The 57,671-nt window shown below is 41.9% G+C and carries 47 protein-coding genes, 1 pseudogene and 1 riboswitch (1 of these 49 running past the window's edge); of the genes and pseudogenes, 16 read left to right on the forward strand and 32 right to left on the reverse strand.

What is annotated here, in order from left to right; genetic code table 11:
* The 3 genes from IGK61_RS16605 to IGK61_RS16615 form a co-directional block, all read right to left on the reverse strand.
* Positions 1-512, reverse strand: partial view of a tRNA dihydrouridine synthase gene (locus IGK61_RS16605; RefSeq protein WP_005230648.1) — the 5' portion only. It extends 475 nt beyond the left edge of the window; only the first 512 of its 987 coding nucleotides appear in the window; its start codon is at positions 510-512; its stop codon lies off the left edge, out of view.
* Between the two features lie 135 nt (positions 513-647).
* Positions 648-1,172, reverse strand: coding sequence for an SWIM zinc finger family protein (locus IGK61_RS16610; protein ID WP_074536474.1), 525 nt, complete (start codon positions 1,170-1,172; stop codon positions 648-650).
* A gap of 61 nt (positions 1,173-1,233) precedes the next feature.
* A complete protein-coding gene (locus tag IGK61_RS16615; RefSeq protein WP_074536473.1) occupies positions 1,234-1,794 on the reverse strand; it encodes a TIGR00730 family Rossman fold protein in 561 nt (186 codons plus the stop codon).
* 86 nt (positions 1,795-1,880) lie between these two features.
* Here IGK61_RS16615 and IGK61_RS16620 point away from each other — a divergent pair, with 86 nt between their 5' ends.
* Positions 1,881-2,222, forward strand: a complete 342-nt coding sequence (locus tag IGK61_RS16620) for a MazG nucleotide pyrophosphohydrolase domain-containing protein (protein WP_015510530.1) — start codon at positions 1,881-1,883, stop codon at positions 2,220-2,222.
* Positions 2,223-2,371: 149 nt separating this feature from the next.
* On the opposite strand, the gene IGK61_RS16625 is transcribed toward IGK61_RS16620, so the two are convergent.
* The 9 genes from IGK61_RS16625 to IGK61_RS16665 all read right to left on the reverse strand — a co-directional run bounded on the left by IGK61_RS16625 (position 2,372) and on the right by IGK61_RS16665 (position 13,115).
* The gene (locus IGK61_RS16625) at positions 2,372-3,385 is read right to left on the reverse strand and encodes an ABC transporter substrate-binding protein (protein WP_074536472.1); all 1,014 of its coding nucleotides are present in this window, start codon (positions 3,383-3,385) and stop codon (positions 2,372-2,374) included.
* Complete coding sequence (locus tag IGK61_RS16630) at positions 3,378-4,160, reverse strand: ABC transporter ATP-binding protein (RefSeq protein WP_010748955.1); 783 nt, start codon at positions 4,158-4,160, stop codon at positions 3,378-3,380. The genes IGK61_RS16625 and IGK61_RS16630 overlap by 8 nt, the downstream gene beginning before the upstream one ends.
* A 4-nt stretch (positions 4,161-4,164) precedes the next feature.
* A complete protein-coding gene (locus IGK61_RS16635) occupies positions 4,165-5,238 on the reverse strand; it encodes a FecCD family ABC transporter permease (protein ID WP_074536471.1) in 1,074 nt (357 codons plus the stop codon).
* 473 nt (positions 5,239-5,711) lie between these two features.
* A complete protein-coding gene (ribH, locus tag IGK61_RS16640; RefSeq protein ID WP_005230622.1) occupies positions 5,712-6,185 on the reverse strand; it encodes a 6,7-dimethyl-8-ribityllumazine synthase in 474 nt (157 codons plus the stop codon).
* Between the two features lie 21 nt (positions 6,186-6,206).
* A complete protein-coding gene (locus IGK61_RS16645; protein WP_074536470.1) occupies positions 6,207-7,382 on the reverse strand; it encodes a bifunctional 3,4-dihydroxy-2-butanone-4-phosphate synthase/GTP cyclohydrolase II in 1,176 nt (391 codons plus the stop codon).
* A 13-nt stretch (positions 7,383-7,395) separates the two neighbouring features.
* Complete coding sequence (locus IGK61_RS16650; RefSeq protein ID WP_005230617.1) at positions 7,396-7,983, reverse strand: riboflavin synthase; 588 nt, start codon at positions 7,981-7,983, stop codon at positions 7,396-7,398.
* Positions 7,968-9,044 carry a bifunctional diaminohydroxyphosphoribosylaminopyrimidine deaminase/5-amino-6-(5-phosphoribosylamino)uracil reductase RibD gene (ribD, locus tag IGK61_RS16655; RefSeq protein ID WP_005230615.1) on the reverse strand — a complete coding sequence of 359 codons (1,077 nt, stop codon included), beginning with the start codon at positions 9,042-9,044 and terminating at the stop codon, positions 7,968-7,970. The genes IGK61_RS16650 and ribD overlap by 16 nt, the downstream gene beginning before the upstream one ends.
* Positions 9,045-9,156: 112 nt before the next feature.
* Positions 9,157-9,295: riboswitch (FMN riboswitch) on the reverse strand.
* Between the two features lie 193 nt (positions 9,296-9,488).
* The gene (locus tag IGK61_RS16660) at positions 9,489-12,137 is read right to left on the reverse strand and encodes an HAD-IC family P-type ATPase (protein ID WP_074536469.1); all 2,649 of its coding nucleotides are present in this window, start codon (positions 12,135-12,137) and stop codon (positions 9,489-9,491) included.
* Positions 12,138-12,479: 342 nt separating this feature from the next.
* Positions 12,480-13,115 (reverse strand): NAD(P)H-binding protein, encoded by a 636-nt coding sequence (locus tag IGK61_RS16665; protein ID WP_074536468.1) that lies wholly within the window; start codon positions 13,113-13,115, stop codon positions 12,480-12,482.
* Positions 13,116-13,714: 599 nt separating this feature from the next.
* Between IGK61_RS16665 and IGK61_RS16670 the strand changes: the two are divergent.
* The 4 genes and pseudogenes from IGK61_RS16670 to IGK61_RS16685 all read left to right on the forward strand — a co-directional run bounded on the left by IGK61_RS16670 (position 13,715) and on the right by IGK61_RS16685 (position 18,905).
* Positions 13,715-14,712, forward strand: a pseudogene (locus IGK61_RS16670) (bile acid:sodium symporter family protein).
* A complete protein-coding gene (locus IGK61_RS16675) occupies positions 14,648-15,748 on the forward strand; it encodes an iron-containing alcohol dehydrogenase family protein (RefSeq protein WP_074536466.1) in 1,101 nt (366 codons plus the stop codon). The pseudogene IGK61_RS16670 and the gene IGK61_RS16675 overlap by 65 nt, the downstream one beginning before the upstream one ends.
* A 171-nt stretch (positions 15,749-15,919) precedes the next feature.
* Positions 15,920-17,803, forward strand: a complete 1,884-nt coding sequence (locus tag IGK61_RS16680; RefSeq protein ID WP_074536495.1) for a glycosyltransferase family 2 protein — start codon at positions 15,920-15,922, stop codon at positions 17,801-17,803.
* Between the two features lie 352 nt (positions 17,804-18,155).
* The gene (locus IGK61_RS16685; protein WP_074536465.1) at positions 18,156-18,905 is read left to right on the forward strand and encodes a SagB/ThcOx family dehydrogenase; all 750 of its coding nucleotides are present in this window, start codon (positions 18,156-18,158) and stop codon (positions 18,903-18,905) included.
* Between the two features lie 135 nt (positions 18,906-19,040).
* On the opposite strand, the gene IGK61_RS16690 is transcribed toward IGK61_RS16685, so the two are convergent.
* Positions 19,041-19,478 (reverse strand): MerR family transcriptional regulator, encoded by a 438-nt coding sequence (locus tag IGK61_RS16690; protein ID WP_005230594.1) that lies wholly within the window; start codon positions 19,476-19,478, stop codon positions 19,041-19,043.
* A 165-nt stretch (positions 19,479-19,643) separates the two neighbouring features.
* Here IGK61_RS16690 and IGK61_RS16695 point away from each other — a divergent pair, with 165 nt between their 5' ends.
* Together IGK61_RS16695 and IGK61_RS16700 are read left to right on the forward strand one after the other, a co-directional pair.
* On the forward strand, positions 19,644-20,384 hold the full coding sequence (locus IGK61_RS16695) for an SDR family oxidoreductase (RefSeq protein ID WP_074536464.1): 741 nt from the start codon (positions 19,644-19,646) through the stop codon (positions 20,382-20,384).
* Positions 20,385-20,753: 369 nt separating this feature from the next.
* Positions 20,754-20,960 (forward strand): hypothetical protein, encoded by a 207-nt coding sequence (locus IGK61_RS16700; RefSeq protein ID WP_008380254.1) that lies wholly within the window; start codon positions 20,754-20,756, stop codon positions 20,958-20,960.
* Positions 20,961-21,025: 65 nt separating this feature from the next.
* Here IGK61_RS16700 and IGK61_RS16705 read toward each other — a convergent pair whose 3' ends face one another.
* The 8 genes from IGK61_RS16705 to IGK61_RS16740 all read right to left on the reverse strand — a co-directional run bounded on the left by IGK61_RS16705 (position 21,026) and on the right by IGK61_RS16740 (position 29,867).
* Positions 21,026-22,342 carry an MATE family efflux transporter gene (locus IGK61_RS16705; protein ID WP_074536462.1) on the reverse strand — a complete coding sequence of 439 codons (1,317 nt, stop codon included), beginning with the start codon at positions 22,340-22,342 and terminating at the stop codon, positions 21,026-21,028.
* 495 nt (positions 22,343-22,837) lie between these two features.
* Positions 22,838-24,301, reverse strand: a complete 1,464-nt coding sequence (locus tag IGK61_RS16710) for a glycoside hydrolase family 1 protein (RefSeq protein ID WP_074536461.1) — start codon at positions 24,299-24,301, stop codon at positions 22,838-22,840.
* Between the two features lie 18 nt (positions 24,302-24,319).
* Positions 24,320-26,188 (reverse strand): beta-glucoside-specific PTS transporter subunit IIABC, encoded by a 1,869-nt coding sequence (locus tag IGK61_RS16715; RefSeq protein ID WP_005230589.1) that lies wholly within the window; start codon positions 26,186-26,188, stop codon positions 24,320-24,322.
* 5 nt (positions 26,189-26,193) lie between these two features.
* Entirely contained in the window at positions 26,194-27,036 is an 843-nt protein-coding gene (locus IGK61_RS16720; RefSeq protein ID WP_005230588.1) for a PRD domain-containing protein, read from the reverse strand.
* Positions 27,037-27,342: 306 nt separating this feature from the next.
* Complete coding sequence (locus IGK61_RS16725; RefSeq protein WP_005230585.1) at positions 27,343-27,603, reverse strand: metal-sensitive transcriptional regulator; 261 nt, start codon at positions 27,601-27,603, stop codon at positions 27,343-27,345.
* Positions 27,600-27,899 carry a rhodanese-like domain-containing protein gene (locus IGK61_RS16730; protein WP_074536460.1) on the reverse strand — a complete coding sequence of 100 codons (300 nt, stop codon included), beginning with the start codon at positions 27,897-27,899 and terminating at the stop codon, positions 27,600-27,602. Before IGK61_RS16730 ends, IGK61_RS16725 begins: the two co-directional genes overlap by 4 nt.
* The gene (locus IGK61_RS16735; protein ID WP_074536459.1) at positions 27,892-29,550 is read right to left on the reverse strand and encodes an FAD-dependent oxidoreductase; all 1,659 of its coding nucleotides are present in this window, start codon (positions 29,548-29,550) and stop codon (positions 27,892-27,894) included. The genes IGK61_RS16730 and IGK61_RS16735 overlap by 8 nt, the downstream gene beginning before the upstream one ends.
* A 2-nt stretch (positions 29,551-29,552) precedes the next feature.
* Positions 29,553-29,867: a rhodanese-like domain-containing protein gene (locus IGK61_RS16740; protein ID WP_010748940.1), complete on the reverse strand. Its 315-nt coding sequence runs from the start codon at positions 29,865-29,867 to the stop codon at positions 29,553-29,555.
* Between the two features lie 425 nt (positions 29,868-30,292).
* On the opposite strand from IGK61_RS16740, the gene IGK61_RS16745 reads away from it, so the two are divergent.
* From IGK61_RS16745 to IGK61_RS16760, 4 genes are all read left to right on the forward strand, one after another.
* Positions 30,293-30,766 carry a DUF3955 domain-containing protein gene (locus tag IGK61_RS16745; protein ID WP_074536458.1) on the forward strand — a complete coding sequence of 158 codons (474 nt, stop codon included), beginning with the start codon at positions 30,293-30,295 and terminating at the stop codon, positions 30,764-30,766.
* 362 nt (positions 30,767-31,128) lie between these two features.
* The gene (locus IGK61_RS16750; RefSeq protein ID WP_010748938.1) at positions 31,129-31,494 is read left to right on the forward strand and encodes a DUF2512 family protein; all 366 of its coding nucleotides are present in this window, start codon (positions 31,129-31,131) and stop codon (positions 31,492-31,494) included.
* 243 nt (positions 31,495-31,737) lie between these two features.
* Positions 31,738-33,159, forward strand: coding sequence for a cryptochrome/photolyase family protein (locus tag IGK61_RS16755; protein WP_074536457.1), 1,422 nt, complete (start codon positions 31,738-31,740; stop codon positions 33,157-33,159).
* Positions 33,160-33,577: 418 nt separating this feature from the next.
* Complete coding sequence (locus IGK61_RS16760; RefSeq protein ID WP_254777465.1) at positions 33,578-33,883, forward strand: DUF1093 domain-containing protein; 306 nt, start codon at positions 33,578-33,580, stop codon at positions 33,881-33,883.
* A 382-nt stretch (positions 33,884-34,265) separates the two neighbouring features.
* On the opposite strand, the gene IGK61_RS16765 is transcribed toward IGK61_RS16760, so the two are convergent.
* The 5 genes from IGK61_RS16765 to IGK61_RS16785 form a co-directional block, all read right to left on the reverse strand.
* Complete coding sequence (locus IGK61_RS16765; RefSeq protein WP_010748935.1) at positions 34,266-35,714, reverse strand: helix-turn-helix domain-containing protein; 1,449 nt, start codon at positions 35,712-35,714, stop codon at positions 34,266-34,268.
* Between the two features lie 537 nt (positions 35,715-36,251).
* Positions 36,252-37,646: a glutamate decarboxylase gene (locus tag IGK61_RS16770; RefSeq protein ID WP_074536455.1), complete on the reverse strand. Its 1,395-nt coding sequence runs from the start codon at positions 37,644-37,646 to the stop codon at positions 36,252-36,254.
* A gap of 29 nt (positions 37,647-37,675) precedes the next feature.
* The gene (locus IGK61_RS16775; RefSeq protein ID WP_010748933.1) at positions 37,676-39,085 is read right to left on the reverse strand and encodes an amino acid permease; all 1,410 of its coding nucleotides are present in this window, start codon (positions 39,083-39,085) and stop codon (positions 37,676-37,678) included.
* A 26-nt stretch (positions 39,086-39,111) separates the two neighbouring features.
* Entirely contained in the window at positions 39,112-39,753 is a 642-nt protein-coding gene (locus tag IGK61_RS16780) for a hypothetical protein (RefSeq protein ID WP_010748932.1), read from the reverse strand.
* A 1,193-nt stretch (positions 39,754-40,946) separates the two neighbouring features.
* Positions 40,947-41,399, reverse strand: coding sequence for a GNAT family N-acetyltransferase (locus tag IGK61_RS16785; RefSeq protein ID WP_438844967.1), 453 nt, complete (start codon positions 41,397-41,399; stop codon positions 40,947-40,949).
* Positions 41,400-41,808: 409 nt separating this feature from the next.
* Between IGK61_RS16785 and IGK61_RS16790 the strand changes: the two genes are divergently transcribed.
* Positions 41,809-42,228 carry a MerR family transcriptional regulator gene (locus IGK61_RS16790; protein ID WP_015510553.1) on the forward strand — a complete coding sequence of 140 codons (420 nt, stop codon included), beginning with the start codon at positions 41,809-41,811 and terminating at the stop codon, positions 42,226-42,228.
* 75 nt (positions 42,229-42,303) lie between these two features.
* On the forward strand, positions 42,304-43,170 hold the full coding sequence (locus tag IGK61_RS16795) for an aldo/keto reductase (protein WP_240934911.1): 867 nt from the start codon (positions 42,304-42,306) through the stop codon (positions 43,168-43,170).
* Positions 43,171-43,532: 362 nt separating this feature from the next.
* Here the strand turns inward: IGK61_RS16795 and IGK61_RS16800 are convergent, their stop codons facing one another.
* The 3 genes from IGK61_RS16800 to IGK61_RS16810 are packed head-to-tail and all read right to left on the reverse strand — an operon-like array spanning position 43,533 to position 44,450.
* Positions 43,533-43,787: a CPBP family glutamic-type intramembrane protease gene (locus IGK61_RS16800; RefSeq protein ID WP_240934913.1), complete on the reverse strand. Its 255-nt coding sequence runs from the start codon at positions 43,785-43,787 to the stop codon at positions 43,533-43,535.
* 3 nt (positions 43,788-43,790) lie between these two features.
* The gene (locus IGK61_RS16805; protein ID WP_240934915.1) at positions 43,791-44,147 is read right to left on the reverse strand and encodes a hypothetical protein; all 357 of its coding nucleotides are present in this window, start codon (positions 44,145-44,147) and stop codon (positions 43,791-43,793) included.
* A gap of 54 nt (positions 44,148-44,201) precedes the next feature.
* A complete protein-coding gene (locus tag IGK61_RS16810; RefSeq protein WP_438844968.1) occupies positions 44,202-44,450 on the reverse strand; it encodes a hypothetical protein in 249 nt (82 codons plus the stop codon).
* A gap of 175 nt (positions 44,451-44,625) precedes the next feature.
* Between IGK61_RS16810 and IGK61_RS16815 the strand changes: the two genes are divergently transcribed.
* Complete coding sequence (locus IGK61_RS16815) at positions 44,626-45,210, forward strand: TetR/AcrR family transcriptional regulator (RefSeq protein WP_074536451.1); 585 nt, start codon at positions 44,626-44,628, stop codon at positions 45,208-45,210.
* A 56-nt stretch (positions 45,211-45,266) separates the two neighbouring features.
* The gene (locus tag IGK61_RS16820; RefSeq protein ID WP_074536450.1) at positions 45,267-47,081 is read left to right on the forward strand and encodes an alpha/beta fold hydrolase; all 1,815 of its coding nucleotides are present in this window, start codon (positions 45,267-45,269) and stop codon (positions 47,079-47,081) included.
* A gap of 790 nt (positions 47,082-47,871) precedes the next feature.
* On the opposite strand, the gene IGK61_RS16825 is transcribed toward IGK61_RS16820, so the two are convergent.
* A complete protein-coding gene (locus IGK61_RS16825; protein WP_438844969.1) occupies positions 47,872-50,916 on the reverse strand; it encodes a bacterial Ig-like domain-containing protein in 3,045 nt (1,014 codons plus the stop codon).
* 233 nt (positions 50,917-51,149) lie between these two features.
* Here IGK61_RS16825 and IGK61_RS16830 point away from each other — a divergent pair, with 233 nt between their 5' ends.
* On the forward strand, positions 51,150-51,899 hold the full coding sequence (locus IGK61_RS16830; RefSeq protein ID WP_217634956.1) for a helix-turn-helix domain-containing protein: 750 nt from the start codon (positions 51,150-51,152) through the stop codon (positions 51,897-51,899).
* Positions 51,900-52,982: 1,083 nt separating this feature from the next.
* On the opposite strand, the gene IGK61_RS16835 is transcribed toward IGK61_RS16830, so the two are convergent.
* Positions 52,983-56,207 (reverse strand): bacterial Ig-like domain-containing protein, encoded by a 3,225-nt coding sequence (locus tag IGK61_RS16835; RefSeq protein ID WP_438844970.1) that lies wholly within the window; start codon positions 56,205-56,207, stop codon positions 52,983-52,985.
* Positions 56,208-57,215: 1,008 nt separating this feature from the next.
* Positions 57,216-57,509, reverse strand: coding sequence for a hypothetical protein (locus IGK61_RS16840; RefSeq protein ID WP_074536226.1), 294 nt, complete (start codon positions 57,507-57,509; stop codon positions 57,216-57,218).
* Between the last annotated feature and the right edge of the window lie 162 nt (positions 57,510-57,671).

The following is a 57,671-nucleotide window of genomic DNA, read 5'->3' on the forward strand; positions in this document are numbered from 1 at the left end:
ATCGAAAGGTTGGCGATATCCTGTTGCAGGACATGGGTCAACCAAGCTTCCATTTCTCCTAGTTCGGTATAGCCCAGGCGGGTCTTGACACTGACCGGCAGACCGCCAGCTTTGGCTGCTTGGATCAGCTCTGCAGCAACTTCTGGTCGCAAGATCAAGCCGCTGCCTTTGCCTCGTCCAGCAACGTTTGGCACTGGGCAGCCCATATTTAAGTCGATCCCTTTAAAGCCCATCTCCGCTAAGCCGATACTCATCTCACGGAAATACTCTGGCTTGTCGCCCCAAATGTGGGCTACCATCGGTTGCTCATCTTCGGTGAAGACTAAACGTCCCCGCACACTGTCGCGTCCTTCTGGATGGCAATAACTATCGGAGTTGGTAAATTCCGTAAAGAAAACATCTGGTGCGCCGGCAGCTTGAACGACATGCCGAAAAACGACATCGGTGACATCTTCCATTGGTGCTAGGATAAAAAAAGGCTTCGGCAATTCAGCCCAAAAATTTGTTGTCATGATTTACGCTCCATTTCTTTGTCCAAGGATCTTATTTTATGACCCCACTTGCAAAACAAACCCCATTATACTAAGAATGCGTCAAAGAAGCAAAAGAGCAAGATACGCGTATCAGACCTAGTACGAAATTTCCTTTTAAGCTTCCCAGTCATCCTCCCATTCTTCTTCCCAATCTTCCTCTTCTTCATCCCAGTCATCCCAAGCTTCTACTTCTTCCTCCTCAGCGAAATCATCTTCGCTATCCGATACAACGTTCTTCACAAAAAGGGCTACAGAAGTATCCTCAACCATCAAACTGAGTAAAATCTGCCGCATATCTGCTTCATCTAGCTGATCCACCAGCTTCTGATAGACCTCACGGCGTCCTTTACGTTTTGGGGGAGTCAGCGGCTTATTCTTTTCTTTCGCTCTCGTATAGGCGAATAAAACAGCCGCAAGATGTTTGCAATTAAAACCAGCCGCAAAGTGAGGACAATTACAAAATTCCTCCACGACCTTGCCCTGTTTTAGCGCAATTTCTACTTCATAAAGCTCTGTGCCGAATACTTCGGCCAGAATAAGCTGATCATCCGCTCTCAGTCGCGCCACACAACCGCTTAAATAATATTCTTTTCCTCTTTCCAAAATATGGGATTCAAAATAATCTTGCCATTCAAGCATTGCTTCTCTCCTCCTCATTCATTAAACTAGAGAACTATGATAGGATTTAACCGATTGCTCATTAATACTGCCGCATAACTGGTGGTTCGTAGGCTTGAATAAAAGCTTCAAGCTCCTTCGTTGTTTGTGCAAAGCCGATTTTTTCGCGATCGGCTTGTGTCAAGAACTCGTTTTCCACCATATTGTCATACAAAGCTCTCGTTGCGCGGTAAAAATTGTTCACATCATAAAAAGCACACGGATTCGGGTTCTGACCGATTCTTGACCACGAGATCATCTCCGTGATTTCTTCCAGCGTCCCGGGACCACCTGGCAGTGCGACAAACGCCTGCGACAATTCGAACATTTTTCGTTTTCTTTCTGACATCGTCTCGACGACATGGAGTTCGGTCAATCCAGGATGTGCTAGTTCCCGATCTTTTAAAAAGGTTGGGATCACCCCGATCACCTGACCGCCATTTTCTAAGACAGCATCTGCCAGCACGCCCATCAAGCCCGCTTTTCCGCCGCCATAGACCAGCGTATTTTGCCGTGAAGCGATCCACTGCCCCAATTCTTGGGCGGCTGTTGCAAAACTAGGTTCATTACCGACACTGGCACCACAATAGACTGCAATTTTCATAAAACTCTCCATCATCCTTCTCAATCATTTTGAAATAGTATATCATGATTCTGATAAAGGTTCTGGGAAAGGATGGAAAAAAATTTATGAACATTGAGGAGTATCAACGATTTATCAGTGACTTCTACAAAGCCCGCAACTGGTATCAGTACGATCCGTTTATTCGGGCGAATTTTTTAGCAGAGGAAGTCGGGGAAGTGAGCCGTGCCATTCGGACATTGGAGATCGGTCGTGACCGTCCCGATGAACAAGAAGGCTTGCCAGAAGAAAAACTGGCAAACCTGACGGAAGAATTGGGCGATGTACTGGATAACTTATTTATTCTCGCCGATAAATACGATATTTCTTTAGAGACGATCATGCAAAAACACAAAGAGAAGCTATTGTCTCGCTATCAAATGGACCACGTGACAGAAAAAAACAGCTAACGGGCTACTTGTTGTGGAACGGGCAGCGGCAAAGGTTGCTTTTCCCCAATACAAAAAACCAACGTTTCTGTGGTCAATTGGCCAGTGAAACGTTGGTTTTCTTCTATTATATAAAAAGTTGGTTCTCCTTTTTATGCAATAGGAGGTGCTTATTGTGCCATTTGCTCTACCAGTTCTTCCAATCCAGTCAAGGCTTGGTAGCCGTAGCCAAAGAGATAATTGTAGTCCATGCTGTAGACTTGTTTGTTTTTGATGGCTTTCATGCTGGAGAGTTTGTCATTTTTGTACAAGCCTTCAATGATTTCTTGACCAGAAACACTGCCTTCGATCGTTGACCAGTCGCCGACGATCAAGACATCGGGATCCGTTTCGATCAAGGTTTCGACACTGACTTCTCCTGAATAGTCTTGAAACACATTGTTCAGTTTGATCATATCAAAGTTGCTGTTGAAAAAAGACTCGTCTTGAGCGGCATAGACACTGACCACACTTGGATCAGACATAAAGAGATGGGCAAAGGTTTGCTCTTCTTTGTCTGCCACTTTTTCTTCCAAGGCACTCTGGCGATCCTTTAATTCTTTTTCAAAAGCAGCGGCTGCCTCAGGGACATTGAAGAGCTTACCAAGGTTTTCAATGTCTTGATAAACGGAATCAAATGTCGCCCCAGTGACAGAGGTTTCTTGGACGTAAGTCGGAATGCCCATCTCGTTCAAGGAATCAACGGTGCCGACGCCCCAATCTTGATTATCGAAAAGTCCCCCGCGGCCAAAAATCAAATCCGGATCCACACTGAGCGCCGTTTCTTTACTGATATAGTCGCTGCCCAGGTCGTTTAGTTCTGCATAATCAGCAGCAACTTCCTCATCGGCGGCACCAAAGGTTGCACCGACACCCGCAATCTGATCCTTGAGGCCGAGATGCAGCAGCAATTCCGCTGCTGGTCGTGTGTTGGCTACGACTTTTTTTGGTGCCTCATTAAAGGTTTGGTCCTTGACGGTCCATTGCGTGCCGCCTTCTGCTTTGGTGTAGTTGCTGATGGTTAAGGGATACGTACTTTCTGCCTGCGAGGAAGAAGCCGAAGTTCCTTCATCCTTCGTATTGCCGCAAGCGCTTAATGTAAAGACTGCCAATCCTACCCCAATCATTTTTCCCCATTTATTCATCTGTTTGCTCCTTTTCAAAATAATAATGAAACCCTAATCCGCCTGTGATCGGATGATGGTAAATACTGCATTTCACGCCATAGATCTCTTCGATCAGTTCTTCTGTCAGCAGCGTTTCTGGTTCGCCATACCCTACGACCCGACCATCTTTTAAGGCATAGATGATGTCGCAATAGTTGGCTGCTTGTTCCAAATTGTGCAGCGCCGCCAACAAGCCAATCTTCAGATGCTTGACGGTCTCTAAGATTTCCAGTTGATATCGGATATCCAAATGATTGGTCGGCTCATCGAGAATCATAAATTTCGGTTCTTGGGTGATGGCACGAGCAAGGACGACCCGCTGTTTTTCGCCTCCTGATAATGAGAGGTAGCTGCGTTTTCTGTAGGCACTTAACCCTGTTTTGGCTAAGGCTTCGGTGACCAGCTCATGATCGGCTTTGGTGTCTTGTTCCAACAAACCCTTGTGGGGCGTGCGGCCTAAAAGCACCATCTGTTCTACTGTTAAATCAAAGCTCAACTCATTGAACTGACTGACGACGCTGACTTGCTGGGCGACTTTTTTTTCGGAACTTTTCAAAATATTCATCTCACCCAAATAAATGTCGCCGCTGTCAGGTTTCAACGTTTTGTAGATAGCTTTTAACAATGTAGATTTGCCGCTGCCGTTGGAACCAATCAAGCCGACAAATTGCCCCTGTGCGGTTTGGACGGAGATGTCTTTTAGTATCTGCTGATCCCCGATCGTCAGATTGAGCTTTTCAACTGCTAATTTCATTCCGTCACCCCCCAAAGTTGTATTGCCGTTTGACAATGATATAGATAAAGATCGGTGCACCGATCAGCGCTGTAATGATCCCGATCGGCAGTTCGACTCCTTGCAGGGTCGAGCGGGCGATCACATCCGCCCAAATCAAAAACAACGCGCCTGTCAAAGCGGTCAAAGGCATCAACAGGCGATGATCCGCCCCGCTGACTCCACGTACGATATGAGGAATGATCAAGCCGACAAAGCCGATCATACCAGAATTCGCAACGATGATACTGGTTAATAGCGCTGCTAGCAGCATGTAAAAACGACGATAGAAGGTCAGCTTGACCCCTAAGGTGGAGGCAACTTCATCTCCCAGCAAAAGCGTATTCAAAACACGGTATTGCGTCAGGAAGAACAGCGTGATCAAAGAAACCAGAACCACGATAAAGCCCAATTTGTTCCAAGAAGCCGAGGCTAAGCTGCCCATCGACCAAAACGCCACAGTCTTCATCCCTTCTGCATTGCTAGCCAGATAGATGATCAAGTTTGAAACAGAGCTGCATAAGGCACTGACGATCGTCCCCGACAGCACAAGTTTTGTGGAAGTCATTTTCCCACCGATACTGGCAAGCAGCAGCACCAAAATAGTGGCAATCCCCGCTCCTGCAAAGGCACCAAACGATAAGCCCAGTTGTAAGACTAGCGCCGAGCCGCCAAAACCGACTAAGATGGCGAAGGTCGCCCCTAAGGATGCGCCAGAAGAGATTCCTAAGATATAGGGATCTGCCAGCGGATTTTGGACCACCGCTTGCATCACTGCCCCGCTGATCGCTAACCCCATGCCTACAAAAATAGAGAGCAAGACCCGCGGTGCCCGAACAAACCAGACGATATTGATGTTTGCGTCTGAAATGCCTGAAAGATCACCAACCAATCCATGGCTGATTTTATAGAAGAGAATTTGGTAAACTTCGCCAAGGGTGATATTGGCTTGACCGTTTGCCAAAGCAACTCCTGCAGATAAGAGAATGGCGACAACTAAAACACAGCAAATGATTGTCGAAACCATCCAACGATTTGATTTAATCAACCCTACCGACATGTGATTCTCCTTTATTCAGCACGACTCCCTCCTGATTTCACAGCAAAAACAACCTTGACTGTTGCCTCGCCGTCATCATAAAAGAAGCATCTGTGCGTTTTTTCGCTTATAACAGTTCTTCTCATGAAAAGCGCCAAAGCCATGTGCTGCTTTGACATCTATTTGCAAATGAGAATCACTCTCAATGAATAGAGTCATTATAAGGAACCTTTTGTGAAATGTAAATAATTTTCTGAAAATTTCCTTAAATAAGAGTTATTCTAATGTTCGTGATTGATTGGGCGTTTTCCTCTCCATTAACCTATCGAAAATACGGTACCCGTGAAGAAGCGAATCCTTTGGCATAATAATCAAGTGTTTTTTTTATGATGAAAAAAAGACAGACTTCATTTTGTACGAAGTCTGTCTCCAGTCTGATGCCTATGCTCAGGCAGGCTTGTTCTTGCTAGCTTCCCTTTGTTCGAACGTGAAACCTATGCGTTGCCAAGGATTTGCTGATTCAACGAAATCATCTCCAAAAGACCTTGAGCGGCTTCGCTGCCTTTGTTGCCAGCTTTGGTTCCCGCCCGTTCAATGGCTTGTTCAATCGTTTCAGTCGTCAACACACCAAACATGATCGGAATGTCGGCATTCAGACCAATTTGGGCTACGCCTTTCGCCACTTCATTTGAGATCAATTCATAGTGGGTCGTTGCTCCGCGAATCAAGGCACCTAATGTCACGATCCCATCGTATTGCTTGTGGTCAACGATTTTTTTGGTAATATACGGAATCTCATAAGCCCCTGGAACCCAATACACATCGATGTTTTCTGCTTTGACTCCATGACGCAACAAATTGTCTTTGGCGCCTTCCACTAACTTGGAAGTGATAAACTCGTTGAATCGTGAGACTACGATCCCTACTTTGACTGCCTCTCCCTGAAACGTTCCTTCAAATACTGTCATCGTTCATTCTCCTTTGGCTGATTAAATAGATAGGTAATGGTGAAACTTTTCTTTCTTCGTTTTCAAATAGCTGCTGTTTTCTTTATGCGCAGGCATCTCCAGCGGTACTCGTTCTGCTACCTTAATTCCTAAGCTTTCTAATTCCTTCACTTTGTCAGGGTTGTTGGTCATCAGTTGAATCTCCTGCACTTCTAAGGAACGTAAAACATCGGCGGCAAACGTGTAATGACGAGCATCTGCTGCAAACCCTAATGCAATATTTGCTTCATAAGTATCCATGCCTTGTTCCTGCAGCTGATAGGCACGGAGCTTGTTCCGCAAGCCAATACCGCGGCCTTCTTGGCGTAGATACAAAATCGCACCGCGGCCTTTTGCTTCGATCTGCCGCATCGCTTCTTGCAGCTGTTCGCCGCAATCACAGCGATGAGAGCCGAAGACGTCGCCTGTTAAACACTCTGAATGGATCCGTAGTAACAGCGGCTCGGTAGTATGTTGAATCTCGCCTTTGGCTAGTAAAAGGTGTTCATTGCCGAACTCATCTTCAAATAAGGACAATTGGAACGCCCCATAAGCCGTTGGCAGATCCACCGTGATAGGCGTGGTTCCTCGTAGATATTCCGCCAACTCATCAATGGTCAAAAACGGCAGCTGCCATTTTTCTGCTAATTTTTTCAATTCTGGGACCCGAGCCATCGTGCCATCTTCCTTTAAAATCTCACAAATGTAGGCTGCTTCCACGCTGCCAGCAAGCTTTGCTAAATCCACCGCCGCTTCTGTATGTCCTCTGCGTTCCAACACGCCGCCAGGTTGAGCGGTCAATGGGAAGATATGGCCAGGGCGATAAAAATCCGCAGCCTGTGACGCAGGATCAGCCAACTTTTCAATCGTCACTGCCCGGTCTTTCGCAGAAATTCCCGTACTCGTCGTCACGTGATCGACACTGATGGTAAACGCGGTGCCAAAGGCATCCGTATTATTGGCGGTCATCTCAGGCAATGCCAGCTTTTCAGCGATCGCTTGTGAGATGGGTGCACAGATCAAGCCGCGGCCATAAGTCGCCATAAAATTGACAGATTCTGGCGTTGCGTATTCAGCGATCCCAATCAAATCTCCTTCTGATTCTCGATTTTCATCATCGGCGACAATCACTAAGCCGCCTTTTTTTAACCATTCCACTGCTTGTTCTACTTTATGCATCGTCTGCCTTCTTTCATTTTCGTTGGTATTTGACATATTTCCCGATCATATCCGTCTCGATATTGACCCACTCCCCTTGTTTCAACTGCCCCAGCGTCGTCTGGTCTTTGGAATGGGGGATCAAGCTAACGGAAAATGCCTGTGCCGTCGTCTGGGTAACCGTCAAACTGACGCCATTAATCGCAATCGACCCTTGCGGAATGATTTCCCCTTGCACACTGACAGGATAAGCAAACGTCAAGATCAAGGCATTTTCCAACTGCTTTTTCTGGATCAAACGGGTCGTTACATCAATGTGGCCTGCGACAAAGTGGCCTTCAAAACGCTGCGTCGCTGCCATCGCTCGCTCCAAATTGACTTCGGCACCCACCGAGAGTTGTTTAAAGGTGGTTCGTTGAAAGGTTTCTGGCATGATATCCACCGTAAACGTCGTCGCTTGTTTGGCGATCGCCGTCAAACACGTCCCGTTGATCGCCATACTGTCTCCGATCTGGTAATCCGCCAGTAATCCTTCGGACGCACTGCAAGTTAGCTGGATCGTGCGGCTTTGCTTGCGGATCTCTTTGATGCGGCCTTTTTCCTGAATCAATCCTGTGAACATTCCTCTGGTCTCCTTCCTCGGATGCAAACATCTTCCCCAACTGCAGTCACCGTCACTTCTGTTAGCTGCTGCAGCTGTTTCGGGGTACGCTCACTGGTAAAACTTGCGAGACTATTGCCCCCAAGAAACTTTGGCGCCACATAGGTAATGCTTTCTTGCCACAGTCCGCTGGCTAAAAAGGCATCATGGATCGCAGCGCCTCCTTCTACGTAAAGCGATTGGACCTGTCGTGCGGCAAGCTCCTTCAGCAATGAAACAATTGTCAACTCTTCCAGCTGGATCACTGACACATGAGCTGGCAAATCACTGACAGTTGTCTGCTGCGTAAAAATCCACACAGGTGCCGAATCATCGACAAACAGTGCCAAATGGGGTTGCGACAGCGTTCGCCCCCGACGGTCTAACACGATGCGAATCGGCGGAAAGCTGGTTTCAACCGTGGTCAATAAGGTGGGATCATCCGTCAACACCGTCTGACTGCCCACTAAGATTCCTTGATAGTCCCCACGTTCTTGATGGACGTTTTGCCAAACCGCTGAACCAGTGATCGCACTGCGGGTCAACGCATCATGAGCGATCCGGCCATCTAAAGTGATCGCTTGCTTCAACGCCACGTAAGGTCGCTGATGCTGATGGTAAAAATTATAGTGTGGATTCAAACGGCGCACCGCTGTTTCTTCGATGCCCACCAACACGTCGATGCCCTGTTCTTCTAAAAAGCGCTTGCCTTGTCCAGCCACGATTGGGTTAGGGTCTAACTGGCCGACGACTACCTTTTTGATGCCACTGTCGATGATCAGCTGGGTGCAAGGCGGCTGTTTTCCTTGATGGTTGCAAGGTTCTAATGTCACGTATAAAGTCGAATTGATTAGGTCTTCGGAGGAATGGCATTGTTCGATGGCGTTTCGTTCCGCATGGGGCTGCCCATAGACTAAGTGAGCCCCTTTGGCAATGACCCGTTGCTCTTTGACGATCACAGCGCCCACTAGCGGATTGGTAAAGGTTTGGTAGCGCCCTTTTTTGGCTTCTGCGATCGCCAAACGCATGTATTCGTTATGCATCTTCCTTCCTCCTTTCAATAAAAAAATGCCTCGTGAGAATCTCACGAGGCATAGACAAACAAGACCGGCAAAAAATCAATTTTAGACGCACTGCGCCCCTTGAAATTTTGTGGTTTTTCTTCTCCCATCCAGACTTTCACTGTCGGTGCCAGATTCACACTGGCTCCACCGCATAGCTATGCGGGTCACGGACTTCAAGCATTGCGCTTGTCACCGTCGGTCGGGAATTACACCCTGCCCCGAAGAATACTATTCAATTCATGTGCATTTTAGCCCGACCATTTTTGTTTGTCAATAGGCCTGATTACAAGCCGATAGGAATTCCTCTTGGCTTTTTCTTTTGGCAACCCCAAAGCAGCGACAGCAGAAATCTCTTGTCGTTCCGCCATTTTCCTAAGCTGCAGCAAGGCGGTTTTGCCTGTGAAAAACACGAGAAAACCTAGGTTAAATATTTTTTCTCGAACGAAGCCATTTATCAAACTCCGTCACGAGTAAGACGACCATCCCAGAAGCTGCTGAGATGACCCAGCCGATCAAGGACATGTCCTCAGTATGAAAGGCGCTTTGCATAAATGGAACATAGGTCAATAACAGTTGCAGAACCAGCATCACACCAATGATCACGAATGCTTTTGGATTGGTGAAGGAAGCTTTAGAAAACGCTGGTGCACTTGTACGGATGTTGAACAAATAGAAAATCTTACTCAAGACCACGATATTGACCATCATGGTACTGGCAACGGCTTCGCTGACGCCTTGCAGCAAGAGCCAGTCATGAGCGATCAAACTGATGACTGCCATCAAGATCGATACATACGCCATCTGCCAAATATCGTGGCGATTCAACAATTTATTGCCTGTCTTTCGCGGTGTGCGGTTCATGATCCCAGACTCTGCTGGTTCAAAGATAAACGCAAACTGGATCGTAATAGCAGAAACCATGTTGATCCACAGCAGTTGCGTCGCCTGCAGCGGCAATTCTTTTTGCATCATGATCGTAAAGGCAATGATCAGCCCTTCGGCAAAAGATGTCGGCAACAGAAACAGAATGCTCTTTTTGATGTTGTCATAGATCCTGCGTCCTTCGCGAATCGCTAAGGACATGGTACCGAAATTGTCATCGGTCAAGATCATATCAGCAGAGTCTTTGGCTACATCCGTGCCGCTGATCCCCATCGCTACACCGATATCCGCCCGCTTCAACGCAGGGGCATCGTTGACTCCGTCCCCTGTCATCGCCGTGACTTTGCCTTTGGCTTGTAGCGCTCTGATAATGTCCAATTTATTTTTCGGCGTGGTTCGTGCAAAGACTTGATTCGTCAAGGCAGCATCTTGAAATTCAGCTTCACTCATCTGATCCAACTCGGCACCAGTCACGACGTGAATCTCATCCGCTAAGCCAAGCTTTTCCCCAATCGCTTTGGCGGTCAGAGGGTGATCGCCAGTGATCATTTTCACTTGAACACCGGCTTGGTTCATTTCCTTCAGGGAGGCAATCACTTCTTCTCGCGGCGGATCGATGATCCCAGCGATCCCTAGTAATTGCAGCCCTTGCTCAAAAATCGTTTCATCAATGTGATCAATCGAAACTTTCTGATAGCCCACCGCTACCACTCGTTTGCCTTCTGCCGACAAGCGGCGGACATGGTCTGTCCAATAGGCTTCATCAAAAGGCGCCGCTTGTTTTTGCACCATTTCAAACAATTTATCTGGGGAGCCTTTAACAAATAGCAAGCGTTCCCCCGCAGGGTTTGCCACTAGTTTCGCCATGTAGCGGTTGTCCGAATCAAAGGGCAGCATATCCAGCTCTTGGTAAGCAGGTGCTTGCGGATAGGCAAATTGCTTATGATACAGCGTCAAGAAGGAGCCATCTGTTGGTTCCCCATTGATCGTCCAGTGATTTCCTTCTGGGACCAGTACCGTATCGTTGGCTTCGTAACCAGCTTCCAAAAACAACTGCAAGGTGTCTTGCGCGTGGACGTCCTCCTGCTTTAAACGAATTTCTCCCACCGGCGCATAGCCGTCACCCGTCACTTCATATTCCTGCTCAGCCAATACGATGTCTTTGACCGTCATTTCATTTTTGGTCAGGGTACCTGTTTTATCCGTCGCGATCACATCCACTGAGCCTAGCGTTTCAACCGCTGGCAGCGTTTTGATGATGGTGTGCTTGTTTTTTGCCATGTCGCTGACACCCATCGCCAAAACCACCGAGGTCGTTGCTGGCAATCCTTCTGGGATCGAGCCGACGATCATGGTGACAACGGCTAAGGATAAGACAGAGATCGCATAGGTCTGCTGGAACAAGCTGACGACAAATAGCAAGACCGCCACGCCCATAATCACATAGGTGATGCCTTTCCCCAGTCCATCGATCTCTTTCATCAACGGCGTTTTTCGTTCTTCCGTTTGATTGACTTCAGCTGAGATTTTCCCGATCTCAGTCTTGACGCCAGTAGCGATCACGATCCCTTTCCCGCTTCCTGACGTCACGGAAGTCGAAGCAAACGCCAAATTCCGTTGTTCCGCTAATGGAGTTGCTTCATCCATTAAGGCATCTGTTATTTTTTCCACCGAATCGGCTTCACCAGTCAAGGCGGATTCTTGGATACGCAAGTTGTCGGCTTCGATGATCCGCAGATCTGCGGGCACATTGTCACCAGCTTCTAGGAATACGACATCCCCTGGAACGACTTCGGCAGCTGGAATATCTTGACGAATCCCATTCCGATAGACCGTGGCTTCTGCTGATAGCATCTCTTTGATCCGTTCTAATGCATCGGAAGCATTCGCTTCTTGGTAATAACCGATCAACGCATTGACCAGCACGACGATGCCAATGATCACGGCATCAGAGAAATGCCCCATCAGCAGCGTTAAGATGGCGGAGAAAATCAAAATGTAGATGATCGTGTTATGGAATTGTCGCAGCAGCAAACGCCACTTGGCGGTTTTTTTAACCGCTAATTGGTTCAATCCGTAGGTTTCTAACCGCTCGGTTACTTGCGCCTCATCTATTCCTTGATCGATAGAGGGGACCTGATACTGTTCGATTGTTTCTGACACTGATAACTGAAACTCTTTTTTATTCATTTTTTTTCTTCTTCCTTTTCTTTTTCATTGATGGATAACACAAATAAGCCCCTTATTTAGAAACTGCTCCTAAATAACGCGCTGTTGTTTGTCTCCTATTCAATTAAAAAGTAAGGCAAGTCAAAATAGTGTTTCTGCTCACCGTCACTCGAGTCGCTTGACATTCGTTTACCACCCCCTCTAAAGTTAGCAATAAGCGTAACAAACTATTTTTCCAAAGTCAAGAGTCACCGCTTTCAAAAATGAAAAGTGGCTGGCTTCTTCACAAAAAAAAGCCGCACGCCAACGATTCATCGCCGTGCAGCTCCTTCAGTACATTCTCTTCAAGCCCAAAGGCTCGCCTTAAAGCTGATCCAGTGCCTCGCTGATGGGGGTTTCCCCAGCTTGGACTTTGATGACTTTTTGATAAGTTGCTGGACGTTCCAGCATTTCACCTAACAAGATGGCGACATCCTCGATGGGGATCGCACCAGAGGTCGTTTCACTGATCTCGATCAAACTAGAACCTGGTGTTTCTTTCAACGCACCCGGCTGCAAAATCGTATAGTCTAGTGCGGTGTTGTCGATCAGCCAGCGATCAGAGAAAAATTTGGCGATCGTGTAATCCATCAATGACGCCATGCCTTCCCTTTGCCACTGTTCAGGTTCTAAGGCATAGGCTGAGCTAAGGTGGATGTAGCGCTTGATTCCTTTTGCTTCAGCGGCTTGCATCACTTTGACCGCACCATACAGATCGGATTGCAGCAAGTCTTTGCCTCGGGAACCCGCCACGAAGTATACCGCTTCCGCATCTGCGAATTTCGCTGCCATCTCTTCCGGTTCTGTGTGTAAATCAAAGAACACGGGCTTGATCGTCTCCGTTTCTGTGATTTTCTCACTGCTGCGCGCACCAGCATAAACGATGTGTCCTTGTTTTTCTAGAAAGGTGATCAATTTTTGACCTACTCGTCCAGTAGCACCAACGACAAAAATTTTCATTTTCTTTGCTCCTCTCGTTTCTTTTTCCAACTCTTGCTAGTATCATCGTAGGACAAAAACCAAGATCCAACAACTATTCTGTTTCTAAACGAAGGGGAAAAAAGCACAGCACAAACCAATTCTTGCTGTTTTTCCCCATAGAAACCCATGTTTTTTAAAAAACACCCAAAAAAATGAAAAAAATTTTCTCAAACGATTGACAAAGCGTTGACTCTTTTGTAGACTAGGTAGAAATAATTTAAATATTTAGAAAATTCAAAATAAAGAAAAGGACGGTGGCGTATATGACCCGCACCAATGTTAGCAAACGAATTATTTTATTATTATAGTCGGGACTGTTTGATTTTATACATTCAAAGAGTCCCTATTCACATTGCATCCAAAAAGAAGAACAGCTTCTTTAGATGGAGTGTTTTTTTATACCCATTTTCAAGAAAGCGGCCTTTTGCAAGCTGACACCTTGATGTCAGATAGATCCAAAACGCTCGTTGACCAACTGCTGCCGATTCCCCGCGGTTATGCACTGCACTTATTCTAAAGACCCCTTCTGTTTGGACACTTGATTGGTCAAGCAGAAAAAGGAAGGATGATTTTTTATTATGAAAACCGTCAACACGATCGCTGCTTTTGTAAACAAGTATTTGATCTACATCATGATTTTATTGATGATCGTCTCTTATTTTTTCCCGCAACCCTTCTTATGGATTCCACCTCGTACAACGATTCTTTTGAGCATCATCATGTTTTGTATGGGGATGACTCTAAACGTTGCTGCGTTTAAAATGGTCGTCTTACAGCCCAAAGCATTCTAGGGGTGCTTTTCCAGTTCACCATCAGCCCTTTGGTGGCTTACGGCTTAGCGCAGCTGTTTGGTCTTTCTTCCGGTTTGATTATCGGTTTTGTCTTACTAGGCTGCGTTTCTGGTGGAACCGCCAGCAATGTCATGACCTTCATCGGCAAAGGCGATGTCGCCCTCACCGTTTCCATGACCACGGTATCGACCTTGTTAGCGACCGTCGTTACACCCTTTTTGGTTTATGTCTTGGCTGGTCAGTACACCGAGATCTCCTTCTGGGAAATGCTCTTGTCTGTCTTGCAGATGGTGCTCTTGCCGATCATTTTAGGGGTGACCGTCCACAAACTCATTGCCAAGCACATCGAGCGATTTCTGCAATCATTTGTGTTGATTTCTTCCGTCAGTATCTTATTGATCGTTGCAGGAACTGTCGCTCGCAACGGCGCCGTCATCGTCCAATCTGGCTTGATCGTGATTTTCTTAGTCTTGCTCCATAACTTGATCGGCTACGGCGCAGGCTATGGTCTGAGCCGTGTGATGGGCGTCAGTGCCACCCAAGCCAAATCCATCATGTTTCAATTAGGAATGAAAAATACTGGCCTAGCAATCTCGCTAGCCAATGCCCACTTTGCCGCCATTGCGGCAGCCGTTACCCCTGCCGCAGTCGGCATGGTGATCCATCAAATTACCGGACCAATTTTAGCCAATCTCGTGGCCAAGAAAGAAGGAGAAAAGTATGAGTCAAAGTATCTTTTTGCCAAACTACACAATCGGGGCGGACGCCTACGAAAAAGTAAATGACATCGTAAAACCATACGGCACCAATGCCGTGATCATCGGCGGAAAAACCGCCCTTGAAAAAGCCGAAGACAAGATTAAAGCCGCTTTAACGTCAGCAGTCCAAGTGACGGATACCTTGTGGTACGGCGGCAACTCGACCTATGAAAACGTCGATCAGCTGTTCGCTACTCCAAGTGTCCAAGCCGCCGATGTTCTATTCGCCGTTGGTGGCGGCCGCGTCTGCGATACCGTCAAAGTGGTTGGGGAAAAAGCTGGCAAACCAGTCTTCACCTTCCCAACGATCGGCTCCAACTGCTCACCAGTCACCGCGGTTTGTGTCATCTATAAAGAAAACGGCGAGATGCAAGGGTTGTTTTTCCCTTCGCAACCGCCGACCCATGCCTTTATCGACAGTGAGATCATCGCCCAAGCCCCCGACAAGTACTTATGGGCAGGAATCGGCGATGCCCTCTCCAAAGAGATCGAATCAACATTTTCAGCGCGGGGCGATCAGCTAGATTACACCGATGGGTTAGGCATCCAAATCGGCAAAATGTGCACAGAACGCTTATTGCAATACGGCACACAAGCCTTGAAAGACAGTGCCGCCAATCAGCCGTCTTATGCCATTGAGCAAGTCGTCTTGGATATCATCGTAACCACCGGCTTAGTTTCCGTCTTAGTCATCAATGATTACAACTCCGCCCTTGCTCATTCCTTTTACTACGGAACGACCGTTTTGGAAAAAATGGAAGACTATTTACACGGCGCATCCGTTAGTTACGGCGTTTTGGCCTTGTTGCAGCTTGATCAGCAAGATGCCCTCTTCCAGCGCATCTACGCCTTTATGAAGGAAAACAAACTGCCGGTTTGCCTAGTGGATATGGGCCTTAACGACACCAGCGATCTTGAGGCAATCTTAGACAAAGCAATGACCACCAATGACATCGTCCACGTGCCTTATGAGATCACGCGAGAAATGTTCAAACAAGCCATCCTAGACGTGGAAGCCTATCATGCCAAACAAAACCAAGCAGCATTGGCAGCTGCCAATTAAATGAAACCCTCCAGCAACGAATTGCTGGAGGGTTTTTGTATGGCCTTTTTTTCGCTTCTTCGTACTTTTCCTCCTTCTTCTTTCTTACATGTTAAAAAACATGCAATCGTTTACTTTGATTTATTTTTAAAAACTTATTACTATTTTAGTATAACAAAGGAGGAGATTGGTTTGGAATTGGTTTATTTATCTGGGTTGTTTTTGGTCATTTTCTTGTTGTATTTTCTGGCAAAGAAAAATAATCGCATCAAACAGTTATTTTCGAAGATCACGATTGCTTTTCTGCTTATTTACTTGGTTTGGCGTTTGTTTTTCACGATCCCTATGGATAGTTCTGCTTCACTAGTATTTGGGATCATTCTCTATATTGCGGAAGTCATTGGTTTGTTTGTCTATGGCTTTTTTGTTTACCTTTTTTCCAACAAGCTCTCAAAAGAATACCGCTACGAGGGGGATGAAGCAGAAGAATTCTTGCCAAGTGTCGCCGCTTTTATTTGTACTTACAATGAAGACATCAAGCTGGTGATCGCCACGGCACTGGCTGTCAAAGCCTTGAAATACCCCAACAAAAAAATCTATATCTGCGATGATGGCCATCGAGAGGAACTAAAAGAAATGGCCGAGCGAATGAACCTCGGCTATTTGACCCGCGAAGGAAATGCCAATGCTAAAGCTGGGAATATCAACTATGCCTTGTCCCAAACCAGCAGTGACTTGATTTTGCTTCTGGATGCTGACTTTATCGTCAAAAAGAACATTATTTTTGAAGCTGTCGACTATTTCCGCAATCCTAAAGTTGCATTGGTGCAATATCCACAAACATTTTATAACAAAGATCCTTTTCAATTACTGCGCAAATCCATGTACAACGAACAGGAATTATTCATGCGCTTTCTAGAACCCGCACTTTCTCGTGAGAATGCTTTGATCCATATCGGTACCAATGCCATCATTCGTCGCAGTGCCCTTGAAGAGATCGGCGGCGTTCCTACCAGCAGTATCACCGAAGATATGGCGACCGGGATGCTTTTACAAGACGCCGGCTATGAAACGATTTTTATCAATAAAGCCTATGCCTTGGGGATCACTCCTTACACTGCCAAAGAGCTGACCTCACAACGGACTCGGTGGGCGCAAGGAACGAAACAAATTTTTGACCACTTCAAACCACGCCGCTTAAAAGGATTGTCGTTCATGCAAAAACTTTGTTATTACAACTCCTATTTGTATTGGTTTACCTCTTTCCAAAAAATCATCTTTTTATTGGCACCAACCTTATTTATGGTTTTTGATATCTTTATCGTCAGAAGCAACAATCACCAATTGTTGCTGTTCTTTTTACCGCCTTTCATTATGATTTCCCTGTCGTTTCGGCTGTATGTCCCTAAGATCAGGAACCTGACAAGCTCCCACATCTATGATTGCTTTGTCGCTCCTATCCACACTGGGGCATTGATCAAAGAATTTATGAAATCACAGAAAAAATTCAACGTGACCAAAAAAGAGATCGTCGGCAGCAACGCCTTTGATTGGCGAACCGTCTTGCCCCACATCATCCTCTTTACTTGGATTTCCTTTGCCTGTCTGGTGGCTGGGTATCGTTTGTACCGAGGAGAAGGCTATGAATTCGGCTATATCGTGACCTTGATTTGGTCGCTCTATAACCTCTATGGCTTGTTTTATGCCATTTTGATCGGGAAAAACCGTTTTATCGAAAGTGATAGTGAAGCCTTGAGTATCGCCATCAATCGTCAGCTTTCTTATGATGCGAAGACGTTCGAAATGTATCAAATGAGTTTCAACGGCTTCCGTATCCGTACTCATCCCGAGCAACTATTCGTACCAGGTGAAAGTTATACCTTTTACGATGATAAACACCGCTTCACCATCAATTCGATCTGTCTGGAGGATCATGGCACCTATGTGACTTTTGCCTTCAACAATCTAACACCGCAATCTGCTGAAGAGCTTGCCAGCTACTATAGCGACCAGCTCAATGCTGCCAAACAGTTGGAATTTGATATGGAGGAAGAAGTCGCAGAAATGAATAGTTAGCCCCGCCCCCTTTGTCGCAAGAGACAAAGGGGCTTTATTGATTCCAGAAAGCTCCTTAAAGGGCAGTTCTCCATCTTCTGATGATTCTCTTCCTTTAGATAACACTCTGGCCTTTGCTGCATCCTTCTCCAATGATCATTGATTGAAAGAGCCATAACAGAATCTTGATGATGTCTCGATGGCAAATACTTTTTAAGCCTTTAGAAAATATTAAAAAGTCTGCTTTTCCTATGACCTGATTGAGCTGATACGCTTGTCACTGCTCACCCGTTTGTGAATAAAAGCGCATGGAAAAGCAATCCTTGTTATACTTATAAATAACACGAATTCCTTAGAAAAAGGAGGAACCCTCATGACCCGTTACAAACGATTTCGCTTTGTTCATTTAGGCGCTCTTTTGGTGTTGGGCTTACTCCTCACTGGCTGCAGTGCGGATACGGCACCAATTGAAGAACAACCGACTACCAACACCGCCACTTCTTCTGAACCAGCGGTTTCCTATGAAACCTTTCCATTGCCGCAACCAATCTTAGACGGGGAAACCAGTGTGTCGGAAGCTCTCTTCGAGCGGCGCTCGCAACGGGATTTTCAAGACACTGAGCTAACACAAGAACAGCTGGCACAGCTTTTATGGGCCGCTGCCGGTGTCACTACAGAAGATGGTCGCCGGACAGCGCCTTCGGCTGGTGCCTTGTATCCCTTAGACCTCTATGTCGTGGTCACACAGGTAACGGGGCTTGAGCCAGGGCTTTATCTGTATCAACCTGAGCAACATGTCTTAGCAAAAGTTCTTGCCGGCGATTTTCGGACCGCACTGGCGGAAGGTTCGTTGGATCAGCAAGCGATTCAACAAGCACCTGCCACATTGCTTTATACAGTGGTTTATGAACGACTGATCGAGCGCTATGGGGACCGAGGAATCGAACGCTATGCCTATATCGAAGTCGGTCATTCCGCCCAAAACGTCCTTTTGCAAGCCCAAGCGTTAGGCTTAGGTGCTGTGCCGATCGGCGCCTTCACGGATCATGAACTCAAAGAATTATTAGAACTGCCAACGGAAAATGAACCCCGCTATTTGATTCCTGTAGGGGTTATTGAGTAGCGCTACTGAGTAACAGGTCTCATTTTTCGTGGGGTTGTCAGTCTTTCATTAGAAACTGGCAAGGTTGATTTTCCCAGCAAAACTAGTACAATCGAAAAACCACCTGCAAAAACAGCAGGTGGTTTTTCGATGGACTTACAGTTTGTATGCTCGGACTTCTTCTGGTATTTCTTCTAGTGGCAACTCTTTTACCACCGCTTCGGTGCCTGCTGCCATCGCGGTATCGTAGTACCAGCATTTGTATTTGATCGTATTCATGGTTTCTTGTAAGGCTGCCATTTGCTTTGTGACTTCTTCCAGACGTTCATGAAACAGCTGCTGCCGTTTCTGCAAAGACGCATCGCCTTCCTCGCCCCAATCCAAGAAATTCTTGATGTCTTTGATGGGCATGCCAGTATTCTTCAAACAATCGATCACTTTGATCGTCGCTACTTCTTTTTCGGAAAACACCCGAATGCCGCCATTACTACGGGCCAGCTTCGGAAACATCCCTTCTCGATCGTAATAACGCAGAGTCGAGATGGGGATATTGGTCGTTTGTGATACTTCGCCAATCGAGTAACTCACTTGCATCGCTCCTAAAAAAAATTTTGTTTATTACTTGACCTAAACCTAACTTCAGGTTCTACAATTAAAATACACCGCAAGCACTGTACTGTCAATCACCTATCGTCTCACAGGTTCACCATTGGCAGTAGCAGGATTCGCTGAAAAAATCATTCATTGGAGGAAATACAAATGACAGAAATCAAAGAAAAAGTTATCGTAATTATGGGAGCATCTTCAGGAATTGGGGAAGCAACCGCCGTTAAACTAGCCGAACAAGGGGCAAAAGTAGTGATCGCTGCCCGCCGTGAAGAGCGCATCAAAGCACTGGCTGAAAAATTAGGAGAAAATGTCTTGTATCAAACAGCCGATGTCACCAATCGCGAACAAGTCCAACAAGTCATTGATTTAGCCATGACCTCCTTTGGTCGGATTGATGTCCCTTTCAATAATGCTGGCATCATGCCTCAAGGAAACTTGGCAGAGTTGAACTATGACAGCTGGCAAAAAATGCTGGATATCAATATCATGGGGGTATTGAACGGAATCGGCGCTGTGCTGCCCATCATGCAAAAACAACAAGACGGTTTGATCATCGCCACTGACTCAGTTGCCGGACATGTCATTTACCCAGGTTCTGCCGTGTACAACGGGACAAAGTTTGCAGTTCGTGCAATCATGGAAGGCTTGCGCCAAGAAGAACGTGAACATGGCATTCGCTCCACCATCGTCTCTCCAGGAATGGTCTCCACGGAATTGTTTGAAACCGTCGGCAATGCTCAACTAGAAGCAGCCTTGAAAGAAACCTCTCGCGTAGAAGGCAACAGCCTAACGCCAGAAGATGTAGCAAATGCAGTGGTTTATGCCATTCAACAGCCCAAACATGTGGCGATCAGCGAAGTCTTGCTGCGCCCAGCAAAACAAACCGTTTAATCTATTTCTACTTATCTACGAAACCTGCGACCGCTTCAGGCTGGTCGCAGGTTTTTTTTGTCGTCAAATCCCACCGTTTTCTTGGAAAAATTACTTGATTTTCTTGTAATACCCAATTGTCCGAGGGATGTAAACCAATGGTTGCTTTATGTAAACGACTAGGTTCTGTTGCTTCGGGGGAAATTTTTTTATACTTAGTACAAAGCTTCCGTATAAAAACGTCCAATCAGAAACAAACCGGACGTTCTCCTCATGAGCGATGAATAGCCGAGCAAGCGCCGCAGCCCTACCTTCACCGTTGACTTGCAAGTACTGCCTTAGCTGTCCTCTTTTTAGTACTTGCTTTTTATAAAAGAATGGAGTGTGTATATGAATGTAAAACAGCTACTCGTCATTGCCGAGCAACGAAGAAACATTACGAATCAAAAATTGACCTATGCCGAAAATTTCTTGGCTGCCGGCTACTCTGCTGCCGAATTGCTGGCAGATGAAACCTTTCTTGAATTAGAGCGAAGGGAAACCCAACTGATTGCAGAACGCAACGCCATTTTTTACGAAGAAGTCAGCCACAATTAATCCCCCTGTCCAATTGTAGGCGACGAAAAAGCGAAGGCTCAGCAGCACCTTCGCTTTTTTAACCCTCAAAGGCGTTCTTTGCCCTGAGGATCACGCTGCTTGATCGTCCAATAAAACAGTCCTGCAAAGAAACCACCGAGAATCAGGAAATTCATGCCGTATAGACAGTAGAGGAAGAAAAAGTTCAGCTGCCCACTGCGCCAAAAGCCCATGATTCCCACTAAAACCAGAGTGTTGACGCATCCTGTCAACACACAAACCGTGCGACTGCACTCCAAGCTTTGTAATAGGTATTTTGTGATCTCATATAACGGACTGACGAGCATTATCCCCAGCATGATTGGTAGAATAGCTGGCAACAAGTCTAAAACAGCGACATCTGTAGTAAACAACTGAAAAAAAGCAGGACGAAAGAGCCAGATCAGACTGGCGATTCCAACATAAGCCACAAAAGAAGAAACGAAGGCACTTTTCCCCACTGCTAAAATCTTCTGACGATTGTTCTGACCATTCGCCTCACTCGCAAAGACGGTCACTGCGTTGCCATACATCAAAGCAGGCAAACGTGCGATCATCAATCCTTGGCTGCCGATCGCATAGGCTGCCAACGTACTGACACCCAATCGTGAGACGAAAGCCTCAAATGCAATAATAAAGACTAAACCCTCAAAGCATTCCTGAATCATTAAGGGGACCGATTTTTTCAATAAGAAGGTGCGTTTTCGTGGTCTTTGTTTCAGCCCCCTGGCTAGACTTTCTCTTAAAAGAACCCCATAAATCCCCAGCAAGAACAAAGTCGCAAGCATATTTGCGATGCCACTGCCTAAGACCCCCATTGCGGGAAAACCGAGATTGCCGTTGATCAATAGATAGCTAAGCAGCACCTGTACCAACGCACTAATAATGGAAACACCGAGGATGTAATTCGTTTTCTTTTCAATTTTTAAAAGACTAGTAAAAACAAACGTGACTAACGTAAGTAAAATATAGGGAGACATGATTGCAAGATACAATGTCGCAGTTCCTAGCAGCTCCCCGCTAAATCCGTAGACAATTTGCAAAATGCCGCGTCCAAAAAGCAGGAAAATCAAGAAAAAGCTCACGCCGATCGCGACTACTAGAAAAAGAATCGACGACAGATAATCATTTAACTGCGTCTCTTCTCTTTGCCCGACTGCCTTTGCGCCATAAATATTAAAAGCCAGCCCAATCGCACCTAAAATACCCGCAAAAGCATAGAGAAACCCGTCGATCAGTGCGATCGCCGCCAGCGCTTCCGTGGATCTTCTTGAAATAATCGCTAAGGAAACTTGCGCAATAATGATTTGAAACAAATTGGAAGCAATTAAAGGCAATGTAAAAGACTGTATTTTTTTGTTCAAAAAGCTCTCCTCTCTCATTCGTCATAACTACGCAACATCCACTCGCTTATTGTGATTTTAGTCACAAGAAAAGCGATCGTTGGTCGCTATAAATACTCAACGACCCATCGGGCGTTTTGACGTTTCTCCCTCCATTTAACCATACAGCCTTCTCGGTGTATATTCCTTCGTAATTAAAAAACAAAACATACCGACAATCTCCGCTTATTTCCTCTATTGGTGTCGACAAGCAATCACTGATGAAGAGTAAAAAGGTTCAGAATAACATGGCGCTCTTCTGAACCTTTTCCATGGGCCACTGCCGAATTGCTGGTAGACGAAACCTTTCTTGAATTAGAGAGGAGGGAAACCCAACTGTTTGCAGAACGTAACGCTATTTTTTACGAAGAAGTCAGCCACACTTAATCCCCCTTTCCAATTGTAGGCGACGAAAAAGCGAAGGATCAGCAGCACCTTCGCTTTTTTCTGTAATAACTTGAGCTTGCAGTTTTCTATTTAATTTCCTTCACCATTTGATTGAATCACTTTTTTATACCAATAAAAGGACTTTTTCTTATAGCGAGCCAACGAGCCAGTCCCATCGTCATGCTTGTCTACATAAATAAACCCGTAGCGTTTTGCCATTTGTCCAGTTCCTGCTGAAACAAGATCGATGGGCCCCCAAGAAGTATAGCCAATAAGATCAACACCATCTGCAATAGCATCAGCCATTGCCTTAATATGTCTTCGTAAATAGTCGATACGATAATCATCCTCGACTGTATATTCACCATTTTTTTCAATCAGGGTATCCATTGCACCTAACCCATTTTCGACCACCATCAAGGGAATTTCATAGCGTTCATAAATTTGATTTAACGCAATGCGCAATCCTAATGGATCGATTTCCCAGCCCCATTCACTCGCTGTAAGATGCGGATTTTTAACCCCATTGAAAAAATTCCCCGTTTGCTTTTCGGCTTGATCATTTACTTTAGTCACAGTAGAAGATTGGTAGTAAGAAAACGTATAGAAATCAACAGTGCCCTCTTTCAGTACTTCTAAATCTCCTGCTTCGATAGTAAGGTCTATCCTTCTATCTTGCCAAAACTTTTTAGCAAAATATGGATAGCGACCTTTCACTTGAACATCACCACAGTAAAAATTACTGATATTAGTCATCTCTTGTGCGAAACGAATATCCTCTGGATGAGAAGACAACGGATAAATCATTCGATAGGCAATCATACAGCCCATTTGCAAATTTTTGTGTAGACTTTTTGCGTACTTGATCACTCGAGCACTTGCAACGAATTGGTGGTGGAGCGCCTGAAACCGTTGCTGACTGTTATCGATATTTTGTGTATTCAAAAAATCATCAATATCTTTTGGATACATTCCTCCTCCTAAATACGTACCCACCCCTACATCTCTGGATAAAATATTGATTTCATTGAATGTTAGCCAATATTTCACATCATCCTGATAACGATCAATGACCGTCTTGGCGAATCTTTCATACGATTCAATCATTCCTCTGCTTTCCCAGCCATTGAACTGTTTTGTCATTTCTATCGGTGATTCATAATGAGACAATGAGACCATCGGTTCTATCTCGTACTTCTTTAATTCTGCGATCAGATCATCGTAAAACTTTAACCCTTCTTCATTTGGTACTTTCTCTAAACCGGTCGGAAAAATACGAGTCCATGCGATAGAAAAGCGATACAGCTTAAATCCCATTTCTGCAAATAAAGCAATATCCTCTTTGTATCGATGAAAATGATCAATCGCCTCATGACTTGGATAAAAAGCACCTTCTTCAATTTCTGTGGTGATTCGCCGAGGCGTGTTCACATCGCCTCCCAGAAGCAGATCACTGATTGACATTCCTTTGCCGCCCACTTGATACGCTCCTTCTAATTGATTGGCAGCTGTCGCCCCACCCCAATAAAATCCATCTGGAAATTTTGTTTTCATTTTTTCCCCTTCTTTCTTCTAAATAATTGTTACTAATTTATTCGAGTAATCAATCAATTCATCGTGCTCAAAAAATACCGGTTCATTCTGATTGTTCATAAAAATCAAAACAGAAGTTGGATCGTAGCCTTTAGACTTGATAAAATCAATATCAACACGGGCTAGCAACTCACCCGCCTTTACTCGCTGACCTTCCTCAATAAAAAGTTCAAATCCTTCTCCATCCAGTTTCACTGTATCTAATCCAATATGCAGTAACATTTCTAATCCATTATCATGTCGCAACCCGATGGCATGTTTTGTTGGAAAGACAGTCGTTATCGTGCCTTCAATCGGTGAATGGAATTCTCCTGACGCAGGATCGATCGCTAGCCCTGGTCCCATTTGTTCGGTAGCAAAAACCTCGTCAGCTACTTCACTCAGCGGCAAAACGCTGCCACGGACGAAGCCTTGAATCAATGCTTCTTCAGCCGCTGTCCGTTTTTCTGAAGCAATCGGTGAAGGATTCTCCAACGTTTTCATATCTTCTTCAATACTCTCTTCAAAACCAAAAATGACTGTCAAAACAAACGATATCGAAAAAGCTAACGCCAATGTTATGGCTGCTTTTACAATATTAGAGGCATCCTCTCCGAAAAATACCGGCAAGGTCAAAAGCCCCGGCGATCCGAATGAATAGCGGACTAGTCCGCTGATCCCCGCATAAAAACCAGCAATTCCACCTGAAATCATCACATAAATCAGTGGTTTTTTCAGTTTCAAGTTAACCCCGTACAGTGCAGGTTCCGTGATACCAGAAAGCGCCGTGATACCGCTGGAAAAAGCAATTTGTTTCATCTGTTTATCTTTGGTTTTAACAAATACCCCAAAGGCGGCCCCCGCTTGCGAAATGTTGCTTGCTAACATACCTGGTCCTTGGACGATCTCAAAGCCTACGGTTGAAAAGGAGACTTGCGCAATCGGAGTCAAAGCCGTATGCATACCAACCATTACTAATAAAGGCGTGAAGATGCCCATCAGTGTCGGCACGAGCCATGGAACAGTCACTCGCAGATAATCCACAACAAAGAACAATCCATCTCCAAAAATCGCGCCGATAGGTCCTAAGATCATCAGTGCTAGCGGGGCCATGATGATCACGATGAAAAGCGGTTTCAACATGGTTTTTAGTACACTCGGAATGATCTTTTCAGATAAACGATCAACATAACTCATAACCCAGACGATCAAGATGATTGGGATAACCGTTCCTGAATAAGCGGCTTCACGTATCGGAAGCCCAAATAGCTGCATAGAAACATCCGAGGCAACCAGACTCTGAAATGTTGGATGTAGTAAGACGCCTGTGATCCCCAATGCTAAATAAAGATTGGTTTTGAATTGTCTTGCCGCACTAGCCGCAATTAAAAAAGGCAAAAAGTAAAAGGCGGCGTCTCCAATCATATTGATGATTTGATAATTTAAACTTTCTCTACTCAATCCCAAAAGGACCAGTAAAGCTAAAACCGCCCGAATTAAACCAAATCCGATCAATGCTGTAATGATTGGCGCCATTACACCAACAATGTTTTCGACGATTCGTTTCACAAGTCCGTTTTTAGGTGTATCTACAGCTTCAGCACTGTTTTTTTCCGTGATTTTATACTGATTGATTACAGTCGAATAGTAATTTCCTACTTCTCCACCAATCACAAATTGTACTTCATCTCCGGTCAATTTGGTCCCTAGTACTCCTGGAATTTCCTTCGCCTGTGCTTGATTGAATTGCGTGGTATCTTTTAACTGGAAGCGAAGGCGAGTTGCACAATGATAGACCGCGTTAATATTTTTCTCTCCACCGATCGATTGAATGATTTTGTCTACTGATTCTTTCTTTTTATCAACCATTTGGTTCACTCCTCGTTTTGTGATAGTAATAGTCTATTAATATGAATAGCTAAATATGCAATTTCTTCTTCAGTGATTGGTTTCTCATAGATTTCTTCTAAAGTCCGTTTTATTCGCTGACTATAGGCCATCGGTTCTTGATACAGCGTAGAGACTGTCTTTATTAAAACTGCATCATTGTTTAACATCGTGTTCGTTAAATAGCGTTCTGCAAAAAATTTGGCATGTGTAACCAGACGCTCATAGTGCAGACTGTGGCTATCCAATTTTTTCTTCACCAACATTTGTACAGACTTTAAAATATTTGTCACGATTTTTGTGATTTGGATAGCATTAGCATGAATTGCTGAGCGACTATTACCGTTAATGATATGGAAAGTAATGTTCGCTGCTTCTTGTTCGTTCAAAGAAATACCAAGTGCTTTTTCAATAATGGCAACACCTTTTTGAGCAGCCTGAAATTCTTCAGGATAAAATCGTTTGAACTCCCAATACATTGAAGAAGTCATAATGACATTGTCTCTGATCCTCTCGACAGTAAAATAAATATGATCAGTCAGTGAAAAGAGTGTATTAGCAGATAACTCCGTATCTAGATATTTCTCCGCTTCTTGAATGACTTCATACGCTAGCTCGATATACTTTACAGGTACATTGTTCATAAACGTAATCAAGGACTCCATTCGATTATCTTCAATCGGAAGATAGAATTTAGAGATTTTCTCTTCCGAAATCAATTGACCTTTCTTTTGCCGATAACCGATACCCTTGCCAAAAGCAATAACATCTTTGTTGTCTTTCTCAACAATAATAACGTTTACATTCAAAACCTTCTTAATCAAATACATGTATTCTTCTCCTTCCTCCTTTCTAAGCGTAAAAAAAGGCATAATAAAATCAAATCTGCGAATCCTCGCAAAATTGATTTTATTATGCCTTGCCTGCCGTACAGTCACATACACATAAAAAAAATCATTATTTATTTCTTAAATTAATCATAGCATCCAAAAAAAGAAAACGCAATCATTTTTTTAATGTACAAAAAACCGCAAAATAGGTATTTCCCTTCTTTTGCGGTCAGCTTCGAATCTTCAAACTGGTTGACAATAAACTCTTTCAAATGAAAAAACGCGACAAACCTTTCAAAAATCCCGTTATTTCTTCACGATCAGCTGAACGGCTTGATCGATTTTCTGCTTTTGGGTTTCCGTGTCGCTGTCTGGATTTTCCAAACAATTTTTCAAATTTTCAGCGACAATGATCCCCATAATACGGTTGACGCTGGAACTGACAGCGGACAATTGCGTAATGACATCGACGCATTCTTTCTCGTCTTCGATCATTTTTTGAATCCCCCGCAACTGGCCTTCGGTTCGTTTTAACCGATTCAAAATATCTTTGTTGCATGCGGTCATCGTTTGATTTCTCCTCTCCATGCTGACATGCCGCCGAGGACATTGGTCACTTGAAACCCTTGCTGGCTCAAAAACTCAGATGCCATTTGCGAACGAGCCCCTGAATGACAGATGACATAGTAGTTTTTATCCTTCTCTAAGTCGCTGATTTGTTCTGTCAGCTCGCTCAACGGTAAGTTTTGTGCTGTTTTGATGTGTCCTTGTGCAAACTCATCGACTTCTCTGACATCAAGGATCTCAAGCGCCTCACGTTTTTCTTTTTGGGCAAATTCCTCCATAGATATTGCTTTAATCATGAATAATCATCTCCGGCTTAATAGTATTATACAACGAAAAGGCACCATCGAGGTTTTGACAATTGATGCCCGCTTGTTTTAAGATGCGTTCGGCAATGTAGCTTCTCAATCCGCTATGACACGTAACGACATACGAAACGCTTGGATCCAATTCAGACAACCGATCTCTCAATTCATCCAACGGAATGTGGAGTGCCTGTTGAAAACGCCCATTATTGGTTAATTCCATCTCTGAACGAACATCCAACAACTGCTTACCGTTTTCTAAGGCATCCGTCAATTCGTGCCACTGAATATTCTCACTGATTCCTTCCGCCAGATTGATCGCTGCATAGCCAATCATATTCACTGGATCTTTGGCTGAGCCAAAAGGCGGTGCATAGGTGAATTCCAGTTCAGGCAAGTCAAAGATCGTTAAGCCGCCTTTGATCGCCGTTGCCAAAATATCGATCCGTTTATCGCCCCCTTTGGCACCGATGCCTTGCGCACCGTAGATTTTTCCAGTATCCGCATCAAAAATCAGCTTCAAATAAATATCCGTCGCATCAGGATAATACCCAGCATGGTCTTTGCCTGAAAGATGAACCACCTGGGGATTTAGCCCCGCCAGTTTGGCGCTGCGCTCACTTAACCCTGTGGACGCTGCCGCAAGATCGAATACGCGCACGATCGCCGTCCCAATACTGCCTTTGTTTTTGCGAGTCAGTCCACCCAATACATCAGCAACTTGCCGACCTTGGCGATTGGCTGGTGACGCCAAGGAGATCAGCGTGTCTTCGTTGGTGATTTGTTGTTTCACAACGATGGCATCACCCACCGCGTAAATATCTTTCTTACTGGTTTGGTATTGGCCATCTACCAATATACCCCCCCGGTGTCCCAGTTCAATACCGGCACGTTTCGCCAAATCCGTTTCTGGTTGGACACCCACCGAAAGAATCGTGATATCTGAAGCCAGGACCGTGCCATCTTCCAGAACGATTTCTTGCCCTGCTTTTTCAAAAGCAGTCGCTGACTGCGAGGTCAAAACATTGACCCCTTGCTTGATCAATTCATTTTTGATATACGCCGCCATTTCTTCATCCAAAGGTGGCAATACGTGGGGTGCTTTTTCCACAATCGTTACTTCTAGGCCCTTTTTATGTAAATTTTCAGCGACTTCTAAACCAATAAACCCAGCGCCAATGATCGTCGCTTTTTGAGGCTTTTTGTCTTCAAGATGCGCCATGATTTGGTCCAAGTCAGGAACATTGCGCAAAGAAAAGGCGTTGGTTGCTTCTTCTAGCCCTTTGATTGCCGGTACTAGCGGTTTTGCCCCCGGCGATAAAATCAACGCATCATAAGATTCTGTGAAGACGTGTTCACCATGTTTGACCGTCACCGTTTTCTCCTCTGGCTCGATCGCCAGTACCTCATGAAAAGGTCGCACATCTAAGTTGAACCGTTTCTTTAATGCTTCAGGTGTTTGGACCAATAGGGCGTCCCGCTCTTCGATCTCACCAGAAATAGCATACGGCAGCCCACAATTCGCAAAAGAGACAAAAGGACCTTTTTCAAAAACAATGATCTCCGCTGCTTCTTTAAGCCGACGTAAGCGCGTGGCTGCCGACATTCCCCCTGCTACCCCACCGACAATAACTATTTTTTCCATCCTTACTTTCCTCCTTTGGTTGTTCCGCGCCATTGATTCATGCCGCCACGAACGTTGACCACATCAAAACCTTTTTTACTTAGGATTTTGGCTGCTTGTTTGCTTCGCATCCCCGATTGGCAAATGACTGCCAGTTTCTTGTCGCCTTTTTGAGTAAATCCAGCAACCTTATTTAACGGTACATTTTTCGCATAGGCAATGTGCCCGCTGCGGTACTCCGCCGGCGTGCGTACATCCAGAACCGTCCATTCTTTGGCTCCTTCTTTTTGTAAATCTGCTGTTGACATACTTGGTATGCGCTTAAATAGTGAAAACATTTCTTGCTCCTTTCGTATACCCCTTGGGGTATATTAAACAAGATGTTTCCCTTTTTGTCAACTAAGTGATTTTCTTTAAGAAAAGAAACTTGCTGTTGCGCTACCCCCCACTCGATACTCTCGACAGCTGTTAGACATCTACCAATCAAGTAGCGAAAGACCCGTATCACACATTTCCCTCCCCTCGATCACAATGCTATAATAAAAGAAAAGATACATTGTAAAAATAACACGTATCAAATCGTTTACTTAGCAGCTGATCGCTTCGATTGTTAAAGAAGATTGGCTCCCGCCCTAAACAATAGCGGACAATAAAGCGACGCAAGCACCACTTTCCCTTGATTTATCAAGCAGCAAGCCCTGCTTTCTTGGAATCAGCGTGGGTTTCGACTATGCTTATGTCACATCAGCGAAAGGAAGAAAAGATGGAATTTGGCGAAAAAATCAAAGAAGTACGTACGAGAAATAACTTGACCCAAGAACAATTTGCCACTCAACTACACGTGACAAGACAAGCCGTTTCGAACTGGGAAAACAATCGCAATCTACCAGATTTAGAAATGCTGATTGCCATCGCCACGATTTTTGAACTCTCGCTTGATGAATTGATTTTAGGAGGAACTCAAGTGAACAAGATCACTGAAAAACTAATCAAAGACGGCAGCGAGACCCGACGCGCCAAACTCAATTTGATCACGACCTTGATCGGAACATTTTTACTACTTTTCGGCTTTGCCTGCTTCTTCATCAAAGCTAGCTCCGTGGAATACATCGATCAATCCGGCATTTTACATGAAAATTTCTATCTAATCCCCGTAGGATTTTTGTTCCTATTGGCTAGTTTCGTAGTATTTGCAGGAACCGGGCTCAATTATTTTCGAGCTGTTAGGAGAAAATAAATAAGAAGAAGGCATAAAGCGACCCTCGAAAAACAGATCAAAACCTGACTTTTGCGGGTCGCTTCATTTAAATTGCCTTGTTAAATTGTTTGATTCCAATAAATACTGTACCGATACTTTATCTCCTTACAAAATCCCCTCTATTCTTCTTTCGTTTCACAAATTAATCCCACTGATCATTCCTTAAAGTGTTTAAACTATTTACGACTATTCGTCAAGCAATTATGCTTAAAATAGTATAAAAAACCATTCCAATCATTTTTTTTGACACAAAAAATGTCAGATGATAGCCTTGAAATAGAAGGTTATCACTAAGATGACCTTCTTGCTTTTGGAATAAATAATAAAAAGGAGTGTATGAAATGAAACATCTAAAAGCGTTGGTTGTTAAAGCACTAATGATTTGGGCGATTTTGTGGATTGTGTTGTCAGGGATTTACGATGTCAGTTTTATGGACTCGACGATCGTCGGTGTGATCATTGTGGTGATGATCTATGTGCTAGGCGACTTGGTCATTTTGCGCAAGATCGGTAACATTGCGGCAACGATCGCAGATGCCGGCGCAGCAGCCCTTATCCTATGGCTGTATCTGACTTATATGGACTATACAAATGACATCTGGATGTTAGTATTGATCCCAGCAGTATTGATCGGTGTGGCAGAATGGTTCTTCCACATCTGGTTGTTAAAAGCAGACATCGTGCCAGATGAACGGAAAATGAAATAATTTTGTTGATTGCTAGAATCGAACGCAGACTCTTGTTCTGTGTTCGATTTTTTTTGTTTACAAGATCGGCTATTGAAAAGCGACACATCTCCTTGTTCCATACACTTTCTATAAACACGGACGATTGCCAAGATTTCTGGTTAGCTGACGCAATCGCCAAATTTGAATAAATCCCATCTTTCCATTACTATAAACGAAATCCGATCGTTTTTTTTGCACGGTTGTACTATCAAGGAGGTTTGTATGGCAATTCATGTGATGTGGTTTAGAAAGGATCTGCGCTTAGAGGACAACACGGCACTTACTGAGGCGCTTGCGTCTCTTCAAGCAAACGACCAATTGTTGTGTGTGTTTCATCTCAATGACAAGCAGTTTCTCCCCGATGCACCAAGCCATGATTACTTTTTTAGCGCGGTTGCTCACTTTATCGAGGCTGCCAAAAAGCAAAATCTGACGATCCACCTCTTAACGGGAACGTTGACAGAAGCCTTTGATCAGTTGTTCGCTTGCTATCCAGAATGGAGCCAGCTTTACTTCAACTTTGATAACCGTGGATATGGTCGTAAACGCGACCTCTACATAAAAGAATTGGTCGAGAAAAAAGGCGTCACTGTCCATTCCTTTGAAGAACATCATCTGCACCAACCAACGGAAGTCACCAAAGAGGATGGGACATACTACAAAAAATTTACGCCCTATTATAAGAAATGGATCCAGTTGCCCAAACCGGTGTATCAAAAGCAGGCTCTCGATTTTGAAAAAGCCGTTCATTTTGATGATGCCCCTCACTTCAAAGCAGGGACAGCGCTGCTTGCTGAGCTAATAAAAAATAGAAAGACCGATTTTTCAACGATCGTTGGGGAAGACTATGCGCATAAGCAATTGCAGGCATTTGTGCAAAAGCGTTTGGCCGCCTATGAAAAAGACCGTGATATCCCTTCGATCAAAGGAACGAGCCGCCTGTCTCCTTTCTTGTCTTTTGGACAAATCTCTATTCGGAAGGTTTGGGCCGCTTGCCAAGGAATGCCATCAAGCACTGGCAAAGCGACCTTTTTAAAAGAACTGGCTTGGCGAGATTTTTATCATATGATCTACTTCAGCCATCCTGAACAAAAAAACTATGAACTCATTGAGAAATATCGAAACATGGATTGGCGAAAGAATGAAGAGGAGCTAACCAAATGGCAAGCAGGGCAAACCGGCTATCCGATCATTGATGCCGCGATGCGGCAGCTGAATCAGACCGGTTGGATGCATAACCGTCTACGGATGATCGTCGCTTCCTTTCTAACCAAAGATTTACTGATCGATTGGCGACAAGGAGAAGCCTATTTTGCTCGACAATTGATCGACTACGACGCTGCCAGCAATATCGGTGGCTGGCAGTGGGCAGCTTCGACTGGCACCGATGCGGTTCCTTACTTTCGAATTTTCAACCCCATTACACAAGGGAAAAAATTCGACAAGGATGGGACGTTTATCAAACAATTTGTTCCCGAACTCGCCCAGTTGCCGCTAAAATTCATCCATGAACCCTACTTGATGACTGACGAAGAACAAGCCGACCTAAAGGTAGTTTTAGGCACCGACTATCCGTTGCCTGTAGTTGACCACAACGAAGCCAGAAAAAGAGCCCTCGATTTGTATAGTAAAATCGAACCATAAAAAGCTGCCATGGACTGCTCTCAAGCATTTTCTGCAAAAAAACCAGCAAAGACGGTCTCTTACGGAGCGTCTTTGCTGGTTTTTTATGAAACTGGTGCGCCCTCTTTCGCCTTTCTATAGTGAAAAAACAAACGGCACGTCTCATCAAGCTGTCTGCTGCTGGGCATACATAAAAGAAGCATTTTCATGATCTGTTTTTTAATTAAGGTCTTATCGTCTGCTTCCCCTCTTATTTCTAGTCGCTCTAAGCACCAATCCCCTGACGATTCATAGACAGAACCCTTTACTAGCGGCGTTCCCTGCTTTTTCACGACTGGCTAGCAATGTTTCTCCTTGCAAAACTGTTCGTCTGATGAAAGGTCATCTATAGAACCATTCTGTTATAATAGCTCCATATTTGAGGATAAGGATGGTTTATATGAAAAAAATAATCGGATTCATCTTAGTCGTACTTTTAGGGTTTGTTGGATACAAAGGATATGAATATTATCAATCCACCTACTCAGGACAAACAGCTTACGCGTATGTCCCGTCTGAGATTCCGCCTAAAGTCCAACACGAAAGTAAGAGCGGCATCGGTGACCAGTCTCCTTGGTATTCTTACGATTACACATTAAACTTTGTAAAAGAAGATGGCAGTACCCAAACCCTTGAGGTTTCATTATCAGAAGATAACGCAAAAACCCTTAACACCAAATTCTTATGTAAAAGCGGTGATCAGTGAAAAGCGTACAATAAAAGGCCCGAATGGCGTTGAAAAAGACGAAATTCCCAAAAAGGTTCTAAAGAAATTAGAAAATCAGAACTAATGATTGCAGACTCACATCTCTATGTGGGTCTTTTTTTACATCCTCCCAAAATCAGCATTTTGAATCCCTTGTATTTATTTTCACGCTTGATGTCTTCTGCTCTGTTGCGATACGTTATACAAGGATACTGGGCACATTTATCTAGCAGAAAGCTGCTTGACTGATCCCTATTCTTATTCCGTCATCAATGATAAGAGCAATTCAAGCTCCTTTTCCTTCTCATCCTTCGCAGATAATTGAAAAAGCAGCGAATCACCTATCCGTTGACTCACTGCTTTTTAACTAACAAGTAATGGCTCACACCACAAAAGAATGGTACTTAGAGTAAGCAATTTGATCGACGATCGCAGAAACCTGATTGACATCTAAATCGGCACCGATGGCAGTCACTTGATAAAATTGACCATAATTGTTGCCAAGTTGAGGGACACGGGCGTTTGAAATCAGCAAATCGTATTCTTCCTCATTGTTGTAAGGAGAAATAGTTACATTTTGTTTCCCTTTTAGTTCATTTTTTAACAAGTAAATGGAAGCATCTGCCAAAAGACTGGAGCCCATATTTAAGACCCCGATCCGTACTCGATATTCCTCTTTCGGTGATAACAGATAGATTAAAAAGACCAGACGTTTCTTGAGGTAGTTGAGTTTCGTGGGCGTAAACAAGTTGGTTGGTGCAATAATGTGTTGCAGGATGTCTGTAATCACTTGATCTCGCAAGGAATTGTGAAATAGCTTGTGGTAATAATTCAAGGTGACTCTGTCAATGGAGTAATTTACCCCATGAAAGTAATAGACTTGTGCGATCAAGGAGAAGACACTGGCTTTAATATCGATCGTCGTATGCGAGGCTTCAAGACAATAAATGGACTGGATCGCTGCCATGACTTCATCGGTAATCTCAAAAACAGGATTTTTATTGGTATACAGCCCTAAGCGAAGCTCCTCGTAAGGAATTCCTCCTACCGTAACGAGAAAAAGACAGATAAAGAAGGGGACGATCTTGGCTTCGTCTACTGAACAGATGCTTTTTTTCGACACATAGGCCTGTCGAATAAAGCGACAAATCGGCATCTCTTGGCAGCGATTGATTTTGATTTGTTCCTCCGGACTTAAGCTTCCCAAGGTTGTGTGAGGCGTGACTTTTTTCATGATCACAAATAGCCAGATCTTCAACTGCTTTTGTTGCGCAATCGAGAGGGTTATTTTTTTCGCTAGCTCCGCCACCAGGTCATCGATCAAAACAGAATCGATCGCTGTTTCCCCCATTTTTAAAAAATTATAGTAAAAATAAATGCGTTGCGTCATCGTTCCCGCTAGCTTTTTGTTCTTTATCTTTAATTCAAAATGCTGCAGCAGCTGATTGCACTCTGCAATCACACGATTCAGTGTCCCCACGCTTATTTTTAATTCATCAGCTAATACGAAAGCATCATAGCCTGCATGTTGAAACAAATAATGGATAATTTGATATTTTACAGATTTTTTCAATAACGTGTCGGTCAAATCATCCAATGAGACGCTGTCGTTTACTTGCAAATCAAGGGTATAACGGTTGATTGCAAAAGAGACCTTCTCATTTTTTAGTTGTTGCTGAAGATTTTCTGATAGTTTCGTCAAGGTTGGCATCGTAATCTCTAATTCCCGACACGCATCACTTTTTTTGATATGACCCGTCGATAAATACAAGAATTTGAGCAAGATATACTCCAATTTCAAGTCTTTATCCAGTAAGTCTTCTTTATACATGACTGTTTTTCCTCCTGTGTAAATCCTTATTCTTTTCGAATAGTTACAACCAATTTACAGAAAAAGATAGCAGTACATTTCCTATGAAACAAACAAATGTAGTAAAAACATGCCCTTTCTACACATACTTTTCCTTCACTTACTCCCCAAATAAACCAAAACGAACGAACAAAAATGCGCCCTGCCAGACGAACTTTCCTCAGAGTTTCCTCGCGACAATGTTCTCGGATTTTCTTTTTGTTTATGTAAAACGTTCTTCTCTAAAAAAATATATTTAGACCATAATAATTAATACTATCACAAGCTAGAAATGTCAATAAATGAAATTATCAAGCGCCATTTTTTTACTTTCTCTTAAAAAATGACACTATCAAGTACTTACCCGTTCTTATAAGCAAAAAAATCAAAGGCAGTCGATGCAACCGCCTTTGATTTTTCTATAAACCATTGTTCATTCAGTCTTGCAAAAAACGTTTCATAAAGGGTCTTTTTATTCATTGAAAAAAGCAATGAACGGGTTTCTAGCGATACCGTTTCTTAATGTGAAAAGCCATAGGTTTGGTCAGATGAAACATGACGGCTTGGTCGCTTGTTCAAGCGCTCGATTCCTTCTTTCATGTCTTGCACCAGATCCATTGCCATTTGCATACTTAAATCTGCCCGGCAGACAAAACGTTGGATATTGATATGTGATAGATTATCAGGTAATGGATAGGTAGGGACTTGCCAGCCTTTCATGGCAAATTCATCCGTCAAATCATACAGATTCCAAGAAATATCGGCATCTTCTTTTAATTTGTAGCAGACGATCGGCAACCGTGACCCATCATTATAAATATCGAAGTATCCCATGTCTTCAATCTCTTTTGCCAAATATTGGGCAACATCACTCGTCTTTTTGTGGATCAAGCGGTAGCCTTCAAACCCATTGCGGATAAAGGTGTAATATTGTCCGATGATTTGGCTGGCGCTTCTTGAAAAGTTGATGGCCATCGTTGGCATTTCACCGCCAAGATAACTTACTTTGAAGACCAACTCTTCTGGTAGGAAATCTTTTTCTTTCCAAAGCACCCAACCGATACCAGGATAGACTAATCCATATTTATGTCCAGATGTACTGATGGAACGAACGTTTTTCAAACGGAAATCCCATTCAAGTTCTGGTTCCATAAATGGTGTGTACAATCCACCACTAGCCGCATCCACATGGATGTAGACTTTGTAGTCGGTGTGTTTGTTGTATTCCTCTAATTTCTTATCTAGTGCTTTGATGTCATCGTATCGTCCAGTGTAAGTGATCCCCAAGATGCCGACGACCCCGATCGTATATTCATCTAAATAGTCCGTGACCTTTTCGACATTGATGCTGCCATGTTCTTCATCGATAGGGATCGTTCGCATTTCAATGTCCCAGTAGACACAGAATTTTTCCCAAACAACTTGATAGGCAGAAGAAATCACTAAGTTTGGTTTTTGTTTATTGATATCTAAGCCAAGTTTTTTTGCCCGATTGCGCCAAGCAAATTTTAAGGCCAATCCACCTAGCATACACGCTTCACTTGAGCCTACCGTTGATGTACCGATAAAATCAGACGCTTCTGGTGCATGCCATAAATCAGCGATCATGTTAACACAGCGGTTCTCAATTTCGGCTGTCCGTGGGTACTCGGTTTTATCAATGGCGTTTTTATCAAGGGTTTCACTCATAATTTTGACTGCTTCTGGTTCCATGTAGGTTTGACAAAACGTCGCCAAGTTTTGTCTTGAGACCCCTTCATCGATCAATTGATCTTTGACTAATTCGTAGGCATCCCGCGGTACCAAAGACTCTTTTGGCAATTTGTACATAGGGATCGCCCGATCCATTGCCTCATTCCCATAGATAGGTTCCAAATATTGGGCTTCTTTTCGATTTTTTTTACTAAATAACATGCAGCTCTCCTCCTCATAGGTTGTGCTTTTTATTTTTTATCGCTTGCTTTTTCACCTACGTATTTATAGATGACAAACGGTATCACGACAATTATCAGCCAGCTGATGATCAAGATGGCCAAATAGGTTCCGCCTTTTCCCGATCCAATATCGCTCGGTGGAAAGAAGGAAATAAAGAAAGAAAAAATAGAAACAAGCAAACCAACCATCGCAACACCAATTTTCACATTTTTCCCACCAGGAATATGATAGGTTCTTGTTAAGTCGTCTTTTTCTTTGACTAACTTAATATACGAAAGAAACAAGAGGACATAAGCAACCAGATAGATGCAGACCGTCAAAGCCATCGCAACGAAGAAGGATAGATTGGCGCCCCCGCCACCTAATGTCAAGACAACCGCCCAAATAGAAACAATGATGCCTTGCACCAAAACGATGTTGATTGGAACATTGTGTTGATTGACTTTTGCCATTTGTTTTGGCAGCAAGCCATTTTCAGCTGCTTCAAGCATCGCCGTCGATGGGCCGACTACCCAAGCGGCAATTTCTGCAATGACACCTAAACAGATGACTACGGCAATCAAACGAACCAGCCATTCCCCGCCGCCAAAATGATGGATCAAATAAGAATAGGCTTGGATCACACCAGTATCAAGAGACAATTGATTTTGGGGAATCGTAGCAGCCACCGTTGCCCCGCCGAGCGTATCCAAAAGTATCGTCGCTACGACTAAAATCAAAATGGCTTTCGGGTAATTCTTCCCAGGATTATCCATGTCTTTTACGTGACTGGCAGAAGATTCAACCCCTGCATAGGCCAAAATAAAGGAAACAAAAACGACCAGCGTATTGATTTTCGTAAAATCAGGAATCCAAGCGCCTGAGCCAAAGGAAACTTTGATGGGATTTCCTTGAGCAATGTAAACAATTCCTAGGATAAAAAGTATGATCCCAGTTGCGACGATCCCCACAAAGAACCCTACTTTGGCAATCTTCGCAGTATTTTTTGTTCCGCCAAATTGCGAGATCGTAATCAACCAAAAGATCACTAAAGTGGCAATCAGCTTCAGCCAAACATTGGTATTAAGAGCCGGCCAATTTAGGGCATAGGAAAGCGCCCCAACAATAAAGTAAATCATCGTAATAAAGCCTACCGTGATTTGGAACCATTGGAAGAAAATGGCAGCAAAGCCCCATTTTCTCCCTAATGTTTTCGAGACCCAGGTATAGAGTCCCCCTTTTTCCCATCCTTTTACAGTAGCCATCTCCGCAGAGCAAAGGGCTACAGGGATAAACCAGAGGAAACCGCCGACGAGTAGATAAAAAACTAGATTCATCTTCGATGTCGCAAAGGTTGGATACTCATATACCGTCATCACCATTGAAGCAGTTATCGCAAAAAAACTCAACAATGATAGTTTTTTCTTGCTAGTATCCATTTTTTTCAACCTCCTATCGTTAGATACTATTTTTCAGCAGCGGAAGATAGATCAATATGGTACGTATGTGTCAAATCTCCATCTGCCTTAAATTCGATTTCGACCGCTTTGATCGCTGGCAAACTTTGTTCTTGCGCCACTTTAAAATGAATAAAGCCATCTTTATGTTTGTCATGGGTCAAAATTTCATCATCTAAGTAGTCCACAAACACTTCCGCTTCAATTTTCTTGCCATCATTCAACACCAAATATGCTTTGTCAGGTTTGATTTTTTTGTCTTTCGAATCTTCATTAAACAATTGATATTTCAGTGAAAGCAATGTTTTGTATTCTTTGTCTTTGTGTTTGAACGCTTCTACATTCACAATTTTTACATGGTTCACTAAAAAGCGAATGTGATCCCAACCAGCATTTTCATAATTCGTTTCATACCAAACAACATCTTTGACTTTCGGATCGATTCCCTTAGTTACGATTTCTTCAAAATACCCGTCATCACTCAATTTTTCACTTCCCACGATCACCTCATCTGAAGAATCACTGATCAACGTTTCGGTTCCTGACCCAGAGACCACTTCCCCTGACTCTTCCACTGTTGAGCACGCACCTAGAGTGAACAAAACGCCTACACCTAAAACGAAACCTGCAACTAATGATGTTTTCTTCATTGTAAATCCTGTCCTTTCTTTTATTATTTTTATTCCATCTCAGGTATACCATTTATCTAAAAAAAGCGAATATCTAATTTTTTATTTTAAAAACAAAAAAACGCGAAAAATACTTCGCGTTTCGGTGCTATCATGAAGTGCAGATAAGAACAATGACCATTGAAAAGAAAGGACTGAGTTTTTTTGAGAGCGCTTGTGGTCGTCCTAACTGCCGTTTTGTTAAGTATCAGCCCTCTTTCAGCTGACTTTTATCTGGAAAGGACGGACAGACATACTTCTAACGCAACGATTTCTCGGATAGAAGTTGCCCAAAATGAGTGGGCACCTGCTGGATCACAAAGGTTTGTTGGAACGCTGATGTTTCCTGATGGAAAAGACAACCTGATGACAGCTGACGGGCATTTTCTGAGAAAGCCTTCCAAGCTTGCGACGAATAGACGAGGAGCAACAGCAGCTTGCAGGGTTCAAAAAACCCCAAAAACCGCACGGGGCAGCCAACTTACTCAGCGTTGCAGCGCTTCAGCCCTTACGACTTTGCGGTTAGAAAAAACGTGTCAGGCACGGGCAATCAACCGTCCTTAGTTCTCATCCGAGTATCTGGTGTCGTACACGACGCCTTCATCCACAGGGTTTTCGCAGTGATGGCACATAGGTAAGTCAAAAACAAATGATCCTCAAACGTTTGTCCTCACGTGTATCCTAGACAAATCTACTTCCCCATCCTGAACACAAAAAATAGCCACTACCTACTTTCCACTTACTTGTGCCATCCTCTGCTTGATAAAACGATCAACATTTTTTGATTGAAAACAAAAAATTGCCTATTCTGTTTTGATCATTTTTTAGTGATCGAGCATTGCTTAGCTAGCTAAGCCCCCCAAACCCCAAGCAGCCCCCGAAAAACAGTTTCGGAGGCTGCTTGGGGTGAGCTTTTCATTCAAATCGGAAAGTTTTTTGGAGGCATAGCAAATGAAGCTGGCTTGATTGAATAGTAGCCTTTCACATTACCAGCGTAATCTAAATGATGACGACCTATAAAATGATGAATGATAGACAGTCGTATATAACGACTGCTGAAAATAAAAAGCTTGTGACGCTTATCTTGTTTCTAAAATCGTCTTCAATCAACCTAATTTTAGGTCTTCTAGGCATACAGCCCAGCAATCCTCAAAAATAAAGAATGAAAAAAACAGCTACTTTTTATCAACTTTCTTCATATAAAGAATCGGATAAGCATTTCCTTGTTCGTCCAACTCGCTTCTTTTGTATACCTCAAATCCCATATGCTCATAAAATCCTTTCGCCTGAGGATTCTGTTCATTTACTCCCAGTTCATTTACAGCATAGTTTTCCATCCCGTAAGCCAAGAGTTTTTTCCCTAGTCCCTTACCTCTTTGTTCATTTGCTATAAAAAGCATTTCAAGATTTCGATCCGAGATCCCCATGAAACCAGCTGACTCTCCATGCTCACTTTCTACGACAATCAAATGCGGCACATGATGCAATGCCTCTGGAATGTATTGCTTAATGGCTTGGATTTCAGACTCTGACAAAAAGGTGTGCGTCGCCTTAACAGAACTCTCCCAAACTTCAATTAATTGTTGCTCTAACTTTTGATTCATACTACTTACTTCTTTTATATTCATGGATAGTCACACTCTCATCAGCTTATTTTCGTTTTTCATAACAAGAACCGATTGTTTCCTTGATCCAAGTTAAGAATTTTCATCATCATCATACCATGAGATGGATTTATTTAAAATCTATGGAAAAAAATGCCTTGCTCATATAGATAGCAAAACAATCATCTAGGTATGTATTTCTGAATTCCAAGAGAGTAGGATATGCTTTGAAACACACTAAAAAAGGAGCTTTCAATACTGATGATTGCTCAAATCATTCTGTTGAAATAAAAATGCTTGAAGCTTTTTCTTCCCGAATAGTCGCCATAACGAACAAAATATACTCTTTTAAATAAACGAGTTTAAACCACTTGCCTTAGAGTCCACTTCAGGGTTTATGATTACTTATAGAAAAAGGTAAGGAGAACCAACGATGAATATAAAAAAAGCAGCGGAAATGTTTGATTTGAGCGTAGACACATTGCGCTATTATGAACGAGTCGGTGTGATCCCACCTGTTCAACGCAATGAGAGTGGCTATCGGGTGTACACAACGAATGATCTAAACTGGATCTATTTAGCAAAACATTTACGAAATGCAGGATTGTCCATCGAATCGCTAATTGAATTTGCTCAATTGGCACAAGTACGTGAAAGTCAAAATGTCGAAAAAGCTCAAAAACAGATTTTATCCGATCAACTCGAAGAATTAGAGAAAAAGTTAGCAGAAATGCAGGAAGTACGAGACCTGCTTATTTATAAGATAGAAACGTATGATGAGCATATCGCAAAATTCAAAGCAGGAAATATGACTCCTGATAAAGTGGAAAAATTATGGGAACGAAAGAAATAAAATCTTTTACTTGCTATGGACTTAACTCCAAGGTTTAGGATAGAACATGTAATGAAAATTAGAGGAGGAAACACTATGCAAACAATCACACTCAATAATGGTGTCACCATGCCGCAACTAGGATTTGGCGTTTATCAAATTCCTTTGGAAGAAACAGCTGAGGCTGTTTACCAAGCAATCAAAGCTGGTTATCGCCTGATCGACACTGCTTCTATTTATGGAAATGAAAAAGAAACAGGCGAGGGAATCAAGCGCGCCATCACTGAAGGTCTAGTCACTCGAGAAGAACTTTTTGTTACCTCTAAATTATTTATTCTCCAAGCTTCCGAAGGTAAAGCTAAAGAAACGATTGAACATTCGCTTAAAATAATGGGATTAACTTACCTTGATCTCTACCTTATTCACCAACCATATGGAGATATTTATGGTGCTTGGCGCTCAATGGTTGCCGCTCAAAAAACAGGGAAATTACGTGCAATTGGCGTTTCAAATTTCAAATCAGCTAAGATGATCGAGTTTGTCGGCTTGAATGAGGTGAAACCTCAAATCAATCAAATCGAAGTGAACCCTTGGAATCAACGAGTGGAAGATCAGGAATGGCATGAAAAATACGACGTTCAAGTTGAAGCTTGGGCACCTTTTGCAGAAGGACGCCATGACCTATTTACCAATCCGACATTAGCAGAAATTGGCAAGCAATATGGCAAAACGGTTGGTCAAGTTGTGCTTCGCTGGTTGATGCAAAGAGGGATCGTCGCTTTAGCAAAAACAGTTCGTCCAGAACGGATGGCTGAAAATATTGCTATTTTTGACTTTGAGCTTTCCCAGGAAGACATTGAAAAAATAGCCGCTTTAGATAAAAAAGAGTCCGCATTCTTTGACCACGATGCCCCCGAACAAGTGGAATGGTTTATGAATCGGATGTTAGATACTGAAAGCTAATAAGGAAAACAATATAAGTCCGCTCCCCTTGCAAAAGGAGACGGACTTATATTGTTTCTTACTGAATGGTAGGTCGTCACTTTTCTTTGTAAAAATGAAACTGTTTTTGGAACTCCGGCTAGTGAATCTGCACTGATCAAGTAACTGCCTTTCATATTAATAGTGGGACCTAAATGATGACCTACAAAATGACGAAGGACAGTCATTCGTAGATAAGAACTGTGCAAAACAACAAGCCTAAAACGTTTATCTGGCCTCTCAAATTTACTTTAACCAAATATGTTTTAGAGATTCTATACATACATATAGATAAATTGCCCCCAATTCTTCTACTCTTAAGGGGAAACAATAAAAAGAAATCTTTAGATCAAGATAGCTGCTGCCATCACAACGAAATTATAGAAGCTATGTGCAAAAATGGATTCCCAAATATTTCCCCTACGTAAATAGGTGCTCGTCAAATAAAACCCTATGACAAAGTATGGAAAAAGAGCAAAAAGATTCCCGTTAGCATTTACGATATGACTTTCAGTAAAAAGCAAGAGGCTTCCGGCAGCAGTGATGATTCTCAACCATCGTTTTTCTCCAACATAAATCAGTGTATAGCGATAAAGCATTTCCTAGAAAACAGGTGCTAGCAAAAGGGCATCAAATACAAAGGGAAGGGTTCTTTGATTGTTGGGATAAACAAAAATCAACGCATTGAGATCACGAAATAAAAGAATATTAATTAACCCGATGGTAAGGATGATACTAGTTGGTACGATGAGACCGATTTTTATTAATTTAACTTTATTTAGCTTTTGATAACTCTCTACTAAATAGTTATGGAAAAGGAGGATACCAAGTAAAACGAACAATAGTTTTACTCCGAAATGATTATAGCTCATCAAATATCTTGCATAAGAAGAAGGAATGCCACGTATTGCTAGCCCCTTCCATAAGACATAAAACAATAAAAATAGCCCTCTTTTCAACTTATCCCTCCTAATGAACGAAAGCTTTATACTCCAGATATTTTTACTCTTCTTTCAGTTCTTCCTATCTCTAAAATAACAAAAAACCAAATAACCACTCGAGCATGCTAACAAAGGAAGCCCGACATAGAGCATACCAGTTCCTAATGGATAATTAATAGCAAGATCAAGTTGGATATTCTTAAGTTCTTCTTTGCTGATTGTGTCAAAATCTTGAATAGGGATCAAAATCGTCTGTAAAAAAAGGCCAACGATCGTCATAAAAAGGCTGATCCCAAAACAGCCAATTGCAAATTTTTTCATAAGGGTCCTCTTTTCAACATACACTTTCTTACTGTATGTTCTTATTATACATATCAACCATTAAAAAAGAACCTTAAATTATTTTTTAACATTTATTTTACAACAATAAAAAGAAAATGAATCAATCGGTAAACAAAAAATTGACAAGACTCAATTAGTACTATATAGTTCTATTATGACAAATTATAAACGTTCAAATAAAAACCGAGTGATCGAAACAGCCGCCAGCCTTTTTCTCAAAGTCGGCTACACGTATACCAGTATGGATGAGGTCGTGCAGCAAAGCGGTGTGTCAAAATCAAATGTCTATTACCACTTCTCAAGTAAGGAGGAATTATTACTAGCAGTGATTGATTTTTGGATCACTATATACCGAGAAAAACTAGCAGACATTTTGAAACAGACCAATCTAACTTTGGAAGAAAAAATACTGACCTTTCTAGAAAGTTTGGCTGAAGAAATTGAAGAGCGGGACTATCAAGGCAGCTGTCCCTTCATTACTTTCATTATGCAAGCGCCGAAAAATGATCGGCAGGTCCAAGAAAAAATCAATCATTTTTTTGATTATTTAACGCGTATCTGCGAAGGATTGATTCAAGAAGGAATAAATACTAAAGCATTTCGTGAAGACATCAACGTCAAAGAAACGGCGGAGATTTTTGTGAACAACCTTGAAGGGGCACTTTTTTTAGCAGAAGTAAAAAAAGAGAGTCAGTATCTCACTACTACAGCCAAAAATTTATTTAAATTACTCGTTTAAGAGTAATTTTTTTATATAAAAATTAGGACTAAATAGTTCTAAAAAAGGAGAAAATAATGAATATTTTAATTATCGGGGCAACTGGGTTTATTGGCAAAGAAGTCGTCAAACAACTCGCAAGGGAAGATGTTTTTTTAACATTACTTGTCAGAAATCCAGCGAAAGCAAGACCATTACAAGCACTAGCCCTTGAAAAAATAGCATTGGTAACAGGCGATTTAACAAAAGAGAACTTAGGCCTAAATGCGATCGACCACGAACGAGCAATGCACTGCAACATGATTCTTCACTGCGGCGGTCCGATGGATATCACTTTATCAGAAGCAGCCGCGAAGAACTCCTTTTTAGAAGGCAGCAAAAACCTCATGACCCTTGCAACAGAAATCAACAAGAGAAACAAATTGAAAAAGATCATCCACGTAGCTGGGTACATGAGCCCATTCACGGATGATGCTTCTGTCTGGGAAACGACGGATGTGTTCAAAGAGGTGCATCCAGCGTTACTTGGAACCCCGCCCTATGAGCAGATGAAGTTTTTATCTGATATTTATATTCGACAAGAAGCGAAAAAGCACCATATTCCTTTAGCAGTAATCAATCCGCCAACCGTCATCGGTGATGAGCAAACAGGCAGCACCGAACAACTCGAAGGCTTTGGCTTATTTATAAAAATAATCCGAAGTGGAGCCTTACCTGTTATCCCCGGAGGAAGTGACTATCGACTACCGTTGATCAATAAAAATGTACTCGCTCAATTTATTGTCAAAACCATATTCAATGAGACAAAAGACGAAATGACGTATCCCCTTGTTGCCGATAAACACGCCGACAAAGAGATCGTTCAACTGATGGGGCTGATTTCTGAAAGTCTTAATCGAAACAAACCTCGGCTGACTGTTCCTTTTGGTTTACTCAAGTTCGTTATGGCAGCTGGCGGAAGCAAATTAACGGGTATTCCTGAAAGTAGTTTAAACTTTTTAACCAATAGAACGTTTGACAATCGGCTGACAAAACGCGATTTTGAATCGGAACTGATAAAAAAAATAGCAGCATCAAACATCCCATTAGCAGTAGCTGACATTGATTTTCGCTTGACCTATGGGGAAGAAAGCCTAACACCCTACACACGCATAGCTGTCAACGAAGCGACGGTCTATCAATTGGAGGGCTCTGCTACTCCTCTCGTGCTTTTGCATGGCTTATTTAGCGATGGCACCGATCTCTTTCAACTGGGACTAGCATTGAATAAACAAACAGGTAGAAAAATTATCATTGCAGACTTACCAGGATTCGGAAGATCTCCGTTTATTAAAAAGCAACAGCTGGTGACACCATATCTTGAGTTGATACGCTCACTAAAGAATATCCTGCCTGACGGCTCTGTCTTTATCGGCCATTCTTTTGGTGCCGCCTTGTTATTAACAGCCGCTGAACAGCGCTTCTTTTCAGAGAACGATCAACTGATTCTTTTACAACCACCTATTCATAAAACCGATTCGGTCCCTGCAACATGGCTCAGTAAACTAGCTTTAAGACATGCCTCTGAACGACAATTACTCGCCTATTTCACAAAAAAAGGACTGCTGATAGACGAAGCAGCCTCTTCTAGTGAATATTTAAAAAGAGTGAAGAAGAGTGCTCGTTCTTCACGGATAGTCAACACAACACTTCAACTAAATTGGTTGTTAAAAGAAATGTCCCTTCACCAAAGAATAGATCCTTCGATTCCAATCGTATGGGGAACCGAGGATAAAAGCTATTTACCGCCAAGAGAAACGACTAAAATAGTCGATCTGCCATTGGGTCATCATTTTCCAATCAGCCATCCGCAAGAAACAGCTGATGTGCTGGTAGAGTTGATCAAAGGTTGATTTTAGGGAGATATAATTTTCTCAAGAACGCTAATCTACTTACGAAAATTCCTACTTAGTATAATTAGTAATTGAAAGGTGACCCTCTCTTTGATGAGAATGGTGTCAGTACCTTCTTACCATCCTTCATGTAAGAAGATATGATTCTCTGTGAAATAAATTTCCATTAAAAATCTATCCATAGCTCTCCTGGCGGCACGGGTATCCAGATTCCAATTGTTAGCTTTCCAGAAGAAACGATTCTATCAGGAGCCTACTATACTATTTTTGATGAAAATAGAATCGGAGTCAAAATTGATATTTTGCTAAAAAGACTCTTGGTTATCGTTATAAGAAAATCAGACAAACAAAAAGTTATGATAAGAAAACTATCTAGGAATAAGTAAATAAAATGGTAACATGATATCTCTCCACAATAGCTAAGTAATAAAAAAGAAGCTAATTATAAGAAACGATTCTTTGATTAGCTTCTTTCTATGTTAGAGAGAATAATAAAACGAATAAATTATACAAGAAATGTAACAAAATCCAGGGTATTATAGTCCCTTACACTATATCGGATGATTTGCAAAAATTGCATAAAGAAATTCGTAAAAGTCATTTCTGAACAGTAAATTTAATAGATTCATCATCTATTTTCTGTTGTTCGGGAGTTGATTTTATGTAATCTACATGGCCTCTGTGAAGGTTTCTCTCTCTAACCTAGTAAGAAAGAGAAACTTGGCTGAAGTCTTTTTCAAATAAAATAAAGTACCCAGAAATAAATCCTGCATACTTTATTTTTTAGCCATTATGCTTTATTCGCTTTTCTTTTTTTCCAAAAGACAATTACACCTGTCAGAAGCACAATTATGACACCTGCTACTAATTCAGCTACTGAATTATTTTCATTTGTTTTAGGAAGTGTTACCTGTTTCTTACTATCAGAAGTTGTTTTTTTCTGATTCTCTTTCTTTTGTTCTGGTGTCGTATGCGTTGAATCATCTGCAGGTTTTTCTTGGCTAGGTTTTTCTTTTACTGTGACTGTAGCCGTTACCGTAATTCCATCATAACTATACGATACTTCATAGCTACCTGCTTTGCTCGTATCAACTTGACTGGCGTTTACTGTCAAGTCTTCGTACACGACTTTCTTTCCTGCTTTGTCTAATGCATTGTCAAAATTTTCTTTTGCCGTCCATTTATCTCCCACATAAATCGTAGAATCATGGACATTGATGGCTGTCATTTTCTCTTTAACCGTAATGATCGCTGTACTCGTTACACCATCATACGTATACGTGACGTCAAAGCTCCCTGCTTTGCTCGTGTCGGCTTTACTGGGATCAACTGTCAAATCTTGGAAATCTATTAAATTACCATTTTTATCTAACGCACTATCGAAGTTATCTTCTGCTTGCCAGTTATCCCCCACGTAGATCGTTGAGTCATGAACATTAACGGCAGTCATTTTTTCTTTAACTGTGACAATTGCTGTACTCGTTATACCATCATACGTATATGTGACTTCAAAAGTACCTGCTTTATTTGTTTCTGCTTTACTAGCATCGACCGTCAGTTCTTGGAAATCTATCGAATTACCATCTTTATCCAACGCACTGTTGAAGTTATCCTCTGCTTCCCATTTATCTCCCACATAAATCGTGGAATCGTGGACATTGACGGTGGTCATTTTTTCTTTGACTGTAACAATCGCTGTACTCGTTACACCATCGTACGTATACGCGACTTCAAAGGTACCTGCTTTACTCGTATCTGCCTTACTGTCATCCACCATCAGGGCTGAAAAGTCAACATCGTTGCCATCTTTATCCAAAGCACCGTCGAAGTTATTCTCTGCTTCCCAATTATCTCCCACATAAATCGTAGAATCATGGACATTGACGGCTGTCATTTTTTCTTTGACCGTAATGACCGCTGTACTCGTTACACCATCGTACGTATAGGTGACGTCAAAGCTGCCTGCTTTACTCGTATCGGCTTCACTATCATTGACTGCAAGATCTTGGAAATCTACTGAATTACCATCTTTATCTAATGCACTGTCAAAGTTATCCTCTGCTTGCCAGTTATCCCCCACGTAGATCGTTGAGTCATGGACATTGACGGATGTCATTTTTTCTTTGACCGTAATGATCGCTGTACTGGTTATACCGTCGTACGTATAGGCAACTTCGAAGCTACCTACCTTACTCGTGTCGGCTTTACTAGCATCGACAGTTAAAGCTGAAAAATCAACATCGTTGCCATCTTTATCCAACGCACTATCGAAGTTATCCTCTGCTTGCCAGTTATCCCCCACGTAGATCGTGGAATCATGAACATTGACTGTCGTTTGTTTTTCTTTGACTGTCACGGTTGCTATACTGGTTACACCATCATACGTGTACTTGACTTCAAAGGTCCCTGCTTTACTCGTATCGGCGTTACTCTCATCAACCACAAGGTCTTGGAAATATATCGAATTGCCCTCTTTGTCTAATGCACTATCAAAGTTGTCCTCAGCTTGCCAGCTATCTCCTGCATAGATCGTGGAATCATGAACATTGACTGTCGTTTTATTATCTTTTACTGTCACTTTAGAGATACCGCTGACAGAATTAGTAGTATTGGCACTATTATAATAGTACCGATATTCTACTTCATAAACGCCTGGGTAACTTAAGTCTACTTGATCACCAAGGATCTTAATATCATTAGTCAGAGAATATAGTTCATCTCCCAAATCGTCTGAGGCAGAAATAAAACCATCTTGTGGGTTCCAGCTTTCCCCTGTATATAAGGTAATGTTCCTTACATTTAATTTAGGAACTTTCGCCCACATATAGTCGCCAGCCATCGTATCACCATCATAGGTTTTAGTTAGTTTTTCTCTATCATACCTAGCTTTAGTTTCAACATTTATCCAAACACCACCGTAAACTCCGTCATTCGGTGGCGCATTTAAATAATAGCCGCCAAGTACTGTTTTTTTACCTAAAGTTATATAATTCAAGTTAGGAGGAAATGCGCTAGTGTCATACTTCCACGTATCAATATTAGACATATCCCAACTTGAAATATCTAAAGTCGTAAGTGCACTTGAACCAAAAAACATAGAATCCATTGAAACTAAACTAGCCGTATTAAGACCGGATACGTCTATTTGTTTAAGTGCAGGCAGATGTTGAAAAGTACCTATCATAGTTGTTGTGGCATTCGTATTCAAGAAATTTAAATTATCAATTTGAGTTACATTTGTAAGGTACGCAAAAAAATAGTCAAGGTGAGTGCCTGCAATCACCTCTCCCTCCAACACAACTTTTTTAATTGACTGTCTGTAGTCAAACCACGATGGCTTATCACCTCCCGCTGGAAATTCAGGAAGCTTCCCTGAGTAAATATGTAAAATCCCATTTTCATCAATTACCCAAGCACTCGTTCCATTTGTTCCCGTAGCTATGTCGCCAACAGCGGAACTATTTGCTTGCTTCTCCTTGTCATTGCCCCCCTCCTTACTACTTAATTTTTGGTCGCTCGAAACTGTCTTACTTTCCGTTGGTTCAGTATGTTCAACGCTCTCCTTAGTTGCAACGGTTTCACTGACAAAATCAGCCCCATCGGTCTGCGATCCACTTTTTAAAGTATTATTGTTAATAACGGTCTCTTTACTCATTGTATTGCTTTCACAAGTTTTTTCTCCACTATCATCGATGCTTGTTTCATTTGGAGTAAGATCTTCTTCATTTTGTGTTAGCCGATTTTCAATAACATCAGCTACGACTTGGCTGGAATTTATCACAGAAGGGATTGTCAATATAAACATACTAAAAAGTATTACTAATCTTTTTTTCATTTTTAGCGCTGCCTTTCTTTCTTACATTTATCACATATTCAATTTATTAATGAAAATTATTTTCGCACAACATTTATTTGTAATTAATAAATTTATTAGCAATAAAAAAACGTTAGATTATTTTGCGTTTTTTAAATCATGGTGGTATGATAGCACACAGAAAAAGCGCTCGCTATCTACAATTCTGGTATACCAATGTACGGAAATTGTGTTGGAGAAAAGGGGAGGATTATGTGATACCTGATTACTTAAGAAGGGAAATATCTGTTTTATTTTTTATCATAAACAAAGAACAAACAACCACAAAAGAAATTGCCGAAAGCCTGCAGATCACTCCTCGAAAAGTACGTGATACCTTAACCATCATCAACAAGCATTTTGAGGAATTTCATAGCATCAGCAGTTTTATTCTCATAAAAAACTCTGGGATGATAAAAATCAACTCTGAATTTAAAGAACATTCAGTCTCTTCGGCATACTCGCTGAAACTGCAACTATTAAAAAATAATGCAACCTTCAATTATACAGTGTTATTGCTCACTAGAAGCTCACTGAATAAAGATCATATATTAAATGAGCTCTTTATCTCCCCTAGTTACCTAAACATACTAACCCAAAAATTAAATGAGTTTTTCTCAAGTTTTGATTTCCGCATTACAGTTAGGGAAGGCTACTATACTTTAGTTGGAGATGAAATGAATATTCGCTTGTTCTCTTATCTATACTTGCAAGATTCTTTTCATGATTTAGAGTGGCCATTTCAAGATATCTCCCTTCACAGTATTCGCGCATCAGTTCCCGAAGAAATCCTGGAAGAATCTTACAAACGTTCTTTTACAAAAAATAGATCACTTTATATTTTATATGCTATTTTGCAAACAAGAATCCATAGTAATCATCGTTTGGTTCAACCAGAATCCTTATTGACTCGAACTTTGTTTACAATTATTTTTGAAAGTTTTGATGCAGCAGTAATCTTTTAAAAAAACAGCTTCGGATCCCTTGATGATAGTACGAAAAATAACGAGATTCTCTATTTTAATTTTCTTTCCCATCTTTTCATTTCAGACATTATCCCTATAGAAGAAAAGATAAAACTAGGAAAAACTTTTTTCGAATCAGATCATTCTTATTGCACTTTCTCTCGCGACGTTTTGGCAGCTAGTTCTGTTCTAATAAACGACAAACTCTCTGATCAGAACAGGCATCTTGTTCTCTACTATTTAACCTTATTCAACGCTTTTTATTTTTTGATAGGAGATACGATTGACTGCTTCGCCCAACTATTTATTCCACCTTTATTTTTTCGATCAAATGTTCAAAATGACTATATGAATGTCATAAAAAAAACTGTTTCTATCTACACCAAAGATGAAAATCACACCAAATATTTATCAAGTCTGCTCTATACGCTCCACACCGCTAATATAAAGACAGAAGTTACAATCTACTTACAACTAGTAAAAGACTATTCCGCCAGTTTTTATATTGAAAATAGTCTTATGAACTTCTTTAATAAAGAACACATCAATATTACCGATAATTACGAGATAGCCGATATCGTCGTTACTGATACATTAGTGCGATCCGATCCTAAGAAAAAAGTGTTTTATTTGAACTCGATAGAAAATGACGGACGATGGGCTGAGTTACTTTTTCTGATTCAACGTGTTTATTTGGAAAAACAGCACATCCAAAAGGAAAAATTCAGTTTGTAAAGGTTATAGATGTGCATTTTTCTCGGGTACAAATACTCAACATCCAATCTATTCATTCATTGTTAGGAAGAAATTCCTTTTTCAATAAAGCATATGAATTATCTATTGAAGTGATACATCTATAATAGAACGGCTTAGTTCATGCTCATACACTGCTCGTTTTCTTGGTACGATTTTTTCAATATTCTCTTTAAAATTGATACTAATTTCTGAGAGTCTTATGCCAATCATTTTCGATAAATAATAATTTGCGACTATTAGGTTACATTTGTACCTTTAGTTCTGATAAAAATTTATCATACACAAATAAAGTACTTGGGATCCATTCCCAAGTACTTTATTTAATCATTACGATTTATTCGCTTTTCTTTTTTTCCAAAAGAAAATTACACCTACCAATAACACAATTATGAACCCTGTTGCTAATTCAACCATTGATTTACTTTCGTTTGTTTTCGGAAGTGCTTCATGTTTCTTACTATCAGAGTTTATCTTTTTCTGATTCTCTTTCTCTTGTTCTTGTGATGTATGCTCTGAATCATCTGCAGGTTCTTCTGGGCTAGGTTTTTCTTTTACTGTGATGGTGGCCGTTACTGTAATTCCATCATAACTATACGTTACTTTGTAACTACCTGCTTTGCTCGGATCAACTTGACTAGTATCTACTGTCAGGGCTGAAAATGCGACGTCGTTGCCTGCTTTATCTAACGCACCATCGAAATTATCTTCTGCTTCCCAGTTATCTCCCACATAGATCGTAGAATCATGGACATTGACGGCTGTCATTTTTTCTTTGACCGTAATAATCGCTGTACTGGTTATACCATTATACGTGTAGATAACTTCGAAAGTTCCTGCTTTACTCATATCTGCTTGACTCGCATCAACCGTTAGGGCTGAAAACGCCACGTCATTCCCATCTTTGTCTAACGCACTGTCGAAGTTATCCTCTGCTTCCCAATTATCTCCCACATAAATCGTAGAATCATGAACGTTGACTGCGGTCATTTTTTCTTTGACCGTAATAATCGCTGTACTGGTTATACCATCATACGTGTAGGTAACTTCGAAAGTTCCTACTTTACTTGTATCTGCTTGACTCGCATCAACCGTAAGATCTGAAAGTGCAACGTCGTTGCCATCTTTATCTAACGCACTATCAAAATTATCTTTTGCTTCCCAGTTATCTCCCACATAGATCGTGGAATCGTGGACATTGACGGCGGTCATTTTTTCTTTGACTGTAACAATCGCTGTACTCGTTACACCATCATACGTATACGTGACTTCAAAGCTGCCTGCTTTACTTGTATCTGCTTGACTCGCATCAACCGTAAGATCTGAAAGTGCAACGTTGTTGCCATCTTTATCTAACGCACTATCAAAATTATCTTTTGCTTCCCAGTTATCTCCCACATAGATCGTGGAATCGTGGACATTGACGGCGGTCATTTTTTCTTTGACTGTAACAATCGCTGTACTCGTTACACCATCATACGTATACGTGACTTCAAAACTCCCTGCTTTGCTCGTGTCGGCTTTACTAGCATCGACCGTCAGATCTGAAAGTGCAACGTCGTTGCCGTCTTTATCTAACGCATTGTCGAAGTTATCTTCTGCTTCCCAATTGTCTCCCACATAAATCCTAGAATTGTGGACATTGACGGCGGTCATTTTTTCTTTGACCGTAATAATCGCTGTACTGGTTATACCATCATACGTGTAGGTAACTTCGAAAGTTCCTGCTTTACTCATATCTGCTTGACTCGCATCAACCGTAAGATCTGAAAGTGCAACGTCGTTGCCATCTTTATCTAACGCACTGTCGAAGTTATCTTCTGCTTCCCAGGTTTCGCCCACATAAATCGTGGAGTCATGTACATTGACTGCGGTTTGATTCGCTTTGACAATAATCGTAGCCGTACTAGTCACGCCGTCATAGCGATAATTCACTTGATATGTCCCCGGAGTGTTGGTATTTACGCTGCCTTCTACCGTTATATCTTGAAAGTCTAACGAATTACCATCTTTATCCAAGGCACTATCGAAATTATCTTCTGCTTGCCAGCTATCTCCCACGTAGATCGTAGAATCATGGACGTTCACCGCAGTTTGTTTTTCTTTGACTGTAACAACCGCTGTATTCGTCACACCGTCATACGTATAAGTGACTTTAAAGCTACCTGCTTTACTTGTATCTGCTTGACTAGCATCGACCGTTAGGGCTGAAAAATCAACATCGTGGCCATCTTTGTCTAATGCACTCTCAAAATTATCCTCTGCTTGCCATGGATCACCCACATAGATTATTGAATCAGAGACATTTATAGCGGTCAGCCGAGGCTTGACAACTATTGTTGCATCCTTGGTTAGATTATTGAGAGTATAACTAACCGTATAAGTACCCGCTGTCTGTGTGTCTACTGTACCAGAAACAATCCCGCCATTTGCCAAAAATTCCTCATAGGTTAGCTGTTTTCCTTCTTTTGATGAAGCTTCGATAAAGTTATCTACTGGTGACCATGTTTCCTGTGTATAAATAGTACTATCTTTAATCAAAATATCGGTATAATCAATTTGTGCTTTCTGATAAACATAGGTAACGGTAAACTCACCACGTTTAAATTTTCCAATAGCATCGACAGGTAACTTACTTGTATCTAGCTCATATCCAGGAATTTCTGGAATATAGTCACTAGTTGAAACGTCATAGGGCTGATTTGTACTATCATCAATTCGACGTGAAGGGTAGATTTCATTACCTGATTCATCTACATACTTAATGGTTAAGTGACTGTTTGTAAAACGGATATTGTACGTACCTGTAAATAGGTCATTCCCGTTAGCATCCTTATAAGGAATAACTACAGTAAAACCGAGAAAATTAAAACCCTCAAGCCCCCATCCCTGGAGGAAACTATCCCATGATATATGCAATGGATTTACACCTATTACTGGATTATTATGTGATGATCCTAGGACAAGAAATTTTTCATTTGATTTATACTCGTAAAAATTACCATAATCGCCACCCAATGTAAGACGAAAATATAGCTCATCCTGCTTATACTCTTCAGGGATTGGTAAATCTACATCCAATGAAATATATTTTAAAGGATCATATTCGACTGTTAAATCATAAGTGAACGTCTCTGAAGCTTCCGTTGGAGTCATAAGCATCTTCGAGTCTTTTTTATGTATTTGATTCTGGTCAGCATTATCTGTCATACTTTCGCTCGTATCGGATTCAGATGACTGGCTATCGGATAGTTCTTTACTATTATTCGCTTGCTCCTCATTACTAGCAGCATTATCTTCTTGACTGCTTGACGTTTCATTCTCCAAAAGGTTTTCCTTTGTTTCACTTTCAGAAAGTACATCTTTGTTATCAGGCGTCTGTTCCTGATTTTCACTTTTTTCAAAGCTATTCAAAGATTCCGATAAAAGATTGCCAGCTTCTTGTTCTTGAGCGGGTGCTATTCCAAGCGTATCTGTCAATGCTTGTACTGGATTCATTACAATTGACCCAAACAATAATCCAACTAAAAAAAGGTGCATATGTTTATTTTTCATTTTTTTCTCCTCGTTTCGATTTAACAAACGGCATCTTAGCATTAAATTACGCATTTTAATTTATTAAAAAAACCACCTAACTATGGTTATTACATAAAATTATTTGCTAAATGCTATGGTTTATAATGTGTATCTTAAAAGTGCGTAACCTACAATTCAAAGGGCCTTACTATCGATTATTTCTTCATCTTAAACCTCTCATCCATATAATTATTTAATCAAAAACAATAATCGTACTTTTTCTATTATCCTTTTTTTGTGTGTATAGGAATTTCTATTTTTTTCATGGGATTAAAATATTAGAACGGCAGACTTTGGATGCTTCTCACTAGAGAACTGACATTTTGGTATAACAGTGCACGAGAATGGTGTTTTAGAACCATGTATATTGTTTACTTTTTTCATAGGTTCTTGACTGACTGTGTGGTTATCCGACACTATATTGATATCGATTTACTCACACCTAAGGAACGGAGTGAAAAACTGGTATATATTCTTTGATAAAGAAAATATCTATAAACTCCATTAAATTCTCGTTTTTAAAAATGACGGATACAATCGATTTATAACTTCCAATATTATCTTAATTGTGGTGACAGCTCGGAGAATAGCGGTTGTTGGTAAAGAATAGAGAATGTTGTACATTTCTATAAAAAGCGTTTCAAAATAAAAAAAGCACGGTGCGGATTGCCGTGATCTAATTTATTTCTTTACGCTAAAGGAAGATACGTAAATGGGTTGTTACAACATTCGTAAGAATACGCAACGTGACCAACCGCTGTTCAGTTTTTGATTCGTGATTGTTTTTTGTCTCGCTAAAAAAACCTCTCAAATGGATGAGAGGTTTTCGATCTATTGAATACAAATCAATTTACCGATTTATAAATGGCACTTCGTAAAGAATACATAATGCTCTATTCAACTTTTTTCTACATCAACTAAAGTAAATAAAGATCTACAAACACTAACAGTTACTTCTTTTTCATATTCTCTATAGGCACACCCCCTCTAGACAATATTTAAATAAATAACCAGAAAAATGACAAAACAAGTGACGGTCAGTTCGATTATATTTTCTGTACGTCGCGTACGGTTCTTTAAAAAAATACCCGGAGCAGTCGAAGAAAATTGTGAGCGATATTTTTTGGGGATAAAAAATCCTCCTAATATTCCTACTAGGACCAAGTAGAAGGGCCAGTTCGGTGAGATCCCACGATTGAGAAAAGCCATGGCTAATGCAATCACGTAAATCACTACCTGAATAATCGTAATACTGTAAACCTTTTTTAAATCTTTTGACATCGTTGTGCCCCTCCATTTGAAGAAAAATTGATTGTAATAGAAGTGCTATGGCGTAACCGAATTTTGTAATACTGACTGACCAGAAGACGTATCCTTTTCAACCGCATAAACTGTCAATGAAGCGAATCTGCCTCGCATTTGAAAGGCTGTTGTTGGCTGATT

It is taken from the genome of Enterococcus sp. AZ063 (assembly GCF_051715045.1).
Lineage (GTDB): Bacteria > Bacillota > Bacilli > Lactobacillales > Enterococcaceae > Enterococcus_D > Enterococcus_D casseliflavus.

Coding starts and splice junctions, on each gene's coding strand:
- IGK61_RS16610 (WP_074536474.1), bottom strand. CDS start 1,172: ATGCTTGAATGGCAAGATTATTTTGAATCCCATATTTTGGAAAGAGGA.
- IGK61_RS16615 (WP_074536473.1), bottom strand. CDS start 1,794: ATGAAAATTGCAGTCTATTGTGGTGCCAGTGTCGGTAATGAACCTAGT.
- IGK61_RS16620 (WP_015510530.1), top strand. CDS start 1,881: ATGAACATTGAGGAGTATCAACGATTTATCAGTGACTTCTACAAAGCC.
- IGK61_RS16625 (WP_074536472.1), bottom strand. CDS start 3,385: ATGAATAAATGGGGAAAAATGATTGGGGTAGGATTGGCAGTCTTTACA.
- IGK61_RS16630 (WP_010748955.1), bottom strand. CDS start 4,160: ATGAAATTAGCAGTTGAAAAGCTCAATCTGACGATCGGGGATCAGCAG.
- IGK61_RS16635 (WP_074536471.1), bottom strand. CDS start 5,238: ATGTCGGTAGGGTTGATTAAATCAAATCGTTGGATGGTTTCGACAATC.
- ribH (WP_005230622.1), bottom strand. CDS start 6,185: ATGACAGTATTTGAAGGAACGTTTCAGGGAGAGGCAGTCAAAGTAGGG.
- IGK61_RS16645 (WP_074536470.1), bottom strand. CDS start 7,382: ATGCATAAAGTAGAACAAGCAGTGGAATGGTTAAAAAAAGGCGGCTTA.
- IGK61_RS16650 (WP_005230617.1), bottom strand. CDS start 7,983: ATGTTCACAGGATTGATTCAGGAAAAAGGCCGCATCAAAGAGATCCGC.
- ribD (WP_005230615.1), bottom strand. CDS start 9,044: ATGCATAACGAATACATGCGTTTGGCGATCGCAGAAGCCAAAAAAGGG.
- IGK61_RS16660 (WP_074536469.1), bottom strand. CDS start 12,137: ATGAATAAAAAAGAGTTTCAGTTATCAGTGTCAGAAACAATCGAACAG.
- IGK61_RS16665 (WP_074536468.1), bottom strand. CDS start 13,115: ATGAAAATTTTTGTCGTTGGTGCTACTGGACGAGTAGGTCAAAAATTG.
- IGK61_RS16675 (WP_074536466.1), top strand. CDS start 14,648: ATGAGTCAAAGTATCTTTTTGCCAAACTACACAATCGGGGCGGACGCC.
- IGK61_RS16685 (WP_074536465.1), top strand. CDS start 18,156: ATGACCCGTTACAAACGATTTCGCTTTGTTCATTTAGGCGCTCTTTTG.
- IGK61_RS16690 (WP_005230594.1), bottom strand. CDS start 19,478: ATGCAAGTGAGTTACTCGATTGGCGAAGTATCACAAACGACCAATATC.
- IGK61_RS16695 (WP_074536464.1), top strand. CDS start 19,644: ATGACAGAAATCAAAGAAAAAGTTATCGTAATTATGGGAGCATCTTCA.
- IGK61_RS16700 (WP_008380254.1), top strand. CDS start 20,754: ATGAATGTAAAACAGCTACTCGTCATTGCCGAGCAACGAAGAAACATT.
- IGK61_RS16710 (WP_074536461.1), bottom strand. CDS start 24,301: ATGAAAACAAAATTTCCAGATGGATTTTATTGGGGTGGGGCGACAGCT.
- IGK61_RS16715 (WP_005230589.1), bottom strand. CDS start 26,188: ATGGTTGATAAAAAGAAAGAATCAGTAGACAAAATCATTCAATCGATC.
- IGK61_RS16720 (WP_005230588.1), bottom strand. CDS start 27,036: ATGTATTTGATTAAGAAGGTTTTGAATGTAAACGTTATTATTGTTGAG.
- IGK61_RS16725 (WP_005230585.1), bottom strand. CDS start 27,603: ATGACCGCATGCAACAAAGATATTTTGAATCGGTTAAAACGAACCGAA.
- IGK61_RS16730 (WP_074536460.1), bottom strand. CDS start 27,899: ATGATTAAAGCAATATCTATGGAGGAATTTGCCCAAAAAGAAAAACGT.
- IGK61_RS16735 (WP_074536459.1), bottom strand. CDS start 29,550: ATGGAAAAAATAGTTATTGTCGGTGGGGTAGCAGGGGGAATGTCGGCA.
- IGK61_RS16740 (WP_010748940.1), bottom strand. CDS start 29,867: ATGTTTTCACTATTTAAGCGCATACCAAGTATGTCAACAGCAGATTTA.
- IGK61_RS16745 (WP_074536458.1), top strand. CDS start 30,293: ATGGAATTTGGCGAAAAAATCAAAGAAGTACGTACGAGAAATAACTTG.
- IGK61_RS16750 (WP_010748938.1), top strand. CDS start 31,129: ATGAAACATCTAAAAGCGTTGGTTGTTAAAGCACTAATGATTTGGGCG.
- IGK61_RS16755 (WP_074536457.1), top strand. CDS start 31,738: ATGGCAATTCATGTGATGTGGTTTAGAAAGGATCTGCGCTTAGAGGAC.
- IGK61_RS16760 (WP_254777465.1), top strand. CDS start 33,578: ATGAAAAAAATAATCGGATTCATCTTAGTCGTACTTTTAGGGTTTGTT.
- IGK61_RS16765 (WP_010748935.1), bottom strand. CDS start 35,714: ATGTATAAAGAAGACTTACTGGATAAAGACTTGAAATTGGAGTATATC.
- IGK61_RS16770 (WP_074536455.1), bottom strand. CDS start 37,646: ATGTTATTTAGTAAAAAAAATCGAAAAGAAGCCCAATATTTGGAACCT.
- IGK61_RS16775 (WP_010748933.1), bottom strand. CDS start 39,085: ATGGATACTAGCAAGAAAAAACTATCATTGTTGAGTTTTTTTGCGATA.
- IGK61_RS16780 (WP_010748932.1), bottom strand. CDS start 39,753: ATGAAGAAAACATCATTAGTTGCAGGTTTCGTTTTAGGTGTAGGCGTT.
- IGK61_RS16785 (WP_438844967.1), bottom strand. CDS start 41,399: ATGAATATAAAAGAAGTAAGTAGTATGAATCAAAAGTTAGAGCAACAA.
- IGK61_RS16790 (WP_015510553.1), top strand. CDS start 41,809: ATGAATATAAAAAAAGCAGCGGAAATGTTTGATTTGAGCGTAGACACA.
- IGK61_RS16795 (WP_240934911.1), top strand. CDS start 42,304: ATGCAAACAATCACACTCAATAATGGTGTCACCATGCCGCAACTAGGA.
- IGK61_RS16800 (WP_240934913.1), bottom strand. CDS start 43,787: ATGCTTTATCGCTATACACTGATTTATGTTGGAGAAAAACGATGGTTG.
- IGK61_RS16810 (WP_438844968.1), bottom strand. CDS start 44,450: ATGAAAAAATTTGCAATTGGCTGTTTTGGGATCAGCCTTTTTATGACG.
- IGK61_RS16815 (WP_074536451.1), top strand. CDS start 44,626: ATGACAAATTATAAACGTTCAAATAAAAACCGAGTGATCGAAACAGCC.
- IGK61_RS16820 (WP_074536450.1), top strand. CDS start 45,267: ATGAATATTTTAATTATCGGGGCAACTGGGTTTATTGGCAAAGAAGTC.
- IGK61_RS16825 (WP_438844969.1), bottom strand. CDS start 50,916: ATGAAAAAAAGATTAGTAATACTTTTTAGTATGTTTATATTGACAATC.
- IGK61_RS16835 (WP_438844970.1), bottom strand. CDS start 56,207: ATGAAAAATAAACATATGCACCTTTTTTTAGTTGGATTATTGTTTGGG.
- IGK61_RS16840 (WP_074536226.1), bottom strand. CDS start 57,509: ATGTCAAAAGATTTAAAAAAGGTTTACAGTATTACGATTATTCAGGTA.